Raw genomic sequence first — 56169 nt, 5'->3', positions numbered from 1 at the left:
ATCGGTTTCCGTTTAACGCCAAAAAAAATAGATCAGAGTGATCTATAAATTGTTTATTGGTCACTGCATTACGGTGCATAGGGTGCGACGGCGATGACTTCTGCTGGTTCTCGGGACGCAGCGAGTCGTCAAGGCATTACATGATGTCTCCTGGGTGGGATTGCGCCGCCTTGGCGCTCTCATTTGGCAACAGAACGGAACCTGAAGAGGGGCGGGTTGTGTTTCGGCACGCCATCGGCGCGAGCCCGGCCGGCCAAGGTCGCCGCCCTTGCCGAATACCTCGCCGAACACCTGTCCTCGCCTTGCCTGCCAATGACGCACTGGCTGACGGTGCGATCGCGCCAACTACGACGCGGTGTCGTCTGTCGGCCCCAACCAGGCAGCGTGCGCTAACCCCTGCCATGTTTCGACCTACCGTCCGGCGGCTCACCCGTCGGGCCTTTCTTTTTTGAAGATGCTATTAGATCACGGCCGATCTTGATCCTTTTGAGCATTTTATTGAGTAAATACAGTCTCGAAATTAGCACGTAGTAATCCTAAAGTGGAGGCTCTTCATCACCCCCACCGATAGGACCCAACGTGACCAACGCCGTCATTGAATGCATCCTGAGCCGCAGCGCAGCCAAGTACTACGATCCTGCCGCGGCTTTAAGCGATGACCACATCCGCGAGCTGGTGCGTATCGGCACAGCCGCGCCCACCTCCTTCCACATGCAGAACTGGCGCTTCATCGCCGTGCGCACGCCGGAAGCAAAGGCCCGCTTGCTCCCGATCGCCTGGAACCAGCCCCCGATCACCGATGCAGCCGTCACCTTCATCATCTGCGGCCAGTTGGCCGACTCCAGCGTCATCCCCGAGCGTCTGGCGCCACTGGTGGAAACGGGTGTCATGCCCGCAGCGATGGTGCCGGAATGGGAAAACCCCGCGCGCGGCCTGTATGCCGATGACCCACAACTTCAGCGCGACGAGGCGGTGCGCACTGGCACTTTCGGCGCGTCCGCAATGATCTATGCGGCCCGCTCGTTGGGTCTGGGCTCGACGCCGATGATCGGATTCGATGCCGAGGCGGTGGCCCGTGAGTTCGGGCTGGCCGACAACGAAGTACCGGTCATGCTGTTGTCCATTGGGGCGGAGCTTCCGGGCAACTGGGCGCAGAAGCCGCGTCGGCCCGTGGCCGAAGTACTGGACCTTATTTAACCCAAAGCAAACTCAGCAACCTACGGAGAATTGCGATGACCAGGACTACCGCTCTCAACCTCGAATTGGTGCCGGCCGAGTCGAAACCGACGCTCGATGCGTTCACGAAGAACATTGGGTTCACCCCCAACATGATGGTGGCCTTTGCGCAGAGCCCGATTGCGTTCAACGCGTGGGCCACCCTGCTTGGCTCCTTGAGCAAGGCGCTCGACGTGAAGACGCGAGACAGCATCGGCCTTGCCGTGTCCGAAGCGAATGGTTGCGATTACTGCCTGACGGTTCACAGCTTTACCGCCGAGCATTTGGCCAAGCTGCCCGCCGATGAAGTCATTCTTGCCCGGAAGGGCCATGCCAACGATCCGAAGCGGGATGCCGCCATCCAGTTTGCCCGCAAAGTGCTTGAGGCCCGCGGCAAGGTCAGCGACGCTGATCTGAACGCCGTTCGCGATGCCGGCTATACGGATGCGAACGTCATGGAGATTGTCGCGCTGGTAGCGATGTACTCCCTGACGAACTACTTCAATAACGTGTTCGATCCCGAGAAGGACTTCCCTGCCGTCGCGCTGGCGGGCTCGATCTGAGCGCTATCCGGCCGCGTCACGTCACGGCGCGGCCGCTCACCCAGGAGCAAGAACGTGTCGCTCGATCATCCGATCTTCTCGCGCTGGCCGGAGCGGCATTCCGACCGGCTCCAATTCTTTTCCCTTCCGACGCCCAATGGCGTGAAGGTCGGCATCATGCTGGAGGAAACAGGTCTTGCCTATGAGTCGCACCGAGTCGACATCACGGCGAACGAGAGCCAAGATCCCGCCTTCCTCGCGCTTAACCCCAACGGCAAGATTCCGGCCATCTACGATCCCCACGGGCCGGGCGGTCGTCCGCTGGCGTTGTTTGAGTCGGGAGCGATCCTGATCTATCTCGCTGACAAGACTGGGCAGTTCCTTTCCACCTGTCCCAACACGCGCTACGAAACGATACAGTGGCTGATGTGGCAGATGGGCGGTGTCGGGCCGATGTTTGGCCAAGTAGGCTTCTTCAACCGGTTCGCCGGTAAGGACTATGAGGACAAGCGGCCCCTGGAACGCTATGCGAAAGAATCGGCGCGCCTGCTAGGCGTGCTCGACGCTCGCCTGGCGACTCGAGACTGGGTGATGGACGATGGCTACAGCATCGCCGACATCTCGCTGCTCGGGTGGGTGCGCAATCTGATCGGCTTCTATGAGGCGCGTGAGATCGTGGGCTTCGACCGCTACGCGCATGTTCAGCGCTGGCTCGAGCAGGGTCTCGCACGTCCGGGCGTGCAGCGCGGGCTGACGGCGGCGGCCTAACGATCGCAGGCCGATGCGTAACTACGATACGATTGGGGAGCATTCACGCTCCCAAGTTCCAATGTCCCAAATCGACTGGCTGAGCCATCTCCTGAACATGATCACCGTCACGGGGAGACTGGAGGTCCGCTGTACTTACGGCGCGCCATGGCGTGTGGCGTGGCCCAAGTCAGCAGCACACGAGATTCCATACCACGTCGTGCTCAAGGGCCGGGCCATCATCGAAGATCCAGAGACGCAGACGTCTAGGGAGTTGGTCGACGGCGACATCGTGCTATTGCCTAGCGGGTCGGCCCACGTGCTACACGATGGCAGCGGACATCCCGCGGGGCTTGCCCGCAACCGCCATGGTGCTGCGGGTTGGATGCTCATGGAGAATGACGGGCAGGGCGAGCGCCTGGACATGTTGTGCGGGCGATTTTTTATCGACCCGCCCCATGATCGGCTGATTCGTGACTACCTACCCGGGAATCTCGTGGTGCGAGCGATGGATGGCCCTGCTGAAGACGGCATCGAAACCGCTTCGTCCCACCTGGCCAGTCTCGTGGGTTTGATGCGCATGGAGTCTGCCGGCGGCAAACTGGGTGGATACGCCATGCTCAATACACTGACCTCGGCGCTGTTCACGCTGGTGCTACGCGCGGCAAGCGAAGCCGAGCAAGCCCCGCCAGGCATATTGGCACTGGCCGGCCATTCACGCCTGGCTCCGGCCATTTCAGCCATGTTCGCCGATCCGGCGCGGCCTTGGAACCTGCCAGAGCTGGCCGACCTGTGCAGCATGTCGCGCGCCACCTTCATGCGACACTTCCAGGACAAGCTGGGGCGCTCTGCCATCGAGCTGTTAACTGATATCCGTATAAGCCTGGCCGCCAATGAGTTGAAGAAACCCGGGAGGGCTACCGAGGCTGTGGCCGAGTCGGTCGGGTATCAATCCGTGGCTGCCTTCCGGCGTGTATTTACCGACAAGATGGGGATGACGCCGGGGCAATGGCGCCGCTCGTCGGTCGAAGGGGCTTAACGGCATCGCAACAAGTGCGGTGCCACTTCGGTGGTATAAAGGTAATTCGGAGGTGACGCCCGGACGGGGGCTGCTAAGGGAGCCGATACGCAATATAAGAAATAAGGACTATCGACCCGACGAGATTGTCTGATTTCGGCAGCGGGGCGTCTGCGATGCCTCCGTCGCCGCGCCTGTCCCCGCGAACTTACAGCAATCAATCCATCCAAGGATTGGCCAAAATGATGCCAGTACCCTCAAAGTCCTTGATGTTACGTGTTGCCAGTGCAGCAGCGTGATGTCGGCATATCGCTGCAATCTGCGCGTCCGCCATGCTTATCGGACGGCCAGTGCGTTCGCGCTGGGACACCACCGAGGCGTATTGGACGGCTGCATCCTCATCGAACGGAAGCACTCTGCCCGCGAATTCCTCCTCGAGCATCCGTAAAGCTGCTCCCTGCAAGCCAGTCTTGCGGCGCCCTTCCGGCAAGCGAGTAATGCCATATAAGAGTTCGGCAACAGTCACGGCAGTTACAGCGAAAGAAATTTCGTCCTGCCGATCCAGCCAATCGACGACGGCCGGCGCCGCCTGGGCTCGCATCAGCTCCGACAGGACATTGATGTCAAGAATGATCATTCAGGCAGTTCCGGCGACCGTGGTGGCTCGGCGCGGACGGGTAGATCTAGTCCCGAATCGTTGAGCGAGGCAAATCGCTGGCGCAGGCGGCTTCCTAGCCCATCGGGGCCTTGCCGCTTGCTAAGCGTCCGCCGCAGGATGTCCCGTACCTCTTCCTCCATGGATCGACCGTGTTGCGCGGCTTCGACGCGCAACCGCGCCTTTAGATCGTCATCGATGTTCCGAATTGTGAGTGTCGCCATGATCTAGACCCTCCGCATGCATTGATGGCAATGCATGCATAATACTTGGGCAGAGGATGCAAGAATCGGCGCTTCCATCCCCGTTAGAAGCGTACGAGTCAAAAAGCGTCAGCGGGTTTGGCACATTGCACCTTCAAGCCAGCGGACGGGGTGGCCAGTTGATACATCGCAGAGCGTCGCACCTTGAATTCTCCCGACGCCAGCACGCGTGGCGAGCTCCTCGGAGGTCAGGATGCGCGCCATCCGCTTTAACCGAAGACGAGCGGCGAAGATAGAGGCGGACGTGGACGAACTGATTGCGGAGATCGGCGCAGCGGGTTTCCAGGAATTGCCAGTAACGAATGCACACGCGGCGGCTGCCCGCGACTTGCCAGACCATCATCGCGATCCGTTCGATCGCCTGCTCGTGGTCCAGGCCATCACGGAACCGTTGCGGCTATTGTCGGCGAACGAACACGTCTCGAAATACTCCAATCTGGTGATCCAGGCGTAGGGGTGTGGTGGGGGGAGTACACTCTTACCTGAGCAGAGTTCAAGGTGGAATATGTAGCGGCATCTGAGGCGACGTCCGACCCTGAACGGCCTGCCAGGCTTCTTCAAAGCGGTTGTTTACAGCGCCTTTCGAGGCGGCTTAGAGCCAGGGCAGGGAGCACGCCTGGCAGCCTTCGCTGTTTGTGCAGATCGCAGATTCATCTCGGCGTCGAATCATACTTTTCCTGCCAGAACGATATCTGATATCCCCAAAGATCATCGCAGTCTTCAGGCTGGTAGAACTCAACGACACAAGGGGTTTGGGGGAACTGGGTCTTCAGCTTTACTGTATATATTTCACGAAGAGTTGAACCTAGAATCTGGATCTTATCTCTCGAAATGTCTTCGCAGCCATAGTGCTGAATGTCGGCGATATGCAGGTGGTTCATTACCCTCTCGACAGCCGTCCTATCGTAACCATCTGCAGACTCAAACGATCTGAGAGTGTTTTCACAAAACCCATCTCGCAGAATGTATCCATCAAACTTCACAAGTTTTGGCCAAAAAATCGTTATGTAGCCAACTGCAAGAGAGAAGCTTCCGGAGCAATTGATCCAAGACTCAAGATCGATACCTTTTCCGTTGTTCCACTTTTGCAGTTCGGTGGACATGCTGGATGGAATATCCATAGATGCAGTGAGGTTAGTATGCGAACCTGTAGTGTCGGGCCGACGGAAGAAAACCTGACGATGAGTCGGGCCGGTAAGTCTTTAGCGCCTGGCCGCACAGCGAGCAGCTCTCTAGATAGCAGTAGGTGCGCCGCCTAACGCGATGACTTCGCCGGCTATCCTACCAAGAATTAATAGTACCCATTGCCAATGCTCAAGCGGCCGAGCAAAAACCTGCGCCGATCATATAAACGGTTTGGCCACGCATACAGGTGGCTGCTTTGAGGAAAGGTTGTCGACCGACGCCTTCTGGCCGGTCGCTGCCCTCAATGTGCCCAGCCTTGGTGGCTAGCGGCCAAAAGCGACTACCGACCCTCAATCGAGTTGGACGGGGCCGATGGAATTCGCGAACGCCAGTACCTCGTCCCTATTCCGCAAAAGTGTTTTCACGCCTGAGAAGGCGCCAAAGATCACCTTGTGTGCCGAGTACGAGCTTGAGCCTTCGCGTGTTCTACCAAAGGCAACATTGGCGTCAAGGCTTAATGTAGTGACGCAGAGCATTTACGCGGGCTGCGCGCTCGCGACTATTACCGCTCCAGCGACTTCTGGATCCTCTGCGCAGCCGACTGAACTGACGACTTGAACAGTTGCGCCAGGTCTTCCTCCCCCTTGGCAGTATGATTGCTGCGACCACGCGACGACGATTGCCATGGTACATCATGTGCTATCGCGGGGCGCTCGTCGACGGGAGACACACCGGGCAGGAATTCGACACCGGTGCGCTTGACCAGTTCGCGATAGCTGATGGGTTTGCTGGGGTGCGCCTCGTTGGTATTGGCGATCCAGTGCGCCCATGCCCGGTTTGTGGTCTGGTCGTAGACCAACTTGAAATAGTGCTCGGGTACCCAGACGCGGCCTTGACCGATGGTTTCGGGACGGTCGCCGAACACAGGACCGGAGATGACATAGACATTGCCCTTTGCCCGCATCACGAACTTGCGGGTGGCCGATTCGATCGCGCTCCATGCTTCGCGATTGTTCTTCGGCGCTTGCGGGGTCATGTTGGCCAGGCTGAATGACTGTGCCATGGCCTGCGCTGTAGGCTGGTCCCCCGCTGGAGCCAGGTGACCACGGTCGTATCCGCTGCCTTTATAGTCGTCCAATTCCGCACGCTCAGCACGAGGCAAACGTGCATCGGCAAAAAACTGATCGGTACGTTTCTCGTCTCGGGCATCAACCAATTGCGCCCGCGATAAGCGCTCGGCCACGTAGACGGGAGTCTTGCTGCGGCCAGAGTGCAGGACGGCAAACGCGTCGTAGCACAAAGGGCGCAGCTTCAGCGCTGGATTGGTTGCTACCTTCGGGGGCCCGCCGTTAACAAAGAGCTGGCGGCACTGGGAGAATTCCGCCATGCCGGTCGCGCCCGCGATCGTGGAAAAGAAGGCTGGTACGATCCCAAACATAAGGGAAACTAGAAACTTCTGCATTGCAATGGTGTGAGTGCAAGGAAACCGATGGACCAAGAGAACGCGAATACGTTCACTCGCTCACACCGTCATCTGTTTGGAGGATCGTCCTGGCCTTCCCGGCGAATCCGTCCAGTGCATCAATTCGCGCCAAATCCCGCCCGCCTGCTTCGCACCTCCGCGATCCGGGCACGATAGGCGCGCAGGAGGCAGTTCTTGTCGGGGCCCATATTGCATTGCTCGCGCAACCATACTCGCTGCGCGTTCCGTATGGTTGCCTTGTTCCCGGATCGCATGGCCACGCCAAGAGCCGCCGCCAGTTCGTCGTCGGCGCGCGATAGTTCCGTGTCGCCGCACACGAGTCGGGAGGCGGTCGAAACGAGCTTGCTGCAATCGAGGCTACGCGCTACCGCCCTCATGGCCTCGGGTTTCCGTTCGAGGTGACCTGGGTTGCAGAGTCCTTCCAAGAATCGGCATGCCGTGCTCCGTCCCACCCATGCCATGTCGCGTGCGCCAAAATCCGAGGTAAAGCGGTTGATTGCTGCATGGCTAATTCCGCGCTGCATGGCGTTCGCCGCGATGATCTCGTTGCAAAGCGAGTCATCGAGGTAAGCCGTTCCGTTGCGTCGATAGCAACTGTGGAAGCCAACGCGACCGGACCCGAGAATGCTGCGTCGGACCCCTGAGGCGAAGAGGATGGACGCGCAAGCCGAGGCACAGCGGGCATTGTCGGGGACGACGGTATAGACCCGTACGTCGTCCATGACGTCGACGAAGCGGAAGGCAGCTTCGACGTTCCCGCCCGGGCTGGCAAGAAGCAGTATGACAAGCCCCTCGCCATCGCGGTCGGCGAGTCAGGCGAGGGCGCGAAAGCGCTCGGCATCGCCGGGCTCGATTCGGCCTTCGGCGATCACCATTCGCACGTCGAGTTCGGGTTGATGGTGGATGCGCAGCTCCATAGCAGGCAAATCCAGCGCAAACGCCCAGGCACATACGGGTAACCAGAATATCAGTGATTTGAGCGTGCGTAAGCGGTTCTCCATAGCGGATTGCCTGGCCGGGCGCTATGGCGATGTGGGACCTGGCGCGCTTGCCGGGTAGTGATAGAGATGCGTGTTGCTTGCCTGCTCGCCTATTCGGGTACCCAAGGGACGGAATAGGGCGTGACGGCGGAAATTCTCACTGTCCGACTTTGCCGTTTCCTTCGCAACCGCGACTGCGCCCTGATATGTCATTGGCTCTTTGTCCTTTTCGATCTGGAGCCGCTTTGTGTGATCGTCGATGCGTACGCTATAACGGCCGAGGTTATAGAACAAATACATGGCGAAGAGGTTGTCGAAATCGCGGTACTCGCCTTGTTCTCTCCGAAAATCGAGCGACAGCACTGACGGGAAGCGATTGGGCAGATTTTTGAAGGCGACTTTCGGCTCTTCTCGGGGTTCAACGTACAAGGAGCCTTCGTATTTCTTGTAGAGCACCACGTCCATGCCATATTGCCGCTGGTTCCATTGTTCCATCAGTTTCAGGGCCATTTCGGTGGGAATATTTGCCGTCGCAGCGGCAACGACACGCCGTCCACGCAATAACTGCGGATTGTTGACGTCGAGATTCTCATAACCGGCGCCGAATTTGAAAGCGGAGCCGATAACCTTGGCACAGTTTAGCCGTAGATAATCGTATTTGACCTCACCGTGGTGATATTCGGCAGTGGTGGCTCGCCGACGATAGTCGTCGTTGATGCGAGAAAAATAGGAAACCAACGATTGCTTTTCGGCGGCCGGCACGCCGAAGACCCGTACGCCAATGACCGAACGCTTATAGATTTCCCCGTAGTCGAGGCCGAAGACGGCGAGGGTATCCAGCGATGAGGTCGTCTTGAACAGGTATTCCGTTTTAGGAAGGCCAACGACCAGTTGCTGGGTGTAGAAGGCCCGCGCATGCTCGGGTGACCTGTCGGCGTAGAAGTTCGCCGAGTACACCATATCGTGGTGCGCGCCATCATCGCGTACCGCCAGCGCGATATGTCCGGCCGATCCACCCTTGGACGTGCCGAAGCTGATCAGGAGTTCTAGATCATAAGGATCCCGGCGCAGGACTTCGACAATCTCCTCGATGTTGTCTGGCTCCGGGCCGTTCTTGCCGCCGAACTCCGCCGCCAGACCGTTTGCGAAAGGGAACGCGAGCAGGACGAGCGAGAACTCGAACACACGCTTTATCAGCTGCGCAAACGCTTGACGCATCAAGGACCCCTTGTGGTTTCCTGGCGATTCCACTTCTGTTACAGCATAGCCGGGGAGGTCAAGTGATTCAAAACCAGTGCCACGGGCTGGCAAAACGGGATGGGTCTAAAGGCCTGATTAAGTCATACACCGGAAAACAGACCACTATGCCTGCTCAACGCTTCCGCATAGCGGGCACCACATCATGGATCAGCCAAGCGTCGACCGCGCGGTTGCGAGCTTCGCCATCACTCTGGCGCCTGAGCTGAGGGACGTGGTACACATGGTCGAAAAAGTGGTCAATGCGCCGCGGATGGTGACGTCATCCGTGACGGGCTGCGTCTTATCGCTCCCGCCGCCACTCAACGCCATCCCAGGGAGGGTGAAAAACAGCTATCTGGGCAGTGCGGTCGTCTGTATGTCTGCACGAACCCGCTTACCAACGTCTGTTGATGGCCCGGATGCGGCTCGACGCCGAGCACAACGAGCGCTCGTCCTGGACCAGTTCCACGTAGGGCAGAACCCGACCGGACCCTTCTCGGTCATCGAAAGCCCTAGCGCTGAATGGCCGCTTCCTATCTGGGATCGGAAGTAAATGGTGTATGCGTCATTGCCAGAGATCAACCGAGGAGGAGCGGCACATTCTGCAATGGAGGCATGTGGTTATCGAGCGATGTACCAATTGAAAACTGCGCTGCACCAAAAATCCCTTCGTAATCAATGCCTAGCTGTCGACTAAGACAAGGCCTTTACAACACGTTGGTCGATCGCGCGAAGATTGAGTTGCCCGCACATTCCGACATCTCCGTCTGCAGCCGATCGGGCGCAGCGCGTCGCGCCACACGTTTCGATTGCGCTCACTTGTGTTCGCTGCGTGCGTAATTTCCCTATTGGACCGTGAGGACGCAGTCGGTTGCCTCCTTGATGATGCGCGCACTGTGCCGCAGGCCTTCGCGCTCGGCAGGGTTAAGCTCCGGATAAGCCAGTAGCTGGGCTCCGCTGCCATTGACTACCATCAGCAGCGACAGGCATACCTCTGGTATGCCTTCGACCTCGACATGCACGATGCCGACTGTCAGGATGAGGTCGGTGTTGTGGACGATCGCCTGGCAAACTCGCCCGATCGCACTGGCGATCCCATAGTGGGTGGCGCCCTTGCCTTCCTTGATAAGCTTGGCCGCCTCGTGCACGGAGCGCAGGATCAGGTCGCGGCTGGCAGGCCCCAGTTCCTTGCCGGTCCTGGAGAGGAAAGTTTCAAGGGGCATGCCGGAGACCGTTGCACCGGACCATGCGATGACTGCGGATTCGCCATGTTCGCCGATAACGTAGGCGTGAATCCCGGGTGCCACGACACCCAACCGCTCGGAGAGCAACGATCGCAGGCGTCCGGTGTCCAGCGACGTGCCGGTGCTGATGACACGCTCCCGCGCGCAGCGCAGGCGGTCAAAGACGACGCCGGCCAACACGTCGCAGGGATTGGTCGCGATGACGTAGACCGCCTCCGGGGCCAGTGGGGCAATGCGATCGACGATTTCTACCGCGATGTCGGCATTAGTCCTGGCCAGGTCCAGGCGGGTCTTGCCTGGCTTCACGCCGACGCCTGCGGTGATCACGACCACATCCGCGTCGTGCGCGTCCTTGTAGTCGCCTGCATAGAAACGATTGCTTCCCCAGAAGGCCGCGGAGTGAGCGAGGTCCAGCACCTGTCCTTCGGCCCGGATTCGCTCGAGATCTATGATGACGACTTCCGCGCTCGGAATGGCCACAGCCGCAAACAGGGCCGCGGAGCCGCCAACCAGCCCTGCGCCGACTACGACGATCTTGGGTTGACGCATGGGATGCCTCCCTTATGCCTGGATTTAGTCAAATACCTGAACCAGATGCCACCTAGCGAACGCCAGGAACATTTGGAGCGAGAGGCGCGAGGGAAGGCGACTAACTATCCATATGCTATGGTTTATAGACCTTTTCGGTAGAAGCGCTAGCGTCGTGACGGGACCGTTGAACGACGATAGGCGGCCAGGCCGGGCTTAAGGAGTTCGTCATGAATCCCAGCAAGCTGATCGTGGCGGCCGTGCTGGCCGCGGCAATCCTTCCCGTGATGGCACAGCCCGAGACCCGCGTGGACAAGGTGTCGGGCGTGGGCGCTTCCAAGACAACCAAGACGGTCAAGGCCTCCGCCACGGTGGTGGCCATCGATGCCGCCACGCGCACCATTTCAATCAAGAACAAGCAGGGCAAGGTTACGGACCTGCAGGTCGGCGAGGACGTGCGCAACTTCGAGCAGCTCCGCGTGGGCGACACGGTCACCGTCGAGTACACGCAGGCCTTGTCAGTGAACCTCGCCAGGCAGAGTGGCATGCGCTCCAGCACCGAACGCGAGATCTCGGACCGGGCAGCTCCTGGTGCCAGGCCTGGCGGCATGGTCGGGCGCGAGGTGACGGTCACTGCCGATGTCGTGGCTGTCAACGCCAAGACCGGCATGGTGACGCTCAAGGGGCCAAGAGGCAAGATGGTGGACCTGCATGTCGAGGATCCGCAGCAACTGAAGGCCGTTCGCCGCGGTGACCAGGTGCAGGCCGTCTACACGGAAGCCCTTGCTATTTCGGTCACGCCCAGGACCGCCCGCTGATTGGGGGACGCCTGGAGCTAGACCGAGCAGAAAGCCGGGCAGGCGGAGGCCGGCCGGAAGGCCTGCAGTAAAAGCGATCTTCGTGCCGCTCGCCCTGAGCAGGGACCTTCTCTGTGCTATGGTTTATATGACCTTTTGGAACAGTGCGCCAGTGCAGTGTGCTGCTCGCGCATCCGAGACGACAGGGTGTGAAAATGGTACGTTTGAGCATCGAAGGACGGCAGCTCGAAGCACCGGAAAACTGTTCCATTCTGCAGGCGTTTCTGCACGCAGGGCAAACGCTTGTTGAAGGTGTCGGCTGCATGGGCCAGGGCGTATGCGGGTCGTGCCGTGTCATGGTGCGACGCACCGGCGAACACGATGTGAAAACTGCGCTCGCCTGCGAAACGCTGGTGGAAGACGGTATGCAGGTCGCCTTCCTGGATTACTTGACGGCGTCGGAGCGACACATCTATCGCATCGAGGAGATCGGCGACAGTTGGGACGCGCTGCGGACGATCTCGGATGTTTTTCCGGAGGCTGCCCATTGCCGTCATTGCAGCGGATGCGATCGCGCGTGTCCAAAGGGGCTCGATGTTCAGGAGGGTGTGAAGCTCGCGGTGGAGGGCAATCTGACAGCTTCGAGCCATGTCTTTGACGAATGCGTCATGTGCAACCTCTGTACGCTGGCCTGCCCCGAACATATCCGGCCCAATCATCTCGGCCTGTTCGTGCGGCGCATGATCGCGGCGCAGTCCCTGCGTCCGGCCAATCTTATGCTGCGGCTGCAGCAGATCGAGAGTGGCGCGATGCGCATCGACTTCGACGCACCCGGCGCGCAGCCGCCGCGCTGACGGGGACCGACGATCATGCTGGCTGACATCCCTTATGACGTCGCGCGCAGGCGCTTCCGTCCCGGTATGGCGCCGGCGGTGCGCAGCGATGACGTCTCCACCGAGGCGCTTCTCAAGGGCTATCACCCGGACCACGGCCCCAACGCACGCGTTGCACTGGCTGTCGGCGTGAACCGTGGCGAGCCCTGTCAGCCGGATCTAGCCCGCTATCTGCAGGCTAACGCGCTGATCGACGACGTGGACATTGCCGGGGCACAGCTCGTCTCCACCGATGTGCTGATCATCGGCGGAGGCGGTGGTGGCTGCGCGGCGGCGCTCACCGCGGCCGCGCGTGGCGCGCAGGTGATTCTCGCCACCAAGCTGCGCCTTGGCGACAGCAACACGGTCATGGCCGAAGGCGGTATCCAGGCGGCCATAGGCGAGGATGACAGTCCCCAATTGCATTTTGAGGACACCTTGCGCGCCGGGCATTTCTGCGGTGAACCCGCGCTCGTCGCGCAGATGGTGATGGATGGACCCGACGTCATCCGGTGGCTGATCCGGCTGGGCATGATGTTCGACCAGGAGGAAGACCGGCCCTTCGGCGGCAATCTTCTCCGCAAGAAGCCAGGCGGGGCATCGGCCGCACGCATTCTCTCCTACCGGGACTACACCGGACTCGAAATGATGCGTGTGCTGCGCGAGGCGGTGGACCTGGAACCCGGCGTTGCAGTGTGGAACCGCTGTCCCGCGGTCGAGCTCCTGTCCGACGAACGCGGGCGCTGCGCGGGGGCCGTGATCTACAACCTCGAATGGCGGACTTTTGTGCTGGTGCGCGCGCGCGCCGTGATTCTCGCCACCGGCGGGGCGGGGCGCCTGCACCTGAATGCCTTTCCGACGTCCAACCACTACGGCGCCACCGCTGACGGCCTGGTGCTCGCCTATCGGATCGGGGCGCGCCTGCGCGAACTGGACTCGTTCCAGTACCATCCCACCGGCATCGCCTACCCGCCGCACCTGGCTGGCGGCCTGATCTCGGAAGCTGCCCGCTCGGCCGGGGCCAGGCTGATCAACGGCGAGGGCGAGCGTTTCGTCGATGAACTCAAACCGCGGGACATCGTGGCCTCGGCGATCCTGCGCGAATGCGCGCAGGGGCGCGGCATCGAGCGGGGCGGCCAGGTCGGAGTCTTCCTCGACACGCCGACGCTGGAATTGGAAAACCCCGGCATTCTGGAAAAGCGGCTCGTGACGCTACGCCATCTCGCTGAAAAGTGCGGCCAGGATGCATCCCGGGAGCCCTTCCTCGTCTACCCGACCCTGCACTACCAGAATGGTGGCGTGGCCATCGACAGGGAGGGCGCGACCGGCGTGCCAGGGCTGTACTGCGTTGGCGAGGTCACGGGTGGCATTCATGGACGCAACCGGCTGATGGGTAACGCGTTGCTCGATATCCTGAGCATGGGCCGGCGTGCTGGAGCCAGCGCGGCGGAAACGGGCCGCAGCGCGATGGCCACACGCGCTGGAATCGGCCATGTGCACGCCTGGCAGCGGGAATTGACCCTTGCCGGGCTACCCCTGCATGTCCAGGCACCGCAGCTCTTTCCTGACTACGCGCATTTCGATCTGCGCGTCGAAGCGGGATTGCACGCCGGCGCACGAGGCCGGGCGGTCGGTGGCACCCGGTGAGCGATCCAGGGAGCGCGCGATGGAACACCTGAATCAGGTTCTCCTTCATGAGGATGTCCGGGTTGGCGCGGATCTGGATGCCTGGCTGGCACACGGCGGCGGAGAAGGGCTGGCCAAGGCGCTGCGAGAGCCGGCCGCAGTCATCGCCGAGATCGAGCAGGCGGACCTGCGCGGGATGGGCGGCGCCGGCTTTGCAACGCATCGAAAATGGGCCCCAGTGGCCGAGGCGGATGGCGACAAGTACATCATCTGCAATGGCAACGAAGACGAGCCGGGAACGTTCAAGGACCGCTTTCTGCTGGAGCACACGCCGCACCAGGTCATCGAGGGCGCGCTGATCGCCGCGGCCGCCACCGGCGCCAACCATGTCGTGCTGTACGTCAATCCTCATCAGCCGCTGTCGCTGGCGAGTACGCGCGCGGCGGTGCAGCAGTGGCAGGCGCACGCGCAGTTCGCCGAGCTTTGCCGGCTGGTGGGCGGACCGGTATCGCTCAGCGTGGTACCGAGCTCGGGCTTGTATATCGGCGGCGAGGAAACCGCGGTCATCGCGAGCGTCGAGGGGGGCTTCCCGTTTCCACGCCGCAAGCCGCCTTTTCCGGCCGCGCACGGGGTGCATGGCGCGCCGACCGTTGTGAGCAACACCGAGACGCTGGCCCATGTGCCGGGCATCTTGCGCAACGGTGCACTGTGGTATCGCAGTCTCGGCATTGGCAATGCGGCGGGAACCAAGTTGTATTCACTCTCGGGCGATGTCTTGCGCCCTGGCCTCTATGAGCTGCCAATGGGCACGAGCCTGGAAACGTTGGTGTTCGTGCATGGCGGCGGGATGCTCCAGGACAAGGCGTTCAAGGCAGTCTTTACGGGGGGACCCTCCAATACCCTGCTGACCAAGCGCGATCTCGACGTGGCGCTGGACTTCGACTCCGTGCGGCAGAGGCGCTCCCGTCTGGGGACCGGCGCCATGATCGTGGTGTCCGAAGGAACCAGCATCGTCCGCAAGGTTGCCGAGTACGTCAGCTTCTTTGCCCAGGGCTCGTGCGGCCAATGCCCGCCATGTAAGGGTGGGACGTTCCAGTTGATGCGGCTACTCAATCGGATTGATACCGGCCGTGGCGTGCGCGCGGACCTGGACGCGTTGGAAAATCTGTGCCGCATCCTCCCCGGCAGCGGGCGCTGCGGCCTGATTGACGGCGCCGTGACGGTGGTGGACAGTTCCCTCCATCAGTTCCGGGAAGAATACGAGGCGCTTTTGCTGGTGTAGACCCAGGCGGGGAACGCCCGTCGTTGCGTGGGTGGCGTCAAACGGTTCATCGGGCGTCGTCCGGCAGCGGGGTCACCAGTAGCCAAGCACCTTCCACCAGACGCTCCCGACCACGGTGAAGAGCAGCAGCTCCACCACGCACATCACAGAACCGACGCGCCACCAGGTTCCCATCGTGACAAAGCCGCTGCCGAAGATGATCGGCGAGGTGCCTGTCGCATAGTGGGTCAGCGTCATCATGATCGCCGAGCCGGCAGCCATCAACAGCATGAATGGCACCACATAAGCTGGCGGTATCAGATGGACTCCGACCGTCAGGAAGGCAAGCATCATCGCACTGATGTGCGCCGTCGTACTGGCGAACAGGTAGTGCGAGAAAACGAAGGCCGCCACCAGGATCGCGGCCGTACCGCCCCAACCAATGCCGCTGGCCACGATTGCGTCGCTCATGCCCTTCGAAAACCACGCGATCACACCTTGCTTGTTCAGTTGCTCGGCCAGCATGATCAGCGCACCAAACCAAATCAGCGTGTCCCAGGCGCTCTTCTCGGACAGTACATCGTCCCAGTCGATGGTGCCGGTAATGATCAGCACGAACAGGCCGACGAAGGCGACCACCGTCGGGTCCAGCGTGAGCGACGGACCGAACACCATCGCCGGAACGTTGGCCCACAGCAGCAGCAACAGCACGAAGGTGAAAATCATGACCCTTTCCTTCGGCGATACCGGCCCCATCTTCGCTAACTCGGCATGCGCATATTCCACTGCATTGGGTGTGGCCTTGAGCTGCGGTGGCGACAATACATAGATCACCACCGGCATTACCAGCATGCACAGCAGGCCGGGCACCAACATGCAAAGCGCCCAGCTCACCCAGCTCAGATGCAGATTCTGATTGGTCGCCTTGGCGATATAGTCCACCACCAGCGGGTTCGGGGCGGTGGCGGTCACGAACATCGCCGAGGAGATCGGGTTGGCGTGGTAGTTGACCAACGCCAGGTAGGTGCCGACCTTGCCCTCAGTGCCCTTGGCCGGGTCCGAGTCGAAGGCGTTGGCGATCGATTTCATGATCGGATGCACGATGCCGCCACCGCGCGCGGTATTGCTCGGTGTAAACGGTGCCAGCACCAGTTCGCAGGTGGCCAGACCATAGCCGATGCCTATTGTTCGTTTCCCCATCAGGGAGATGAACATCAGGCCGACACGGGTGCCCAGGCCGGTCTTCTTCACGCCGCGGGAGATCAGGATGGCGACGACGATCAGCCAGATTAGCGGACTATCGAAGGCCGTCAGTGCATCGGCGATCGCTCCCTTGGACGAAGTCGAGGTCACCTGCGATAGCGACAGGACCACGATGGCCATCATCGCCATGACCCCGATTGGCATGACCTTAAGAATAATCGCAACGATCGTTGTCAGAAAAATTGCAACGAGGCCCCACGCCTTCGGCGCGAGCCCCTCTGGTACCGGCAACAACAACAGGGTGACCAGCACGACTGTCGTGATAAGGGCGGGGCCCAATTGGAATGGGACCACGCTATTGAAGTAGCGGAATGCCGCTTTCAGTTTTGTGAACATGCCGAGGATCCCTCAATTCGCAACACTCGCATGTTTAGGTCCGGGATTCTCATGGCTCTTATCGAACGGGACGAGCGAATCCATTAGATGCCGACGAGATGAGAGTTCGACATAACAATCAAAGCAACGGAAACACTGGTCAATGATGACGTGAACACTAGAATCAGAGTAGTTCTCGGCAACGTGCCGCTCAATTGGCCTAAAGGGCATGCATGGGGCATTCTCAGCACGACTGCAACACAACTGCTCAGAATTCCTATAGACATATCAGGTAACGGTGTGCGCAGACAACTGGCTATGCACTGCCGCCGCAGTACCTAAAAATGTATAAGATTAATTTTCATGATTTCATTGGTCCTCTGTAGGAATCGTTGTGTCGTGCATGGCGTGTGAAGCCGTGTGAGTGAACAAAGGCGATAGGATGAGAGCGACCAGACTGCATTTGCTCGCAATGACGGTTTTGGCATGGATGATCCTGACAGTGGGAACCAACCTTGCCCGTGCGGATGAGATTCCACTCGTAACTGACAAGCACTGGACTGACTCGTCAGACCAGATGAAAAAGGCCTACCTCGTAGGCATTGCTAATCTCGTCCAAGTTGAGGAGGCCTACCACGCTGGTCATGCGCCATCCGACTCATCAAGCATCGTGCCGAGGTTTTCGAAGGGTCTTAAGGGACACTCAATAGATTCGGTTCGCCAAGGGCTGGATCGCTGGTATGCCGCACACCCCGATCAGTTGCAGCGTCCAGTCATTGAAACCATCTGGTTCGAAATGATTCTCCCGGGACTTTCCGGGAATAAATAGGACGATGCTATGAGGCAACTCCGAAAGATTGGCACAACGCTTGCTGTAGTTGGTATGGTGGGCTGTACAAACATGACGGCGCAGCAGCAAGGCACGGCATCTGGTGCTGCGCTTGGCGCGGCGGCGGGTGCAGGGATTGCCGCAATTGCCGGAGGTAGCGGTTGGACCGGCGCCGCAATAGGTGCTGTCGCCGGTGGCGTCGCAGGTAATATCAAAGGCAAGCAGCAGCAGCCCTGGTAGTTGTTCCCATAAAGTTCCTTTCACGCTATGCGAATACGCCGTGCGCCGCGAGGCACCTGATTGTTATGCGAGTGATTGCCTGCCTGCCACGCGATGAAGTGGCGCTGCGCTACGTTGCGCCTCTACTGCCCTGGCTTTGTCTCCAGGTCCTGGCGATTCCGGTCGAAGCGTCGGGCATGGAATTTCGCTTTTATCAACAGCCCCAACTTGACCAGCGAATGATCATTGCGGACGGCCGGATCGATGAAGGCGACGCCGACAAACTTCGCACGGTCGCGCGCCTCGCGGATCGCGATGAGGAGGGACTCGTAACCCTGATCCTGAACAGTCCCGGTGGCAACGTTGAAGCTGCCTTCAGGATCGTGGATGTCATGGACAAGATTCGTGTCTATACCGTCGTTCCCGACAACGCTCGATGCGCGTCGGCGTGCGCGTCGATTATGTTTGCATCTGGTGAGCGCCGCAGTATTCTCGGATCGGGACAACTGGGATTCCATAGCTGCTACAAGCGGATTGCAAACTCGTACGTGAGTGATTCGCTGTGCAACGAGATCGTTGCGGCAAACGCGATGCAGCGGGGTGTCAGTCATGCCGCCATCAATCGCTTCATCGCCGATCACGGTGCGCGAGACATGGCGTGGGTCGGACGTGGCGTCGCTTGCCGATCGCTGCAGGGACTGTGCAGGCCGGGCAAGTTAGAGAATGTTCCGCAGACCCGCGACGCCCTGATGCGCAGCCTGGACTGTAGCAAGCTGACCACCATGCCTTTGCAGCTAGTCTGTGGTGATGCGGAACTGGCAAGCGTTGACCGAGAGCTCGTCAGTCTTTACGGGAAAATGCTGAAGGGAAGCGCCAACAAGGCGCGATTTCGGGACGGGCAGCGCGACTGGCTCAGACATTCACGTAATCAATGCGCAGACAAGGCATGCCTGATGCGCGCATACCGTCTTCGCATCGACGAGCTGCAACGGCTTCGGTAGCACATGGTGCGCCGAACTTGCTGTCGCTGTGCGATATCGAACTGCCACCTTCTCCGACCGGCGCTGCGCGGTTTCCTCCCTTGACAGGAATCATGCGAGACAGCGGGCTCCTCTCGTCGCGCCGGAAGCCCCTGCAGGAGGGCGAAAAGCCTGTCCGAATCCATTGCCATCGTGGCAAGGCGGCATAGGACGGGCACCTCGATCCGGACGGCTTCAATCTGTTCCTTAGCTCCGGCGCCTGCCGCGACCATGCCGATTGCTACATGCAGCCTGCGCAAATCGACGAAGTGGATATCTTGACCATCGGAGCACTTATTCCGAAAAAAAAAGAACGTAAGCGCCAAGGTGAAGTACACGACCAAAAGTTGCATGCCCTTGAACCAGTCGGCGTAGCCGTCGCTGGCCATCTGCGCGGTGACGACTACCGACAGGATCACGACTAGCACCAAAGCGGGCCGAAAAGCCAGGTCCATCGGAACGGGTCCGATGAACAGGCTGGCCAGAACCAGCACCGGGGCAACGAACAGCGCCACCTGTACGCTGGATCCCACGGCGATCGAAAAGGACAGGTCCATGCGGTTGTTCATGGCCGCGGTAATGGCCGTGGCATGCTCGGCGGCATTGCCTAGGATGGCCACCAAAAACGCGCCGACGAAGATATTGCTGAGTCCGTACTGCGTCATCATGGGTGTGATCGATCCCACAAGAATTTCGCTCATCCAGGCAGTTCCGGCGGTGGCTAGAACCAGGATCAGCATTGCGCGGGAAACAGGGACACGAGTCAGCGTCTCGGGCGCGGGGCTGGTGTCGGCCGCGTCTACACCGAGGAATAGTTTTGGGTGCGTGACCAGCGAGAAAACTAGGTAAAGTGCGTAAACCAGCAGCAGTGCGATGGAGAGGTACACGCTGAGCCAGTTCAGCGTGGCGGACGCACCGCTGACAGTCTCGAATGCCGCAGGCAAGATCAGGGCGATCGCCGACAGAATCAGCATGGTGGCCTGTGAGCGTGCGCCGCGCGGATTAAAGTGCTGCTCGTGGTAGCGTGAGCCGCCGGCGAGCATCGCCGCGCCGAATACCAATAGCAGGTTTCCAACGATGGAGCCGACTATCGACGCCTCGACCACTTCATGAAGCCCGGCGCGCAACGCCACCAATGCGATGATCAACTCGGCCGCGTTGCCGAACGTCGCGTTGAGCAGCCCACCCACGGATTCGCCAAGGCGCTCGGCCAGCGACTCCGTGGCGTGGCCCATCTGTTGCGCCAGAGGCAGGATAGCCACGGCTGATGCGACGAAGATGGGTAGATGCTGGTGCGGCGCGAACAGTTCGGCCGCGATGGCAATTGGGAAGAAGATCAGTAGGTATATCAGCCGCATGCTAGCGATTGCTTGCGCCTTGGATGTCCGCACCCCACGCCGTCAAGACAGAATCATGATCCGTGCTTACACACTTTTCACAATTGGACTGCCAAGAAGCTGAGCAATTCTGAAACACTAGCGGTCTGTGGTCGAGTGGATGAGACTGCTCGCGCGGACCTTCCCAGCTACGCCTGGAGCCTTCAAAGCCAGCACGGCCATCGTCGAGGGCCGCGCTGAGTTGCTTAGAGGAGGGGGCCTGCGTTTCCAGCGTGAACGCTACCTGACTGTCGGAACGGACCGTGGCCAGGATAGCGCTCGGATGAAAAGAGTGGCTTTGAGTCGCGTACTCGGCACTGGCATGTTTAAGCCGAGCGATGGTGCGCTTCGCAGCGAACAACGGAAGGTATGCGTGGACGCGGGCATCCTACTTAGTTCGGCAAGCGCGGCGAGGTAGGTTTCTCCGACAAACTCCGGAGAAAATCCCAAGTCTGCAGCGATTTGTTCGACCACGTAGCCTAGTTCGTCAGTTCTCATGCCGTTGCTCTCACAATCTCATTACAGTCCGGCTACGCTTGCGTAGCCAATCTTGCCGCTAGAACGTCAAGCTCACGGCAGCGATGACCACCTGGTCCTGGGATGCCGGATTGAACCAGTAGATACTGCCTGTGACCTTGCCGAACGTGAGTTGCAGCAAACCGCCACGCTGGAATTCACGATCGCCGCCATATATCCGCGTGCGCTGTGCAACTAAGCCCAAGCGCAGCCATGGCAACGGGCGATATCCAAGTTCGCTCCAGGCATAGGTGTACGGCGTGGTGGAGCCTGTGCCGGGCAGATACTCGGCTTCGATGTAGTAGTCGAACTTGCTGATCGCCAGGCTCGCTTCTGTGCCGACGATGGGGCCGTGCGCGCTGCCTGCGACAAAGCCGACGATGGGTGTGATTTTGTACTGTATGGTCTCGCCACCGGAAAACGACCATCCGACGAAAGCGGATTGGGCATGAATCGCTTCGTAGTTGACGCGTGCCTCGAGATGAAGCGAGTCGCGATCGGCTGCGAAGATGCCCGAGCCGTAGCTGCCCTCATGTCGCGGCATGTTCCAGAAACCGGTGGCTATGAAGCTCCAGGCTGGCGGTGGCGCGGGGGCATCTGGCCGGGGCGCGACAACCTGTTGAGCATGTGCACCGTGGAAAGCCAGGCAGAACGCAACGGCGACCGGAAAAGCGCGCACGTCATCCCCCCAAGGCGATGACCGCCGCAGTGAGGGCGACACCGAGTGCCATCATGCCGAAGCCGGCGCGCCACGGGCTGACGCCACCGTAGTGCCCCAATGCCGCGCCGCATGCGAACAGCATGATCAGAGTTAGAGCCCGGGATACGACGAGAGCAGTTCTGACGTCATGCCACAGGACGAAGGGTAGTGCGACGGGGAAGGTAGACAAAACGACGATGCAGAAAATCCGCAGCGCTGCCAGCAGGTCGCCACCGCGCAACTTAGGACGCGCGGGTACTGCAGCGCCACTAAGGAAGCGCCGCCGCAACGGCTCAAGATCCTCGTCGGAGACATGCGCGTTCATGGCCGGTGGCAATGCTTCTCGAATCGCAGCGATGCCGGATGCAGGGTCGTTGTGTCTGGTAATGACGACGATTTTCTGCAGCATGCCGCGTCCCGCCAGCGTTCGCACTAGGTACATAATGGCATCGACCAGTCCCCAGGCGAGGTTGCAGCCAATGGCCGTGCTTAACATGGTTCGACCGGCATCCGGGCCGGCGGTAGCGGAGGAAACCGCGCCGACGAATGTCAGCGCCATGAAGAGTCCGAAGCACGTTTCAGATACGCGGTCGACGACATCGAGAGCCGGGGCTCGCTCTTCAGCGGATTCCTGCGACGAATTGATAGACGACATGCAAGTTCTCCCTCCCTGCCTGGAGAATGGCCGTCACAAAGATGTGCTTTTCGAAAGTAGACCCTTCCACCCCGATCATCCATTGGACCAATGGCCTAACTCACTGGAGGCACAGGAGGCGTATTGCTAACTCCGTGGCTGAGCTTGGGTGGTAGCTTGCGCTCGCGGCCACTTGGGCAATGTCGGGACCTGGCCGGCGAGCGACCGCATGGCGGGTGAGTCATGGGTAGACAGCCTCAACAATGGCAGTACTTCGACTCGTTCGTCTGCATTCGCGTCAGGATCAGGGCGACGCAAAGGTAACGAACTCGGCTCGGCAGATGAGTGAACGGATTCAAGCGCGTCTTTCTGGGCAGTGTGGCGGAATCGCTGGCGCGAACCTGTCCTGTGCCTGTTCTTTTAGTCAGGGAGGTACCAAGCGGAAGGAGCGTTCGCGGAAGCTGCTCGATAAGCGGCGGCGCTGTCGCAACGTTATCGCAAACGACATAAACTGCGCCATCCACCTTCACGCTACTGGCGTGCAACTTCATGTTGCGGCGGCAAGGCGTCGTGCTGCTCGCCGGGCGCGTCCATATCTTTTCGCACCACAAGTACAGGAACGGAACAATGGCGGAGGAGTTCTTCGGCAACACTTCCAAGCACGACGCGCTTCGACTCGGTGTGCCCGTGCGCACCTGTGTTCACAAGCTCGGCGGCTGAATTCCGTTACTGCACAACGTGACCGGACACGTTTCCCCGTGTTGCCAAGTCATCGATCAATTGCAGGGCATGTTCAATTCCAGCATCGTGCACGTTCGGCGGCACGGTCGAGCAGGGAATTTTCCACCATGACGGGCTCGCGTCGGACTTTAGAAAGATCAAAATGGTTGTTCTTTGTTTCAGAAATCCGTAATCGATAACATGCAGAATTTGGAGCGTGGCATGTCGTAGGCCGGAGTCGCGTATGGCTCCAGGGCGCGCAGGGTACATTGGCTGGTGTCGATGGCAACGAGAATCTTGCGTGGCACGAATGACTCCTTGGCCGAATCCAAATAGGAGTGCAGTCTGGGCAACGATGGCGGCTCAGCCAGGTGTTCAAGATGCCGAGGCTCGGATATGACCAATGGCGGATATAAGACGTCATCGGCATGACAAAATACCCAACGCACGGTGCTATGGTTCCGGCTCAGACGGATGTCCGTCCTCATAGGGCGCACTCGAAACTCGACGAATCACGCAAGCGCGCTCTGCGACTGACAGTGGGTCTTGGTTCCTGAGTTGATCTTCCAATACCAGTGCGTTGGCCTCCGACGGGTCCGTTCCGGCTTCCGCACGTGTGGCGAGGCGGTTGCGCAACGTTTGTAGCGGTGCCTGGCAATGGACAATCCAGCAGTTCACACCCAGGCGGCGCGCCTGGGCGAAGAAACGGAGGCGCCAATGTCGCGACAGGAACGTAGCGTCTGCAATCATCGAATAACCGGCCATCGTGCCGATACGACAGGCGGCAAGCAGCCTGGAGTAGGTGCGGGCTGTTTCGGCGGCACTATACTCGTCGCAGTGCGCCTCGCGACGATGCAGTCGTTTTCGTTCCACATCCGATCTCACTCGGATCATGGATTCGCACTGAACCATCGTTTCGGCAACCGTCGATTTTCCGCTGCCAGACAGGCCGTGCATGAGATACATGTCGCCACGGTTACGGGATAACAGATGGGCGGCAAGCTCGATCAGGCGCTCGGCGGCGCCGAAATCCGTTACCCTGGAAAATCCCTGATTGACGGCCTGCCGGCGATGCTCGCACACGACTCGGGCGCGAATCAGCGCGCGAAGTGCTGCGTATGCAGGCAGGACGACTAGGCCGGGGTAGTCGCCGCTTGCCTCCAGGTAGCGGTCGAGAAACCGCCATGCCAAATCCGTTCGTTCGTGGTGCAAAAGGTCCATGAAGGTGAAGGCGGCATCATTCATGGTGTCGATCCAACGTAGCGCGGGATCGAATTCCAGACAATCGAAGGGCATTGTCTCGCCGTCGAGCCAGACGACGTTCCCCAAGTGCAGATCCCCATGACACTCGCGAACATGGCCATAAGATTGCCTAGCCCGAAATGTGGATGACAGTGACTCGCAGCGCGCCCGGAGTCGCTCCGTCACCCCGTGTAGTGTGCTGCCGTCTGCCAACAGTGCTTTGAGCGCGGCCACCGTACTGTCCAACGTCGCAAGGATGCGGGAGGTTGATCCGAACGCGGACGCGTCGTCCGCGCGCGGTGCCGTTTCATGCAGTGCGGCAACCCGCTTGGCGAGCAGATCGATATGCATCGGCAATAGACGATGCCCCACTAACATCTCTGCCAAAATCGCATTGGTCGGAAATCGTCGCATTCTGACGGCGTATTCGATCGGCGTACCCTGACCGCCTACACTGACTCCTCCGGTGTGGCTCAGTGCGATGGGAACGATATCGCGATACAACTGGGGCGAAAAGCACCGATTCAGTCGAAGTTCCTGTTTGCAATCTTGCAGACGCAAGGCAAGGGTAGAGAAATCAACGTAGTCGAACTTTACGGGTTTGCGTACCTTGTACGCGTAGTCGCCTGCGAGGAAAACGTGCGAGATGTGGGTCTCGACGATTTGAATCTCCAGTGCTGCGTGGGGATAGGCGTGCGGATCCGATAAAGCCGCTACCAATTCTGGGTCATCCATGGTTATGTTGGCTGTAAAGGGCATCATGGTGCGACCAATGCGAGGGTTTCGCGGCCCGAAGTAAGACGATCGATGCGACGAGCAAGCGGCGGACCGACGTCTACGTTCAGGTGGCTTCGATGTTTGTAAAACATAGCTCACCTGGTGGAATGTCAATTGACGGGCATCAATCCACATCATTGGGGCAGCATTGGCCGCGGATGCGAGCGGCCGGCGCGACCAGCGGGACGTTGGCGAAGATCGGGGCGGGTGGCATGGCCCTATTCGTAGTTCATCGATCTATTGCAAGCCAGGCTGAACAGACTTGTATACGCTTCTGGCATTGGTGGATAGTTGCTCCATCGGAGGCGCAGAGATATGGCCTGTGGCTAGGGGCAATGATGTGCGCCACGCGGTCACAGCACACCACGATGTTTCGGTGACGTTCAAGTACGAGGGGCCACGGGGCAGAAGGAGTTTGACAATGCATGCGTTAACTTCAAAGCAGATGACTGCGCTGATCGTCCAGCTTGACGAAGAAGATGGACGTATCCACGCGGTTGTGGGAAGCGGTGCTTCCTCGGTGATGCCGCTTGTAACGCCCGAGCCAGGCGACCAAACCGATGTCGCTGAACGAGAGATCGCTCAGCGCGAGGCCGATGCAATGCTGGAGCATTACCGCATGCAACTTGCCGATATCGGCGCGGCCCGCGCACGGATGGCCATTGGAGCCTATGGAAGATGCATCGATTGTCACGCGCCGATCAGTTTCGCGCGGCTATCGGCCTATCCGACAGCAAAGCGGTGCGCCGAGTGCCAGCGCACCCATGAGCGTCGCCGCGCCGTTCCTCTGTCTTGACCGGCGCGCTCGGCTTACTAATCGGAAAGCTCGGTCTTGCGCCGTGGGCGTGGCGACAGTTGTCATGCTGCCAAGCATTGGCTTTACCGCGAGCCACGTTCTGGACGCCGCCAATGCCAGCACAATTCTCGGTGCCGGACCCGACGATTCGGGCACGGCCACGAGTATCGCGGCGCCGCGCTTCCACGGCGGGGTCTTGCACTATCGACGCGAGGCGGCAATTTCCAGGCTTGATGCTGCGGGAGCCAACTATCAGCAGGTCCTATTGACCGCTTTCGCACAGGTTGTGGATGCGCAGCGAAGGGCTTGAACATGACGCGTTTGCCGTGGCTGCGCAGCACCGTTCGCGGCGCGGCGCACAAGCGTTGATAAACGAGCGTCTCTCCAACTATCGCGCTGGGACTTCTGTGTACCTTCGGGTGCTAACTGCGAATGCCGAATATCAGCAATCAACATTGAGCATTTGCGGGCCCGTAGCCAACGATTGCCGGACGCCGTTGCGTTGTTCTTGGCGCTAGGCGGGGTACGGAGCGAGACTGCCCGACTGCCATCGTCGTGCTAGCGCCGATGGGTCATGGTAAGGCAAGATGACGAGTGAGCTGGCGTCGTTACCGCCATGCGCGATGCCACGAAGGTGGACAAGCCACTGGCGATCGGCCGGAAGTTTATTCCTGCTCGCGGCGATGACACCTGCCCTCACGTTCCAGGCAGTATTTCCAGGTTCCTTCCATTTCATTGACACGAAATGAGATCGTCATGGTTCGGACCTTCTGGGCGATGACCAGCGTCGATTCGTGGACCTCATCTGCATACACGGCGGCCAGATAGTACCTGCCCGGACGCACCTTGAAATACAGCAATGGTCCTTCTGTGATCACACGAAGCAGCCGGACCTTGTTTTCATTGAGAATGATCACCTTGACGTCCGACAAGGATGCGCCTGTCGCCTTGTCTTGGAAGCGTAGTCGGACATTGAAGAGTGGTGCGAGTTCGCGCATGCGCGCAACATCATCGACGCCGACACCACCTGACACGTAGGGAATGGTCTCGGATTGTGCGGCGGGCGTCGTGTCGTCGCGCTTCACTGCCGGCTGGGCGTGGCTCGCCGCACTGATGGCGGCCAGCGAGAGCATCAGTAAGGCGTTCAGAAGGTTTTGATACGCCGCGGACATGGTGGCCTCTGCACGTTCTTCGCATTGGCACGGTTCCGGATCGCCACTGCGGTCACTTCCAGCTTATAAGAGCGAAACGGGTGTGGCTTGACGCAGCGCAAAGTTGGCCGCAATCGCGGACGCACGCGTCGCGCGGTCTCACAAGGGCTTGTGCATCTTGGCGAGTGGGCTCGTGCCGGGGTTGGTACGGGCTGATGACATGTCGGCCTTAAGCAGCGAGAGGTGCATCCGCCATGGTGACGATCGGCTGCCCCAAATCATGCCACGTCAGGCCGTTTCAGATCGAATGGCTCCGCGATGAAAGGAAGTGAAGTTACAAGCCGGGCCCGCGACGCCCACGTGATGATCATGCGGAAAACGTCGCAGGCCGATGGCGCACCCAGTCCGGACAAGCACCATTACATGGACTTGATTTCGATCTTCTTCTCCAACTTCTGAGCTTTGACAATCTTCGGAAAGGTGACCGTCAATATGCCGTTCTTGAACGCCGCATCAATTTTCTCGACGTCGACGCCATCTGGCATGCGGAATGCGCGCTCGAAGGAGCCGTAATGGCGCTCGTGGAGGAAGTAGTCCTTGTTTTTTTCTTCCTTCTCGACGCGTTTCTCGCCTTTGACAACGAGCCCGCCGTTTGACAGCTTCACTTCGATGCTCTTCTCATCCAGGCCTGGCAATTCCATCGTGATTTCATAGCCTTTGTCGGTTTCTGCGAAATCGACGGCAGGACCAGCCCCGAGCATCCATCCCATGTCGGGCATAGCGGACGAGAAGTCCTGCGTCATCCGTGGGAACGAGGAAATCTTGAAGTCGCGATCAAAGCTCTGGAACAGGCGATCAACTTCGCGACGCAGCCCTTCCAACGGGTGCCACGCGTGGGGCATCCAGGGCCGCATCATTTCCTGTTGTTCTTTCGTGACAGGCAATTTACTTTCGGTTTTGGCCATTTCATCGTCTCCTGAAAGAATGGGAAAGGCGATGTCATGCTAGGTGATTTGAACCGCCTTCCGTTGATGGAGATCAACGCCTAGCCCCTTGGAATTCGACGCAGGCACTCGTCGTGGGAGGCTGCGCGGTCACGGAGCGGATGCCCGCGGGTTGGGAGGTAATGGTACGAACGCCCCATGTTTTGACGTGCCGCAAGGGGCGAAGTTAGCAAGCATATACAGTGCGTTGTAGCAGGCTTGGTGCCTGGAGGGAGCGCTACGCTATGGACTACGCCACAATCCTCGTACATCTGGATGGCAGCCGACATCTGCATCAGCGCGTGCATCTGGCTACCCAATTGGCACTATCCCACGGAGCAAGGCTCATCGGTTTGTTTGCCACGGGCCGGCCCGATCCCAATGACATCCGGGGCTTTGTCGATGGCGATCGCTATCTCGCATCATTCAATACCTTGCGCGATCACGCGGGCAGGGCGGCCAGGGCGGCGTTTGAAGGTGCGACAGCCGGTGTAGGTATCCGGACGGAATGGCGCGAATCTGACTGGGGCAGCTTATCGTCCGTTCTTTTGGAGTCTAGGCTCGCCGATTTGACCGTACTGGGACAGACCGATCCCACCGAGCGGTTCGCGCCGAGCGACAACCAGTTGGTTGACGAGATTATCTTGCACTGCGGACGTCCTGTCCTAGTCGTGCCGCACACGGGTTCGTTCCCCGGAGTCGGGCAGCGGGTGGTAGTGGCATGGAACGGCAGCGGCGAGGCAGCACGTGCTATCCGGGACGCATTACCGATTCTGGCCCGCGCAACGTCTGTGGAGGTCGTGCAATGCGTGGCGCCTGACCGTTGGTCAAATCCGTGGAACTCGCCAGGCCGGTATGCCGTCGCGTGGCTGCAGGATCATGGCATTCACGCGACCCTTTCAGAGTCGATGCTGGACAACGATGTCGAGGCAGGCGAACTGCTGCTGGCACGGCTTGCGGATTCGGATGCGGATCTGCTCGTAATGGGGGCGTATGGTCACGCGAGAATGCGTGAGCTCGTGCTCGGGGGTGTTACTCGGACCCTGCTAAGCGAGATGACGACGCCGGTCCTATTGTCACACTAGCGCGCTACACGCGCGGTCGTCGCGGACGGCAGGCTGGCGGCGCATATATCGTGGATGTGCCGGCGCATTCAATCTCTTACCAGCAGTACGGGGCAGGGCGCGTGCGCCAATACGCGGGTTGCCACGGAGCCCAGGACATTGTCCAGAAATCCCCCGCGCCCGTGGGTACCCAAGAGGATGCATTCAGCCTGTATCGTCGTCGCGAGCGCCAAGACCTTCTCGGGCGCGAAGCCCACTAGCGTGTGCGGAACGGTTGGAACCTGCGCGGCGGCCAGAATATCCAGCACCGACTGCATCGCACGCCCGGACGAGTCCTGATGCCAGGCTTCGATGTCGGTGTGGCTGATGAATGCCTTTACTTCACCGGACAGATCGGGCATGCAGTGGGCTACATGTACTGTAAAGTCATCGCGCAGCAATTGGCGCCTGGCGATGACACGGGCGGCGGCATCCGAGAAACGCGAGCCATCTGTAGCGAGGAGAACATTGCGCATGGTAGGACCTCCGTTGCGAATTAAGGACATGGTCCATTCCAGACTACGTATGCCAAGACCAGCCCTGTTGATCTGCCTCAAGTCCATCGCATGCACGAGATGAAATACGAATGATTCGTAGCGCGAATCCCAAGATGCTGGTGGCAGACATAATCGTTGGCGCATCAGTGCTTGCCATCTATCTTGGAGAGGGAAAACCGTTCCGCGGTTGTTGCTAGCGCGAGATCTGGCATGGCGTGCGCGTCGGAAGGCGGAGGGGCTGTCATGCATCGGGGACACGATGAAGATGTCGGTTGCCAGGATGGTCAATAGCGTAGGAACCGTGTTTTCAGCCGTTACGCTTGCGGGCGGACTTGTCGCGCGGGCCTGGCTCGGGGATACCGTCGCCGACGGCATCTGGCTGCTGGGGACGTTACCCAACGTCGTCGTACTCGCCGTCACGAGCGTCAGGGCTATCCTCCGCAAGGAAACCGGCGTAGATCTGCTGGCTCTGACTTCGGTGGTCGTGGCGTTGGGTTTTAGCGAGTTCCTCGTGGCGGCCGTTATCTCGCTGATGCTAGGCAGTGGGCGCGCGCTGGAGGACTACGCGCAGTTCCGGGCGCAACGCGAGATGACAACGTTGCTGCGGCATGCTCCACGGCAGGCCTTGCGTCACGAAAATGGCGGCTGGACGTCCGTGGGCGTGAACGAGGTTCGGGCAGGCGACCGACTGCTGGTGCGGCATGGCGAGGTGCTTCCGGTCGACGGTGTACTGGCGTGCGCGGGCGATCTTGATGAGTCCGCGCTGACGGGAGAAGCCGCCATCCAGAGGCGGGCTGCAGGGGAAGCGGTTTCCAGTGGCGCCCTGAACGTCGGGTCCGTGCTCGAGATGGTTGCGGGTGCCATGGCGTCGGACAGTACGTTTGCCGGAATTCTGCGCATGGTCGCGACGGCACAGGCCGAGCGTAGCCCGCTGACGCGCCTCGCTGATCGCTATGCCCTGTGTTTCATCGTTGTGGCGCTGGCCATCGCGGGTGCCGGTTGGCTTTGGAGCGAGGATCCTTTGCGCGTGCTGGGCGTGTTGGTAGTGGCCACCCCGTGTCCGCTGATCCTGGGCGTACCAGTTGCCATGGTGTCCGGACTGTCGCGTTGCGCAAGGCACGGAGTACTTGTGAAGGGCGGTGGCGCAATGGAGCGCCTGGCACGCGCGAGTATCCTGTTCTTTGACAAGACCGGCACGCTTACCCGTGGTGCTGCGCGGCTCGCGGAGATGGCTTGCGCGCCGGGCGAGTCGCCCGAGACAGTGCTGGGGCTTGCCGCCTCGCTGGGGCAGGGCTCGTCGCATGTGATCTCCGATGCGTTGACAACGACCGCGCGCGAGCGAGGCATGACTCTCGCCACGCCGGCTGGCGTAAAAGAGCAAGCCGGTGCAGGCGTCGAGGGGGTTGTCGAAGGCCATGCGGTCAGGATTGGGGGCAGTGCCTATGTAGTTGGTGATGCCAGTCTGCCGGCGTGGGCCTGCGAGATCGACCAGCGTATCCGTATGGGTAGCATGTCGGCAGTGTTCGTGGCCGTCGACGGTCGATTAGTCGGCATCCTGGCGTTGGCCGATACCTTACGGACGGAGACCCCTCGGGCATTGCGGTTGTTGAGACGAGAGGGATTTGCGCGGCAGGCGATGCTGACCGGAGACCGGCAGGACCTAGCGGAAGCCGTAGGAGCAATGCTCGGCGTCGAGGAAGTCTATGCAGCGCAATCCCCCGCGCAGAAACTTGAGCGGATTCAGGCCGCCAGGCACGACGGCATGGTGATCATGGTGGGCGACGGGATCAACGATGCGCCTGCCCTGGCCGCAGCGGATGTTGGCGTCGCCATGGGCGCGCGCGGCGCGGCGTCGGCTTCGGAGGTCGCGGACGTGGTGCTGCTTGTGGACCGCCTGGATCGTCTGGCCGATGGGGTGCGGGTCGCACGTCGCACGTTGCGAATTGCAAAGCAGAGCGCGGGACTGGGCATGATGCTCTCCATGGGCGCAATGCTCGCGGCGGGCCTGGGTATGCTGCCGCCGCTGGAAGGCGCAATTCTCCAGGAAGGGATTGATATACTGGCCATCCTGATAGCGCTACGCGCCGCCGTACCTCCGCGACAGGAGCAAAACGCGACCTTGGCCCCCGATGTGGTGGACCACCTGAAGGCGGAGCACGCGTTGTTGGAGCCAATCATGGACAAAATTCGCGTCGTGGCCGATACCTTGCCGACCTTGAGCGGCGAAGTGGCGCATTCCGAGTTGCGGGCGCTGAACCGATCGTTGTGCGAAGTGCTGGTGCCGCACGAGCGCAAGGACGACCTTCACCTCTATCCGGACGTCGCACAGTTGCTCGGCGGCGAGGATCCGATGGCAGCCATGAGCAGCATGCACCGCGAGATATTTCGAATGACGTCGGGGCTGAACAAGGCCATCGCCGCGGTGCCGCCAGATGGCCCAAGCAGCGAGGCCGTGCGGCATTTGCAGCGTTCGTTGTATGCGCTTGAAGCTGTCGTCCGCCTGCATTGCGCGCAGGAGGACGAGCTCTATCACGCGCTCGAAAGAATGGAGGCAAAGCGGGCATGAACCCGCCGTGCGCCGATAGATGTTACGACGCAGCCCGCAAAAGTGAGGCTGCATGGCGCTTTACAGATGGCCTGGAAATTCACACAGGCGGCGCCGCCGGCGAGCAATTGCTCGGCCGTGGCGGCGCCTTGATTTTCCGAATCGCAACGTGGCGACGCGATCCACTTCCGGTCATGGCGCGATGAATGCGGATGCAGATAGTAGACCTGCGCTGTTGGCTACTGCTCCATGATTGCCTCGATCCGTCCTTCGCGAATAGCTGCGACAAATGCGCGATAGTCGTTTCGGTTCTGAGAGCAGTACTCCGTCGCGAACTCGCAGATTGCGTCGTCGAAGGTCTGCCCCGAACCCATGTAGCCGGCGATGGCGGCGGCGTCTCCTGACCGTGCATGCGCACGGGCCAGCGCGTGAGCGCACATGCGGGAGTACTGCCGCAGCATGCCGCAGTCCCAATCTTCGATGACTGCAGACAGCTTCATGTCGCGGAGTTGCCGTACATAGAAATGACGACCACCGCGACCATGGGTCCAGCCCAGGAACACGTCGCTCGCGGTCTGCATCAGGCGTTGGCCGGCGATCACGCGCTGACCATGGTTCGTGTAAAGGCTCTTTCCCGCGTACGGCTCCAAAACGGACGCGCGGGCTTCTTTCACCTGCAGGAACAGCGGGTCGTCATCGGCCGCCAGGAACAGCCCGACTCCGCACATTGTGCCTACGCTGCCCACCCCCACCACCTTGATCGCCATGTCGAAGAAGTGAAAGCGGTCGAACAGGACCCGTGTATGCTCGGCCAGACTTTCCCGGTAGCAAGCGATGGCGTCGGCGTAATCGGATGTAACGCCAGGCGCCACGTCCTTGTCAGGATGGAAGATCAATGGGGGCTCGTCCTTAATTCTGGGGCGTTCCCCTTCCACGGACACCAGCTTCGGATACAGATGATCGGGTACCGACCTACGTCTTTCGGACTCGATGCGCTGGGCCAGTCGCTTGCGTGCCTCCGCGACGATTTCGGGGTCGCCACTGCGGTCTTCATACTTTTGGAGATCAATCCGGTCGTACCAGACGTCCAGTGCGCGCATCCAGCCGTAGTTGAACATGCGCTCGCGATACTCCAGTACGGCATCCGTCACAACCCGGGCGGCGTCACTCTTAGGCAATGCAAGATGTTCGGCTGCAATCGCCACGCTTGCCGCCAGGCGCTTGAGGTCCCATTCGAACGGGGCTGGCAGCGTTTCATCCAGGTCGTTGATATCAAAGATGATATTGCGCTCAGGGGTGGCGAATCCGCCAAAATTCATCAAATGGGCGTCACCGCACGCCTGCACGCGAATGCCGCTGGCAGGCGTGGTGGCCAGATCCGCTGCCATGAGTGAGGCCGAGCCTCGGTAGAAGGAAAAGGGCGAAGCTGCCATCCGCCCAAAGCGGATGGGCACCAGATCCAGGATGCGCCCGGTATTCGACTCCTTCAGGAGATCGACTGGATCCTGACGAGATTCGGAAGGGCGCCAGCCCGACTGTTTGCTGCGAGGTACCGCGTCACGCATGGCCCGCCCGTTGGCCGCACGCTCGTCGGCGGTCAGGTAACTGCCGGCTCCGGACGATCGCGTCGTCATGTTGTGGGCGTTCTCAGGCTTGTTCATGATGACTTCCTTCTGTCAGAGGGCTGCCGTCGGGGCGGAGGGCCGTCGTTCGGTGGGCGTGACCGTATCCGTTGCAATGCGAAATTCTTCGACGGCGGCGGCGACGGATGTGCCCCGGCCGAAATCTCCCACCTGCTCGTCGATGCCTTCGGCGCGAAGCATGTCCCGCGCGCTGGCATGCGCAGCCACCAGCCGAAAATCGATGCCGGAAGCGCATAATTCCGTGTTTAGCGTGGCGAGCATACGGGCGGCGGCCAGGTCCAGGACGGGGCATACGGAAAGGTCGCAGATCACCAGCATCGGCGGCTCCGTGCTGGCGGCCACCCGTCGCCGGACAGTGGCACGTACGTGCTCGGCATTGAAGTAGAGCAGAGAGGACTCCGGTCGGAAGATGAGTACCTGGGGTACGCTTTCATTGTCTGGATGGCGCTCGATGTCCGAGAACATTTGTGTACCGGGAATCCTTCCCAGAAAGGCGACGTGCGGGTGTGCAGCCCTGCGGATGATCAACAGCATGGAAACCAGTACTGCGACGATCACACCTTTCAGGATGCCGAGCATCAGGACTGCGGCAAAGGCCGCCATCGATACGACGAACTCGAATCGGCTGACCTGCCACACATGGCGGAGTTCGCGGATGTTGATCAGCCCTTTGACCGCTACCAGGACGATGGCGGCCAGCACCACGCTTGGCAGATTCGCAAGCAAGCCGGTCAGGAACATCAAGCACAACGCGATCGTGGCCGAAGCGAAGATCAGCGCGAGAGGCGTACGTGCCCCCGCCTTGTCGTTGACAGACGATTGGGACAGTCCGCCGGCAACGGGGTAGCCCTGGAATAGCGCCGCGCCTAGATTCGCCGCACCTAGCGCTAACAATTCCTGACGCGCATCGATCTCGTCTCCGTGAGATTGCGCAATGGCGCGGGCCGCCGAAACACTTTCGACATAGGACAGCAACAGGCAGGCGAACGCCAACGGAATGACGCCATCGACATCGCGGGGGCGCATCGTAGGGAGTGTCAGGGCCGGCAGACCTTGCGGCAAGGCACCAACGACCTTGAAGCCAAAATCGCTCAGCGGCGTGACAGACAGCAGGACGATGGAGGTCACGACTACAACCAAGGCCACCGGCCGTCCCGGCAAGTACTTTTCTCCCAACACTAGCGCCGCAATGGTGACGAGCCCGAAAACCAGGACAGCCGGATTGGTTTGCGGCACTTGTTGTGCGAGGACCACGATACGATCAAAGAAGAACTCCCCGCCTCCCTTGACGCCGAACAGCTTGGGAAGTTGTGTCAGGGCAATAGTGAGCGCCGCGCCGGCCTTGAAACCGAGCAGGATGGTCTCACTGATGAAGTTCACCAGGGAACTCAGGCGAAACGCCCAAGCTACCACACACATGGCGGCGACCAACAGCGCTGTCAGCGCTGCAATAGACGCCCATCGGCCCGGATCGCCATTGGCCATGGCTGCGATACTGACACCGACTAGCATTGAGATGGCTGACGTAGGCCCAATCGCGAGCTGCCGCGACGATCCGAACAATGCATAGAACAAGCCTCCGGCGAGGTAACAGTAGATGCCATATTGAGGCGGCAGCCCGGCGAGCGACGCATAGGCGAGGGACACGGGAATGCCATACGCCGCCAGTGTCAGGCCTGCTACGGCGTCGCGCGCTAGCCACTGTGGCTGGTAGACCCTTAGCCAATTCGCGGGCGGAAACCACCGGTGCCGCGGCGTTGTGGCGGCGGCCGTGCATGTGATTTCGTCCGGGACGGAGGTGTTATGCATGATTTGCGCCTTGATGTTCGAGGAAGTGCCCATCGCCGCAGCCGCATCCCAGTTTTGTACAAAAGCGAGCGGCTCTTGAAAATTAGTCAACCTTGGGTCGCTGCCGTTGATCCAAGTCAGTAAACGTAGATATCCGCCTGCATAGGCCTTCGTTGGCAGCAGGCGAGGATCGGGGAGGCGGAGAGGCAAGCGCCTGCTTGTGCCGACGCTTGCTGGCATTTCCAAATGCAAACGTCGTGATCTAGCGCAAATCCGCCGGGGCCGCGAGATACACGGTAGGAGAGCGCAATGGTCTGCCGTCTGGTTTGGGGACCTTTAGCATGCCAGCCCGTTTGGATGGCACCCCATGCATCTTCCTCGTGACGCAGTTATATGTGCTGCGCGGTGTTCTGGGGTCAACCATGTTGAAACTCGGCACCCTTAATCGGTTTCGCAGCGTTATTGATCGTTGCCAGCGACATTTTCCAATGTGGAGGTCGAAACAATGACGCCGTTCGCACACGGTAAGGGGCTCGCCTGCTGCCAGGCCCTAAACGCCATCGTTGCAGGCAGATGCTGGGGCACTGCTAGTGCGATCCCGGCTTGCTCCGCAGAAATTGGGCTGACCAGGGAAATGAATTGCCCCGTACAACGGGAGAAGCGGGAGAACCGATGATGAGTCGACAAAAATTACACTGGGAAGCCACTGGCGAAACAGCCGCAGAAGGCTTGGCGGGGCTGCTTGCGCAATTGCTAGACCTGACTTCCGAAGGGTTGCTGCGGCCAGAGTTTGGACGAGACATAGGCAAGTTGCTGCTGGCCGAGATCGCATTGATGAAACGCGCGCCCTGCGCGCGAAGCGGTGGCGACCTAGCCAAGCTAGAAGAGACCATGGCACGATTTGATCAGGTAGTGCTTGCCCCGCGAAGCATGCTGCTGTTGCGGGTTCTGACCACTGTTGACGAGTCGCAGTGCACACCGGCGACGTACTCGGTCATATCACCAAGCTCGGCCACGGGGCAAGAGAGCATCAATCTATCCAACGATATTGGACCGTCAGGCCCACTGCCTTATGATCTCCGCCAGCACGTGTGATCCATCCTCGAGACGCGCTAACCCTGGCCGACCAGTCCCATGCAAATGGGACGGACAGGGCCATCCCGTACTGGGTGTTGCACCGTCGATCTGCGTTGGCGACCCCACCCACCGCGGTGTTGCCTCCGTTGTAGAACCCCATGTCGCCGGCAATCCAAAAGCCTGGTCGACACTGATAGCCGCAGTGGAGTTGGCCTACGGCTGGAAGAGGTTGGCTGCGCTCACGGCCGCGGAGAAAGTCGTCATTGGGCGTAAAGAACCAGACGCCGAGCGAGCTTTTCGCAAACCAGTTGTCCACGGGCCACGAGATGCCGATTTCTGGTTTGAGCGCCCACCGGTAAGTGCCAATGCTGATGAGCCTGTCTGGGTGGTATTGTCCGCTCGGCGTCACGATGCTGAGGCTCGTCCCGAGCGTCGTGCCTGTCGGGCTCTTCGCAAACTCCTCCGGCGACCGCGCGGCCCCGCCCAGGATGTTGACGGCAAGGCGAAGGGGGGGCATCGCCGAGCCCGGACCGATATACGCAATTTGGTGCGTCAACTACATTTCCGGCAACATTGGCGCGACTATAGGGCAGTACAACACCAATGGATGCGGTGCAGCCAAGCGCGTCAACAACTTGCACGTAATCCAACGCGAGTATATCGATCCTCGCCTTGACATCGGTGATGGGAAGGGAGGGATCTGTCAGCACGTCGCCGCCCAGTCGCGCGTACACGACTGCCCGGAACGCGAGCATTAGCCTACTCAACGACGCCGCGTCATAGCTAGAAAATCAGTCCGAAGACATACTTCAGCAACTGATCCAGGGGCATCATAGTCAGTGCCAAGGGCGCAATCGGTAAGAGGACCGCCGCTGCAATCTGTACGACGGCGTCCCTTGTGATGGGGGCCAGCCGCATTCCGCGAACGACTTCGAAGCTGTTGCTCAGATCGGCCAGCGACTGGATATCGGCACTCCCGAGCAACGATTCGTCCGGAGGCGCTCCCCCGCACAGCCATTTTCGGTCGAACTCCCGCACATAATGCTCGGCCAACGTGCCGTAGTCGTTTAAACCTTTGCGTTTGGCCTGTGCGAGCTGCGGCGCAAACACAAGGAGCGGCCCAAAAACTACTGTCAGCAAAAACAACACCATCCCCACGATCTGCGCCTTGAAGTCCGGCAGGGCAGCGCCGAGGAAGAAGATTCGGTTGGCAAGGTTTGCGGCCACCATAACGCCGTGAGCTGCCAGGAGCAGTGCAAACGCATAAACCGTATTCGCCAGGAAGCCAAGCCCGCCCACACGGTCCGGATGCGTGGGTATCAGGCTCAACCTGATGCGGGAGACCTGCCATAGGAACCGCATCCAGATAAAGATGCGGAAGTACCAGCGAATCAGAAGGAACTGGAATAGCGGGAGGCTGACATAGCCATACCAGATGCCGGCGAGAGACAGGTTGGAACCGTTTCCGGTCGCGCTGGCATACCAGGTAGACGCCTGGAGTGCGGTGTAATGACGCCAGACAATCAGCACACCCACACCGTAGACAATTGCGACCAATGCCAATTCGGCGGGAACGGAGTTGCGCAAGCGCAGCGCCGCATCGATTGCTGCTTCGAACTCGCCTGTTGCCGTTTCTGGAACCAAGTTTCGTTCCCCGAACGACTGCGTGATGCCCCGAAGACGTTTGTGTACCACGAGCTCCGCGGCTACGAGTAGTGGGACGGCAACGAGGAAGCGGAGATGGACTTCCATATCCATGAAGAATGGGACGGTGACGGTGCCAGCCTTGCCGAACAGGTTGCCCTCCGTTGCGGATAGGAGTAGGAGCGGCAGCCATGCGAACAGGGAGAGGACCGCAATCCGCTGACGTACCAGTTGCAGTGCGTCGTCGGATAGATGAACCCGGCGGAATAGCTGGTAGACCGGGCCACCCAGGACAAGCGAAAACGCTTGTCTGTCGCCAGCGGCGTCGTGGCTCGAAGTGCGCCGGATTGACCGCAAGCGGGGGATTCGATGGCTCATGCTGGGCCTCCGCAGGTTGGCTGGACCGTTTGTCGCATTCCGGTGGAAGGCAGCCGCCTGCGATCGCAGAACGGACTGGCGGCCTCTGGTCTCCGATTCAGACTATGTCGCCGTCATGGTATTGGGTTGCGCTAGATCAAGGGGAGAGGGTAAATCGGTCCTATACGACCATGCGTGCATGGGCGATATCGATGCGTTCGCTTGGAAGCGAAGCCGAGCACATTGCTTTGCGCTTGATCAAGGGGCTGGCCGCCTGGCGTCATATGTTTAACGCAGCGGCACCCGGCCGTTGCTACGACATCCGGATGGCGCCAGCGGCAAACGATCCCTATTTGACGGAGGCCTGAGTATGTACGACACCATTCTCGTGACAATTGACGGCAGCGCTTGCGGTGACTGCGCGTTGAAGGAAGCCATCGACCTTGCGTCAGCGGTCCATGCGCGGCTTGATGTACTTCACGTGGTCGAAAGTGGCTACGAGACCGGCGTACATGAGGAGCTTGTCCGCCGTGGTCACAAGCTCCTTGCCGAGGCCCGGGCCATGGCGGAAGCGCGTGGCCTGCCGTGCACCATGACACTGGATGAGGTGGAGCACCCAACCGGCGACGTGGCGAGCGTCATCAGCCAGACGTTGGAAAAGGACGGCGCGCAGTTGCTTGTACTCGGCACGCACGGTCGTCGCGGAATCAACCGGCTTCTCATGGGAAGCGTGGCCGAGAAGCTCGTGCGAAGTGCGCCTACCCCGGTGCTGCTCGTGCGGATGGACAAGCGTGCCAACGGTGCCTGAGACGCGCTCATGCGTCGATCCGCGTGTTAAAGGCGTTCGGCGCGGTACGTTGTGAAAGGGACGATGCCGTGGTGGTTCTAGACTCGGGCCAACGCGTCCGCGTCGAAGATTTCGATCGCCTTCCCATCGACGCGTATCAATCCTTCTCGCTGGAAGCGGGAGAACGTCCGACTGACCGTCTCCAACTTGAGGCCAAGGTGACTGCCGATTTCCTGGCGTGTCATGCGCAGTGTGAATTCCCGCGCGGCGTAGCCTCGCTGGCGCAGGCGAGCGGATACGTTCAGCAGGACTGTCGCCACCCGACGCTCCGAACTCATGCCGGAACGCAGCACCATCTGATGGGATTCGCGCACGATCTCGCGGCTCAGCCGCCTGTACAAGCGATGCCGGAGAGCCCCACCTTCGCGACCGAGTGCCTCGAGCGCTGCAAATGGCATGACACAAACCGTGCTGTCTTCGAGCGCGATGGCGTCGCAGTCGTAGCGGTCGTCGTCAATGGCACCGAGCCCCAGCATGTCGCCGGGCAAGACGTACCCGGCAACATGCTCCAGGCCGTCTTCGTGGCCGGTGACCGTCTTGAACGACCCGCTGCGCACTGTATAAAGGCTTCGAAGCGGATCGCCGACGCGGAACAGGTAATCCCCGCGGTGTACTGTGCGCCACTGTCCCAGCACACTCTGCAGGTGTGCCAACTCGTCGTCTCCGAGTCCGGAGGCCACGCAGAGCGGCCGGAGACTGCAGACCGAGCACTTTGCCTGGTACGTCCGCGCGCCGGGCATTGGCTCCTCTGGGCGTAACGGGATGACTTTGCCCAAGGCGGGCTGTGGCCCTTGGGCCCACATCTGCACGGCTTGCTGCATCTTGCCCCCTTATTTATGCGGCGCTGGATCCGCCGGTGCGCCTCGCATCGGATCGGAGTGTAGATACCGCTATCGGAAGTATTGGAAAACAGCGCGGCGGCGGAAATCAGGGATAGCTGAGACACAGGTCAGAAATCGGCCTATCGGTGTCAGAAAACCCTGACACTCCTATCTGCCAGACCGGGTGTCAAGGAGTGCCCGGTCTTTGCGCCAACGCAAGCCGGACCTTCTGCCCCGCGCCTACGCTGGAATGCAGGTGCGCCATGGCGGCGACAGACGGGGGCCGGAATGAAGAGTGATAGTCAATTGAAGCAAGACGTGCTGGATGAGCTTGCATGGGACCAGGAAATTGATGAACGCGAGTTCGGTGTTCAGGTCAAGGACGGGATTGTGACGCTGACCGGCCATCCGCGGTCTTTCCATGCCAAGCATTGCGCCGAGCAAGCGGTGCGTCGAGTCTCGGGTGTGCGTGCGCTGGCCGTGGAAATGGATGTAGTACTCCCCGGCGATGCGGTACGGCTGGATTCAGACGTTGCCTGGGCGGTGGAAAACGCGCTCTCGTGGAATTCGATCGTGCCCGTCAACGCGCTTGCCGTTGCGGTCGAGCACGGCGTGGTGACGCTCAATGGCGAAGTTGATTGGGATTACCAACGCCGCGCGGCCGAGGACGCCATCCGCCACCTGAATGGGGTCCGGGACATCATCAATCGTGTGGTGTTGAGCCCGCGTACGACAAGGGCCGACGTGCAGCAGCGTATCGAGGAGGCCCTGAGACGGCAGGCCATTCACGATGCCAGGCATGTCAAGGTGGCTGTCGACGACGGGGTGGTAACGCTTTCGGGCCATGTGCGCTCACTTGCCGAGCGCCAGGCAGCATTCAACGCCGCATGGGTTGCGCCGGGTGTGATGAAGGTGATCGACGACATTCAGGTGGTGCGATGACCACAGGCAGCCAGTAGGGTAGTGAAGCCCGAATCGGCCTGCGGCTCAAATGCGAAGAACGGCTGCGCCGGCCAGGCGTCCGGCGCGCAGGTCGTCCAGTGCGGCATTGGCGCGGGCAAGCGGGTAGGGCGTTACGTGGACATGCAGCGGGAACTTCGCTGCGGCTTCCATCAGGCCGCGGCCGTCTGCTCGCGTCAGGTTTGCCACGGATACTAGTCGCCGTTCTTCCCAAAGCTGGCGATATGGGAAGGATGGAATGTCGCTCATGTGAATCCCTCCGCAAACGACAGTTCCGCCCTTGTCGACGGTCGCCAGCGCCTTCGGTACAAGGGCGCCATCGGAGGCGAAGATTAAGGCGGCGTCCAGTGGCGCGGGTGGATCCTCATGGCTGCTGCCTACCCATGCCGCGCCGACGGCGGTTGCCAACGCCTGGGCGGCGCGATCGTTGGGGCGGGTGAATGCATAGACGGTCCGACCTTGCGCCACGGCGATCTGCGTCACGATATGGGCGGCGGCACCAAATCCGTAGATGCCAATGCGTTGCGCCTCTCCAGCCATGCGAAGCGTCCGGAATCCGATGAGGCCAGCGCAAAGCAGCGGCGCAGCGTGCTCGTCATCGTAAAGGGCGGGTATAGGAAAGCAATAGCTGGCATCTGCCACCACGTATTCAGCGTATCCGCCGTCGCGTGTATAGCCGTGAAACTGCGGCGTATCACACAGATTCTCCCGCCCGTTCAGGCAAAACCGGCAATGGCCGCAGGTGTGGCCAAGCCACGGGACACCGACCCGGTCTCCGGGGGCCAGTCCAGCGACCTCGGGTCCCACGAACTCAACGCGACCGACAATTTCATGGCCGGGAATCAGGGCCGGCTTGGGCCCGAGAAGCTCTCCATCCACTACATGCAGGTCAGTGCGGCACACGCCACAGGTGGCGACACGGATCCGGACTTCTCCCGGCCCCGGCACTGGTATGGGTACCGTGCGGTGGGTCAGGATTGGGCCCCCGCCGTCGAAAACCATTGCGCGCATCCCGGCGTCCATGGTCACTCCTTGCTGGATCGCGCCCGCTTGGGCGTTCTGGAAATCCTTGCAGGCATTTTGCGCTGCCCTTTGATATGACACAAATCGGCTATTGCCAGATTGACTAGATTTCGGCTGGGAGATTTGCATTCGCTTACGCGGGAAAGGGCACATCATGGAGTTCAAGACTGTGCTGGTGGACCTGACAGACGATGATGCGCGCGACGCCCGGCTCGACGCGGCGCTGACCCTGGCTGCGTGGTTCGAGGGTCGAGTCGTGGGGCTGACCGCAACAGGCCCGCAACTCGATCCGTTTCGTAGTGCCGGCGAAGAAATGCTGCGTTACCAAGCGATGCGAGCCGACATGCTACGCGGGCTCGACGTCGCCGGTACGCAAGCTTTGTCGCGCGCTGTGGCCCGGCAAGACGCCAGTGTTGAAACGTCCCACACGGTGGTCGATCAGGAAGCCGGATGGGCCTTGGCGACACATGGCATGACCAGCGACGTCATTCTTCCCGCCTTGCCAGGCGGCGTGCAAGATGTGCCGCTGTTACTGGCGTCTGCTGCGGAATACGCGCTCCTCAACTCGGGACGGCCCGTGCTGATCGTCCCACCGCGTCATCGACTGCTGCCGCTGGACACCGCCGTCGTGGCGTGGAACGGGCGGCGCGAGGCGGCGCGGGCCGTTGCCGATGCGCTGCCGCTGCTTAGGCGCGCGGCACTTGTCGTGGTCGAGCATATCTCCACTCGGGGGGGAGCCGAGCCGGGCGCCAGCGCCGTAGTTCGCTGGCTGGCCGGCCACGGCATCGACGCCGTACTCGAACTTAGGCAGGCCTCGTCCGCAGCGGAATGTTTGTTGGAGACCGTTGTCGCGAGATCGGCCGGCCTCCTGGTGGCCGGCGGCTATGGCCACTCGCGGATCGGAGAAATGGTCGCAGGCGGAACGACCCGAACGTTGTTGCGCAATGCTCCGGTGGCATTGCTGATGTCGCACTAGCCGCGCGAACGTCTGCCGCCATCCACCACTGCCGTAGAGGAGATTGTCATGTCCGGATATCCGAATGTATTTGTCCACGTGGATGCAAGCGCCCGTGCCTTGCCGCGGGTGAGCCTGGCGGCGCGAATCGCCGCGACGCAGCAATGCCGATTGGTGGGTGTATGTGCCACTTTTACGCCCGAGCCGATGTGGTTCTATCGTGTCGAGCATGCTGCAAGGTACTTGCAGGAAGACCGCGCGCGCCGCCAGCGCGAGCATGAAGCCATGCACGACCAGTTTGAGTCGGCGGTTTGGGACAAGCTCGTGTTGGCCGAATGGCGCAGCACCGAGGGCGATCCGGTGGCACAGATGCTCAAGGAGTCGAAGGAAGCCGGGCTCATCATCCTGGGGCAGCTTGACGAGGCCGACACCGCCAGCTTTGTGGCGGCCCAGTTCGTGGAATCGATAATCCTGGAGTCCGGGCGTCCGGTGATGGTGGTGCCGTATGCGGGCACGTTCAGCGATGTCGGTGCGAGCGTGCTGGTGGCATGGGATGGAGGCAGAGAATGCGCGCGTGCGCTTCACGATGCCCTGCCACTGCTTGCCGGCAGCCGCGTACATTTGCTGCATGCCAACTCCGCAATGCATAGTCTGCGGGTCGACGCCATGTCGGTGGCGGCGGCGTCCCGATTGTTGCGCGATGCCGGCGCCGAAGTGGAGACCGAATACGAACCGGCGGCCAACGATGTGTTAATTGGCGAGCTGATTCTGTCGCGTGCGGCTGACGTCGGCGCCGACCTCATCGTGATGGGGGCCTATGGCCATGGGCGCTTCCGTGAGCTGATGTTGGGCGGTGTGACGCGGACCATCATTTCGTCCATGACCACACCCGTGTTGCTGTCCCACTGAGCATCGTGAGCAGGCCGGGGCCATGCGCGCGGAGCACGCTTCGCGCGTTCCCATCAGCACGCAAACAACACCGGGATGGGCGAATGTGTGAGTACCGTGTCAGTTACGCTCCCGGTCGCACGAGTGCCCTGACGGCAATGACCGTGGGCGCCACAGACGAGCAGGTCCGCGCGACGGCGCGTGGCAGCTTCGAGAACCGCCTCGCCGGCATTCACGTATGGTTTGCGCAGCAGTTGGGTCAGGGCGGCCCGAATCCCGCGTCGGGCCAGCCATGCCAGAGCATAACTGGGGGGCGAGACGCCCTGTTCGCGGTCAGCTTCAAGTGGCGCACAGCAGATAATTTCAACTTGGCTGGCGCGCTTGAGCACCGGCAGGGCATCGCGCAGCGCGCGCGCCGATTCCCGGCTTCCGCTCCACGCCACCACAGCCAAAGCATAGGGCCACCGGTTCGAATTGAGAGTAGGGCCCGGGGGAATGATCAGGACCGGGGGGCCTGTGTCGACGATGGCTGCCTCGACGAACCGCATCGCCGCGTCGGCGCGGCCAACCACTTGGTCAGGCTGGCTCAGGACGATGAGGTCCGCAAGCCGGCCTTCGCAATGTAGCGCGTCGACAGCACTGCCTTCCCCGATGCGCCAGTCCACGGCAAAGGACGCCCGCTCCATCGCGGATTCGAACACGCGGCGAGTGGCGTCATGATCTGGGGACGGGGCCGTGTATCCGGGCTCAGCTGACAGCAAGCCTATAAGCGTCGCACGGAAGGCGTCGGCCAGCGCTGCGGCATGTGATAGCCGCACCAGGGCGTGCCGGGACGTGTCCACGTGCACCATGATGGCCGAGATGTCCATCTGTCTCCTTACCAGCATCGGGCGGAACATAGACCTACTTTAGGCGGGGGACGGCGCCGAAGTTTGCGGAAGATCAATGCAGTGAGGATCGCCACTATTGCAGTGCGATAAATCTGCGCCGGGCACGCCGCAGCGCCAGCAATTGTCGGGACGCAGTGCGTTATGGCAGGGAGTCGTCGGAGAACAACTTGGCCTGGATGGCGTAACGAACCAGCGCTGCGTCGCTGCGCAGCTGCAACTTCTCCAGCAATCGCATCTTGTACGTGCTGACCGTCTTGGCGCTGACGCAAAGTGCTTCGGCGATTTCCGTCAATGACTCGCCTTCGACAATACGCCGGAACACCTCGAGTTCGCGGTCCGACAGGCCACTGTGCGGCGTGTCGGCGCCTTCCTGGAGACCCTGTGCAAGTTTTTCGGCCATTTCGGGACTGACATAGGTGCCGCCACCAGCCACTTTTCGCAGTGCTTCCACCAGATCGATCGCCGCGCTGTCCTTGGTTAGGTAACCCGCCGCGCCGGCGCGGAACGCGCGAACCACGTACTGTTCCTCCGCATGCATCGTCAGCACCAGTACACGGGTGCCCGTGTGGTCGGACTTGATGAGCCGCACCAGTTCCAGGCCACTGCGCCCGGGCATGGAAAGGTCCAGCAGGATCACGTCCGGCGTGGTCTCGCGGACAAGTTGCGGGACTTCGGCCGCCTTTGAGGCCTCGCCGACCACCTCGACATCCGCCTCGCGCTCGAGAATGTGACGCAGGCCGTTGCGAACTACGGCGTGATCGTCTGCGATGGCAACACGTATCACGGTGCTACCTCCTCTCGGCCAGTCGGGCCGGAAAGCGGAGGCACAATTCAAAACCCTGACCGGGGGCGTGGTGCAGGGCCAACGTGCCGCCCAACAGGCGGACACGCTCCCTGATTCCCAACAGTCCGAACGAGCGCCGCGATGGATCTTTGACGTTGCCGTCCCATCCATCGCCGTCATCCCGAACGCGCAGGACATGCTCGATCCCCTCGTCGTGCATCTCGACCCACACGCGGCTGGCATTGGCATGATGCACCACGTTGTTGAGTGCTTCCTGGACGATGCGGAACACTGCGGTGGTTTCCTGTTCCGTAGCGTCGATGAGACCGGGCGTGTCCACCTTGATGACTATTGGGTAACGGCGGCTGAAGTCCTTGGCGAGCCAGTCCAGCGCGTCGGCCAACCCAAGTTCGTCGAGCAATGCGGGACGCAGGTCGGCGGAGATTTGTCGCACGGCCGCGATTGCCGCGTCGATACCACCATGCATGGCCGATGTCCGTGCGAGGCTGGCCGTCGAAACGCCTTCACGGCGAAGATCGTCTTCCAGCATCACGAGATCCATCTTCATTGCACTCAGGCGCTGGCCGATGTCGTCGTGTAGTTCGCGGGCGACCCGGCGCTTTTCCTCCTCCCGGCTGGACAGGACACTGTCCGAGAGTGCCTGCAGTTCCTCGCGCGAGTGGCGTAATGCCGACTCCGCACGCATGCGCTCCGTGATGTCGCGCAGCATGACGGTAAAGAGCTTGCCGCGAAGGCTGTCGCTGGTCTGGGAAATCGATGCTTCGATGGGGAACTCGCTGCCGTCTTGCCGAAGACCGTAGAGCGTCCGTTGGTGACCCATTTGGCGATCCGACACACCCGTCACACCAAAGCGGCGCACATGGGCCGTGTGGGCATTACGGAAGCGTTCGGGCAACAGGATGTCCAACGGTTTGCCAAGGGCTTCCTCTGCCGCGATGCCGAACAGCGACTCCGCCATCGGGTTGAAAAGAACGATATGTTGCGCTTCGTCGATGGAAATAATCGCCTCCATTGACGTGCGCACGATTCCGGCAAGACTTGCCTCATTGGCCGATATAGTGGGACGGCCCATGCATCCGTCATCGTCATCTGGAGTATGGGGGATCATAGGCCAGTCTTAAGCTCGGCTTAATGTGGAGGCATGTGGGCTTGTGCCCGTACGTGGCAGGTCACCACATCACAATATACGAATTCCGACGATACCGACGAATTTGATGTTTGCCAGGACCGACGCAGACATCACGATTCTGAAGTCGGCGATTATGAGACGATTCGCATACTGTCTCTGACCCACGCTGTCATCCGGGAAGTTCGCTGCGTACGAGCAGCACGGGCGATCTGGCCTGCCTTACCACCCCCTCGGAGACGCTGCCGAGCACCAGCCGCCGGATGCCACGCAAGCCATGCGTGCCGCAGACGAGCAGATCCGCACCGATCGATTCGGCATGCGCACAGACGACGGCTGGCACCTGCCCCGGGGTGACGAATTCATCGAGCAGTGTTGTCTTGCCGGAGACCTTGGCGCGTTGCAACCGCTGCTCGGCTGCACCCAGGATCTTGTGCCCATACTCGGCGGTCCGCTTCCGCATCTCCCGGGGTGACATCACGCTGGTGTCGAACAGGAAGTCCGGATCGAGAGTGACATGAAGCACCTCGATGCGGGCATGCATGGCACGTGCGATGTCTATGGCCTTGTCGAGCGCCAGGTCCGCGCTACGGCTGCCGTCGATGGCGACGAGAATGCTCTGGAACATGGTTGCCCCCCTGCAACGAAGCCGGTTGCGAACAACCGGACTCACTGACTGAGCCTAGGACAACACGCGCGCGGCTGCTTGCGCTAGCGCAAGCCCGGGCGCGTTGCCAATGGCTTGACCCAGAACAAATTCAAGCGTGAATTCATTGCCATGATGAAGATGGCCGGATGATCCGGCGTAGCCAATGCAAGGAGCCCACAATGACCAGTCTGAAAAACTACGACCCATTTGCCATCGAGCCGATCAGCGACATGATGCAGGGCATGCTGCGCGCCTTTCGGGGTGTGGGCGATCCCGGCATCGTGTTCAAGGTGGACGTGACAGAATCGGAAGGTAGTTACACGCTGACTGCGGAACTGCCTGGCGTGAAGAAGGACGACATCGAGATCAGCGTCGATCGCGGGACGGTCATGATTTCCGCGAAGGTTGAAAGGACGGCAGAACAGCGCGATGGCGAGCGTGTCATCCGGCACGAACGTTACAGCGGTGCGATGCGTCGGGCTTTCACCCTCGATGCGGATATCGACGAAGGCAAGGTGGACGCGAGCTATACAAACGGGGTGCTGCACCTGGTGCTACCCAAGAAGGAAGCCACGCCTCAGAAGCGTATTGCGATTCGTTCCGAGGATGCCGGTCAGGAAATGCGTTCCTGACCATTGCCAGGACGGGTATGTCAATGACGAGCGGATGGTCGGACGCCATTGGCACGGAACAGGGGCTGAAGATGTAAAAGCATGTTCTGGTTGCGGTAGACGGCAGCACATCGGTGCATCGCGCGCTCGGCGAGGCGATTGTCCCGGTGTCGGCTTGCCACGAGCATCTGGAGATTTTCCATGTCATCGACTACACGTTTCTGCAGTACGAAATCGGATACGGTAATCGGGCGGACGTGGAGCCAGAGTTGCTGAACCTGGGATACTGTCCTGCGCGACGCCGCGGCGGCGGCCGCTGAGAAGTGCCGGTCTTCAGCATTCCGTAACGCTTCTCGACAGCGTGATCAACATGGGTGACGTGACGATACCGAACGGATACTGGCGCATGCGAGCAGGTGTGGGGTAGACACCGTTGTGACCGGCACCCATGGCCGTCGCGGGCTAAAGCGCGCCTTCCTTGGTCGTCGCGGAATCGCCGGCCAGGGAAGGCCCGGGTGGCCGTCATGCCAGTTCGGGATTCGGAGTGCTCGTAGCCAGTGCCGGTCGCGTCGGCAATCGGGTGCGCATCTCGATGGAATAGAGGAGCGGCTATACAGGAACGCGCTCCGGGGTATGCCCCGGGTCAGGCCTCGTTGGGGGAAAGCCAGGCCGACCGGGGCGATCCCGATGCGTCCGGCGCTGGCCGAACGAGCGTCGAGGCGAAATCGTCTATATCTTGCTGTACCTCGCCACTGACAATGTCCCGTTGCAGCAGCACCAGCACCGGATGCGGCGGTCTGCCGATTTCACCGGCGATCTCTTCCGCAGCGCGGAAACCGCCGCGCGCCGCCATCACCGCTACTGCGGCAAGACCGTCTCCCGCAGGGCGATGATCCCGCAGGAAGCTTCGCATCGGTGCAGCCAAATGGCCGACCCAGACGGGCGCCATGACGATCACGGTCGTGAATTTGTCCAAAGCGGGGCCCGTATACCGATAGGGCGCCCGCCGCCGGAACATGTTGTCGATTATGCACCGAATGTCCCCCCACACGCCGGCCCGGCTGACCTGATCTGCGACCTCGAACATCGGGCAGTCAAGGCGATCGCCCAACAAGGTGGCGGCTTGTCGAGTGGTGCCGGTTCGTGAGTAGTAGACGATAGCGGTGTCGTTCATGGCGGAACTCCCTTCGGAAGGTGTCACGGCCGTACCGGCAGCAACTATTGGGAAGGCTAGTCTTTCCGGCACGCCAAGGCTTGACGTATATCAATGGCTGATCGTCTCGTGTTTCTAAGCTGGACTTAGGCACTGTTGTGCATCCGAAGGAAACGAAAATGAACCGGAAGATTGTCAAAAGGCGGCCCGTACATTTGGCGGAGACGGCAGTTTTTTGTCACTAACGGCTCATCGACAGCCAGCAAAATCGTCCATCAGGCTCGGCGATAACGACGTCACGATTGACGCAGGTCATAAATGGTTGGCCCAGGTTGGCAGGTTCAAAAAGGACTCACTATGCTCGACTTGAATGCTCGACTCCCGGCGCTTCTGATCATCGTGGCCATAGGCAGTTTCCTCTCCATGCCGGTCGGTGCAACAGAACAGGCGCAGCAACGGCGAGAGGGACGTGATGTCAGGCAGGACACGCGGCAGGGTTCCAGGGAAACGAAACAGGACTGCCGTGCGGCCGACCAGAAGAGTAATCCACAGTGCCGCCAGGACAAGCGGCAAGCCAAACAGCAGGGACGGCAGACCGCACGGGACATCAAGTACTGACCAGATACTGATGCGTCGCGCGGAGTCCTGCCGCGGTTCATGATTGCATTGCAAGAGGGGTGAAATGGCTACGCTAATGAAAGCCGCGGTCGTGCGGGAGTTCGGGGCGCCGCTCTCGCTTGAAGAGGTGCCGGTGCCAACGCCGGGCTTCGGACAAATCCAGGTAAAGATCGAGGCGTCAGGGGTCTGTCACACGGATCTTCATGCCGCGAACGGTGACTGGCCGGTGAAGCCGGCATTGCCGTTCATTCCGGGGCACGAAGGCGTCGGCTATGTCTCGGCGGTGGGCGGTGGCGTAACACGGGTAAAGGAAGGGGACCGTGTTGGCGTCCCATGGCTGTACAGCGCATGTGGATACTGCGAACACTGCCTGAAGGGATGGGAAACGCTTTGCGAGAGGCAGAAGAATACCGGCTACTCCGTCAATGGCGGGTATGCGGAGTACGTTGTGGCCGACCCGAACTACGTCGGGCTGCTGCCGGCTGGCGTCGATTTCATCGAGATTGCCCCGATACTGTGTGCCGGAGTGACTGTTTACAAGGGGCTTAAGGTGACGGACACCAGGCCAGGCCAATGGGTCGCCATCTCCGGCATCGGCGGACTCGGTCACGTGGCGGTGCAGTACGCGAGAGCAATGGGCCTTCGCGTGGCCGCCGTCGATATTGACGAGGAAAAGTTGTTGCTTGCCCGCAGGCTCGGGGCGGAACTGACGGTCAATGCCACGACAAACGATCCCGCCGCGTTTCTACAGAAGGAGCTTGGCGGTGTACATGGTGCACTCGTCACGGCTGTATCCCCGATTGCTTTCTCCCAGGCGATTGGCATGGTCCGCCGCGGCGGCACCATATCGCTCAATGGGTTACCGCCGGGTGACTTTCCTACGCCAATCTTCGATGTCGTACTGAAGGCCATCACGATCAGGGGTTCCATCGTGGGGACCAGAAGCGATCTTCAGGAAGCCCTTGAATTCGCGGCTGCGGGTGCGGTGACTGCCAGTACTTCCACTGCGAGCCTCGGCAACATCAATGAAGTGTTCGAAAGGCTGAAGGCCGGCCAGATCAACGGCCGGGTCGTCTTGAACCGATTCGGCGACTAGGTCCCAATGGGCGAGTGTTTCGGGGTGCGTGCTGACCGCCGCCAGTTTGGCAAGCAAACTACGCGGAGGCGAATCTACCATCCATTGCATCTTCACTGGGGATGCATCATGCTCGCGGCTACTGCCGGCTTTACTGCGATCCGGATGAAGCCGTGGACATCTATACACGCCAATGCGCGCTACCAAGTGGTGAGCGCCGCGACCTGCTCGCGGGTGCTGGCGGTGATGGCGACAGCAGGCTTGTACGAGCGATCCGGCAGCTGGCTCTATGACGTGGGCCCGCCTGGTAAGAGTGGTGTGAGCGGCGGCATGCTCACGATCGCTCCCGGCAAGGGCGCAGTCACGACCTTTTCGCCGCCGCTTGACAGCGCAGGCAACAGCGTGCGTGGGCAACTGGTCATGCGCTTTCTTTCGGAGCACCTAGGCCTAAATTTGTTCAGCTCGGAGCCGACCGGCGGATCCGCTTGAGGGGGGAACTTCGACCCACCACGATCGTTTGGCGTGGCCGCGTTGCCACTTGAAACTGCGGCAACGGTCAAACATGTGCTCAATGCAGGCTCTTCTCGTACTGTTGATGTTGGGGTTTTCACTGAATGTCCCGATGCATCAAGGAATCGTCCCGAAACGTCAAGCGGTCAGCGGCGTTTTCACCAATACTGCCGCGGGTACCTAAAGGGATGACGTTGCTCGCGGCATGTCAAGTAAGAAAGATTCGACCTTGCCGCCAGACCGTCACAAATGGAATCGAGAAGAGTACATGTTCAAACTAAATTTCCTGGCCACAGCCTTGGCCGTGTCAATAAGCGTCGCCAACGGTTCCGTCGGCGCCCAGCCTTCACAACAGAGGCCACCAGCGAGTTCGCCGGTTGCGACCGATGTCAACGAAGTCCCGCAGCCGCCAAGCGGCATGACGCCGGCCGAGAGAATGAAATGGTTCACCGAACGCTTCGAGGCTGCCGATGTTGATCATGATGGAAAACTGACCCGAGAAGAGGCACGGACCGGCATGCCTGAAGTCTACAAGCGCTTCGATCAGCTCGATACCAGGAAACGCGGTTATGTGACCGAGCGACAAGTGGGTGCAGCTTGGTCGAGAATGATTCAGGATGATATGCAGAAGAAGAATCCAATCATCAATTAGGGCGAGAGGGTAGCGCGATACCGCGCCAACGGCCAATGGTGCGCGTTGCACCACTGCTGCGCTATCCAGGCATCCTCCTGAACGGCCGAATGTTCAGCCGCCAGTTTGTCTTGCATTGACGTGGAGGTTTGAACATGTACGACACAATCCTTGTGGCAAATGTCGGCAGTCCATGCGGCCAGCGCGACTTAGATGAAGCCTTGGGGCTCGCATCGGCCTTACATGCGAGCATTGGAGGTGCTTCATGTCATCGAAAGTGGCTACGAGGCCGGAGTACGCGAGACACTCATTTGCCAGGGTCGAAAGCTTCTTGTAGAGGCTCGGGCCACAGCGGAAAAGCGTGATGTGCAGTGCGCGGTCACATTGGAGGATGCCGAGCAACACGTCGGCGATGTGTCTAGCGCGATCAGTCGGGCGTTGGAGAGGGCCCGGCACCTCGTCTTGGGAACCCACGGGCGTACGAACGTCGATACGCTTGCGTATGGGAAGCGTGGCGGAGAAGCTCGCACGAAGCGCCTTAACGCCAGTGTTGCTTGTGAGAATAGGCGCCGATGCCTGATGGGACAAACGGTCGAGCGGGTGAGGCACACATCCGCACCAAGCGGCAAGGCGGCTTGGAAACGTCAGCGTTACCTGCGGGTACTCGACGAAGCTGGTCCCCGGCGTTCCATTCATTTTTATCGTTGTCGGCGCTAACACTCCACATCAATGGCTTCGGATGGCCAGATCTGGCGATTGGAGCAAGCGCTCTGAGACGGCCTCGCGGCTAACAAGAATGGTTGCAAAGGTGTAAAGCCGCAGCTAGCCAAACTGGGCGATTGCCATCCGGTTCTACGCCGTTCAGATATTCGGCCTAGGTCAATTGGCGCGGAGCGCACGCCGGCCGTTTGGAAGCGCAGGTTGTTTGTTCCCGATGTTTGATGCAGATCAGTTTCTGACGCCCACGGAAATCTATAGTGAACTCGTGGCATCGGAGGCCGCGCGGTCCGGGGAAGCTCATTCTGACGCCCTCAATTGACGGTACTTTATTGCTATTGCATTGCAAGCGAGACGAAATGGCAACGCTCAGTAAGCACACTAATGAGCGTCAATATGACACTGCATTGTCATCTGGCGCACGACGTGGGGCCGCGAAGTGCGACGAGAATGATCTGCTAAAGACTCAGCCGTCGCCAAAAGATCGCACAGAGAGGCATGTCGAGCCAATGCGACCGAGGAGTGAGCCTGAATCTTCCTCGTTGGGATGGGATGCAGCGGGTACCTCCCGGCCCATGAGTTCGTCCTTGCGCGCCCGTGCGCAAGGACAAGCACCGCAGCGTAAGGGTGACGAATCGACTGTCTATGCGACGGATGATCTGTTTAGACGAGTTGGCTATTACGATCTTCGAGCGTACACACAGCTTGTCGACAATGGGTTGAGTCAGGGATTTATCCTTGTTCGCCACCACACGCTCGTCAATACAATTCAGAGTGTGTTCCGTGCGGGCTCGCCCCAGCCTAGGAGCGCAACAGCGCTTTCCATGGCAGTGGAGCAGCTAGATCGTCTGGCGCTCATGGCGTCCACGCAGGGAATTCCGATGGACCAAGGCGAACTATTGAAATGAGACTAGCGCGCCGGCACGACGCTCAGCATCTGATCGTCAGCCACCTGCGGCCGTGCGTTCCGTGCGCGCAACTCATTTAGAAATTGAGAATCATTATTACAACCTCTTCATGGTCGCAAGGGCGAAACCAGTCCCGCGAAACATGACCGTCCAAGGTTGGCGTTACTTTCGTTGCTGGTGCTCCCAGATTGACTTCGAAACAGCATCCATAGGCGCAGGCACGCGACGTCCTATCGAGAGATGCTGGGTTGCAGGTCATGGCCGCTTACTAGCGAATGCGAAGGTTGTTGATTACCTCGCTTACGCCCGGTGCTGACCAGGCTGCGCCCGCTACGGCACGGCGCTCGGCCAGCGAGTCGACGGTACCCTCGAGCGTGACAACGCCGGCGTCAGCTTTGATAGTGATGTGGCGAGCCTCGCGCTCGACGTGGCGGCGCAGTGCGGCCTCGATCTTGCCTTCAATCGCTTCCGGTACGAGTTTGGGTACCACACGAATCAGGTTGATAACACCCACAACACCGCGAACGTGACTCACGGCATTCTCCGCGGCTTTGCGCTCAAACCCCCATTGCACATTTCCGCGCAGTGTGACCCAGCCTTTCTCGATTTCCACCTGTAAATCGTCGGCGGGCACCTGCACGTACCACTGCAGCGCATTACGCACGGCGAGCACAATGTCCTCATCACCGTGGTGGACGCCCTGCCGGACCTCAAGATTGACTACCAGCCCCTTGACGCCGCCCACGCGCCCCGCAGCTTTCTCGGCGGCGATCTTCTCCGTATAGGTTCTGACGTGCCCCGATAAGGTCACGACGCCCTGGTTGACTTCCACCCCGATCCCGGGGGCCACTAGCCGCGGGTCCCATTCGAGCTCTTCACTGATCTGGGACTTCAATTCGCTATCGGTCTTCATCGCCCGCTCCGTTGTCGTGCCCGCGCGCTCACGGCTGTGGCAGGCGGCACTGCCTTCAATGTAGAAGGCTCCGGCTTATGGACTTTGATATGGCACAAACTCGCACCGATATCCACTGGCTCTCGCGAAGCATGCGCACAGGGAATGGGTGCTCGCGATCTCAGCCGCCAAACGCCCTCCGGAAATGGCGACCCGTGCACCACGACGCTGACCATGCCGGTGGGCTAGGCAAAGTCCTGCTGGCGTAAGTTGTCCGACAATGGAATCCGGCATGGCGGATAGCGCTAATCATCACGCACGCAGGCTCGGCCACCTGCAACGCTTCACGAGCTCGCAGACGACTGGGTAACCGACGTGGTCGCCCAGTGTCTCGGTGACCTGGCGGGTGGTGCCAGTGCGCGAATACTAGATGATGGCGGGGTCGTTGATAGCAGGTTCCCATTGCGAGCATTGCTGATGGTGGGCGGATCGCCCGTGCAAGAAAGCTAGTGCTTCTGCCTTGCGTAGCTTTGATGTGTATCAACGCGCTACCGAAGCGCTCTTCTACTCTGAAGGAAGACAAACGTTGTCTGCTGAAGGAGATGAAGATGAACCGGAACCTTGCGCTGGGAATCGCCACGTCGGCCATTACTGCTGTGCTGCTGTCCGCGCCCGTCTGCGCGCAAAAGAACTACACGGACGGTGGCGACTTGTATGGTGGGTCCCATGCGCCAGCCGGGCAGGAAACGCCCGCCAAACAGGCGCAGAAGCCCGAGGTGCGGCGCACCGACAAATATGATCCCTATACGGATGGGGCGCGCACGAAAAGTAACCTTGCCCCGGCAAAGAGGCTGCCTGATGAGCATCCACAGCCGGGCGACGTGGCAAAGAGCGGAAAATTCGATCCCTATACCGACGGCATGTCAAAGCCGTGATTACATGCACCAATAGGTTCGCAGGCGGCATTCCGGCATTCGACGGCGGCCGCCTGTCACGCTTGAACGTGGGACTTTCTCCAGCAGCAATTCCAGCGCCGGCATTGGCGGTTAAGACCCGAGGGGGATGTCCGATGGTTTCAGTGTCAAACCACGGGAACCCAGGTTCCTGCCCTGAACAAGACGAAAGTAAAGGCGATCGTGCCCTGACACGCGGTGCTGGGATTCCTGCGGCAACCCGTTTGGTCGGCTTGTGGGAACGGAAAGTCCAGGTGCCTATACTGATGTGAGCGGTTAGATCTTGCTTGCCTCTTGCCTCTTGCCTCTTGCCTCTTGCCTCTTGCCTCTTGCCTCTTGCCTCTTGCC

The 56169-nt window shown here is 60.4% G+C and carries 59 protein-coding genes and 1 pseudogene (1 of these 60 running past the window's edge); 28 read left to right on the top strand and 32 right to left on the bottom strand.

What is annotated here, in order from left to right; genetic code table 11:
* Positions 1-64, bottom strand: the 5' portion of a protein-coding gene (locus tag ACO550_RS24255; protein WP_315594627.1) for a hypothetical protein. It extends 611 nt beyond the left edge of the window; the window shows 64 of its 675 coding nt (coding positions 1-64); the start codon lies at positions 62-64; its stop codon lies off the left edge, out of view.
* Between the two features lie 137 nt (positions 65-201).
* Between ACO550_RS24255 and ACO550_RS24250 the strand changes: the two are divergent.
* From ACO550_RS24250 to ACO550_RS24230, 5 genes and pseudogenes are all read left to right on the top strand, one after another.
* Positions 202-393 (top strand): annotated as a pseudogene (locus ACO550_RS24250) (hypothetical protein); the annotation flags it as partial.
* Between the two features lie 186 nt (positions 394-579).
* Positions 580-1197, top strand: coding sequence for a nitroreductase family protein (locus tag ACO550_RS24245; protein ID WP_315594628.1), 618 nt, complete (start codon positions 580-582; stop codon positions 1195-1197).
* A 35-nt stretch (positions 1198-1232) separates the two neighbouring features.
* On the top strand, positions 1233-1778 hold the full coding sequence (locus ACO550_RS24240; RefSeq protein ID WP_315594629.1) for a carboxymuconolactone decarboxylase family protein: 546 nt from the start codon (positions 1233-1235) through the stop codon (positions 1776-1778).
* A gap of 54 nt (positions 1779-1832) precedes the next feature.
* Positions 1833-2525 (top strand): glutathione S-transferase N-terminal domain-containing protein, encoded by a 693-nt coding sequence (locus ACO550_RS24235; RefSeq protein WP_315594630.1) that lies wholly within the window; start codon positions 1833-1835, stop codon positions 2523-2525.
* 61 nt (positions 2526-2586) lie between these two features.
* On the top strand, positions 2587-3543 hold the full coding sequence (locus ACO550_RS24230; protein WP_315594631.1) for a cupin domain-containing protein: 957 nt from the start codon (positions 2587-2589) through the stop codon (positions 3541-3543).
* 196 nt (positions 3544-3739) lie between these two features.
* Here the strand turns inward: ACO550_RS24230 and ACO550_RS24225 are convergent, their stop codons facing one another.
* Positions 3740-4159, bottom strand: coding sequence for a PIN domain-containing protein (locus ACO550_RS24225; protein WP_315594632.1), 420 nt, complete (start codon positions 4157-4159; stop codon positions 3740-3742).
* Complete coding sequence (locus ACO550_RS24220) at positions 4156-4401, bottom strand: FitA-like ribbon-helix-helix domain-containing protein (protein WP_315594633.1); 246 nt, start codon at positions 4399-4401, stop codon at positions 4156-4158. The genes ACO550_RS24225 and ACO550_RS24220 overlap by 4 nt, the downstream gene beginning before the upstream one ends.
* Positions 4402-4609: 208 nt before the next feature.
* Here ACO550_RS24220 and ACO550_RS24215 point away from each other — a divergent pair, with 208 nt between their 5' ends.
* Positions 4610-4894 carry a type II toxin-antitoxin system VapC family toxin gene (locus ACO550_RS24215; RefSeq protein WP_315594634.1) on the top strand — a complete coding sequence of 95 codons (285 nt, stop codon included), beginning with the start codon at positions 4610-4612 and terminating at the stop codon, positions 4892-4894.
* Between the two features lie 196 nt (positions 4895-5090).
* Here the strand turns inward: ACO550_RS24215 and ACO550_RS24210 are convergent, their stop codons facing one another.
* The 6 genes from ACO550_RS24210 to ACO550_RS24185 form a co-directional block, all read right to left on the bottom strand.
* Complete coding sequence (locus ACO550_RS24210; protein WP_315594635.1) at positions 5091-5543, bottom strand: hypothetical protein; 453 nt, start codon at positions 5541-5543, stop codon at positions 5091-5093.
* Positions 5544-6127: 584 nt separating this feature from the next.
* On the bottom strand, positions 6128-7027 hold the full coding sequence (locus ACO550_RS24205) for a DNA/RNA non-specific endonuclease (RefSeq protein WP_485994984.1): 900 nt from the start codon (positions 7025-7027) through the stop codon (positions 6128-6130).
* Positions 7028-7146: 119 nt separating this feature from the next.
* Positions 7147-7770, bottom strand: a complete 624-nt coding sequence (locus tag ACO550_RS24200; protein WP_485994983.1) for a hypothetical protein — start codon at positions 7768-7770, stop codon at positions 7147-7149.
* 90 nt (positions 7771-7860) lie between these two features.
* Positions 7861-8049, bottom strand: coding sequence for a hypothetical protein (locus tag ACO550_RS24195; RefSeq protein WP_315594637.1), 189 nt, complete (start codon positions 8047-8049; stop codon positions 7861-7863).
* Positions 8050-8070: 21 nt separating this feature from the next.
* Positions 8071-9246: a hypothetical protein gene (locus ACO550_RS24190; RefSeq protein ID WP_315594638.1), complete on the bottom strand. Its 1176-nt coding sequence runs from the start codon at positions 9244-9246 to the stop codon at positions 8071-8073.
* Positions 9247-10112: 866 nt separating this feature from the next.
* A complete protein-coding gene (locus ACO550_RS24185; protein WP_315594639.1) occupies positions 10113-11060 on the bottom strand; it encodes a lactate/malate family dehydrogenase in 948 nt (315 codons plus the stop codon).
* 209 nt (positions 11061-11269) lie between these two features.
* Here ACO550_RS24185 and ACO550_RS24180 point away from each other — a divergent pair, with 209 nt between their 5' ends.
* The 4 genes from ACO550_RS24180 to ACO550_RS24165 all read left to right on the top strand — a co-directional run bounded on the left by ACO550_RS24180 (position 11270) and on the right by ACO550_RS24165 (position 15616).
* Positions 11270-11857: a hypothetical protein gene (locus ACO550_RS24180; protein WP_315594640.1), complete on the top strand. Its 588-nt coding sequence runs from the start codon at positions 11270-11272 to the stop codon at positions 11855-11857.
* A 194-nt stretch (positions 11858-12051) separates the two neighbouring features.
* The gene (locus ACO550_RS24175; RefSeq protein WP_315594681.1) at positions 12052-12690 is read left to right on the top strand and encodes a 2Fe-2S iron-sulfur cluster-binding protein; all 639 of its coding nucleotides are present in this window, start codon (positions 12052-12054) and stop codon (positions 12688-12690) included.
* Between the two features lie 15 nt (positions 12691-12705).
* Entirely contained in the window at positions 12706-14355 is a 1650-nt protein-coding gene (locus ACO550_RS24170) for an FAD-binding protein (protein ID WP_315594641.1), read from the top strand.
* A gap of 19 nt (positions 14356-14374) precedes the next feature.
* Positions 14375-15616 carry a complex I 51 kDa subunit family protein gene (locus ACO550_RS24165; RefSeq protein ID WP_315594642.1) on the top strand — a complete coding sequence of 414 codons (1242 nt, stop codon included), beginning with the start codon at positions 14375-14377 and terminating at the stop codon, positions 15614-15616.
* A gap of 72 nt (positions 15617-15688) precedes the next feature.
* Here the strand turns inward: ACO550_RS24165 and ACO550_RS24160 are convergent, their stop codons facing one another.
* Both ACO550_RS24160 and ACO550_RS24155 read right to left on the bottom strand, forming a co-directional pair.
* On the bottom strand, positions 15689-17194 hold the full coding sequence (locus ACO550_RS24160) for a DASS family sodium-coupled anion symporter (protein ID WP_315594643.1): 1506 nt from the start codon (positions 17192-17194) through the stop codon (positions 15689-15691).
* Positions 17195-17876: 682 nt separating this feature from the next.
* Complete coding sequence (locus ACO550_RS24155) at positions 17877-18266, bottom strand: hypothetical protein (protein ID WP_485994982.1); 390 nt, start codon at positions 18264-18266, stop codon at positions 17877-17879.
* Positions 18267-18307: 41 nt separating this feature from the next.
* On the opposite strand from ACO550_RS24155, the gene ACO550_RS24150 reads away from it, so the two are divergent.
* The gene (locus tag ACO550_RS24150; RefSeq protein ID WP_315594645.1) at positions 18308-19222 is read left to right on the top strand and encodes an ATP-dependent Clp protease proteolytic subunit; all 915 of its coding nucleotides are present in this window, start codon (positions 18308-18310) and stop codon (positions 19220-19222) included.
* Here the strand turns inward: ACO550_RS24150 and cax are convergent.
* The 3 genes from cax to ACO550_RS24135 all read right to left on the bottom strand — a co-directional run bounded on the left by cax (position 19150) and on the right by ACO550_RS24135 (position 22487).
* Positions 19150-20598 (bottom strand): calcium/proton exchanger, encoded by a 1449-nt coding sequence (gene cax / locus ACO550_RS24145; RefSeq protein ID WP_315594646.1) that lies wholly within the window; start codon positions 20596-20598, stop codon positions 19150-19152. The two genes, ACO550_RS24150 and cax, sit on opposite strands and share 73 nt — an antisense overlap.
* A gap of 574 nt (positions 20599-21172) precedes the next feature.
* On the bottom strand, positions 21173-21676 hold the full coding sequence (locus ACO550_RS24140) for a hypothetical protein (protein ID WP_315594647.1): 504 nt from the start codon (positions 21674-21676) through the stop codon (positions 21173-21175).
* Positions 21677-21812: 136 nt separating this feature from the next.
* Positions 21813-22487: a VIT1/CCC1 transporter family protein gene (locus ACO550_RS24135; RefSeq protein ID WP_315594648.1), complete on the bottom strand. Its 675-nt coding sequence runs from the start codon at positions 22485-22487 to the stop codon at positions 21813-21815.
* A 324-nt stretch (positions 22488-22811) separates the two neighbouring features.
* Between ACO550_RS24135 and ACO550_RS24130 the strand changes: the two genes are divergently transcribed.
* Positions 22812-22976 (top strand): universal stress protein, encoded by a 165-nt coding sequence (locus tag ACO550_RS24130; RefSeq protein WP_315594649.1) that lies wholly within the window; start codon positions 22812-22814, stop codon positions 22974-22976.
* 21 nt (positions 22977-22997) lie between these two features.
* Here ACO550_RS24130 and ACO550_RS24125 read toward each other — a convergent pair whose 3' ends face one another.
* The 3 genes from ACO550_RS24125 to ACO550_RS24115 all read right to left on the bottom strand — a co-directional run bounded on the left by ACO550_RS24125 (position 22998) and on the right by ACO550_RS24115 (position 25163).
* Positions 22998-23129, bottom strand: a complete 132-nt coding sequence (locus ACO550_RS24125) for a universal stress protein (RefSeq protein ID WP_485994981.1) — start codon at positions 23127-23129, stop codon at positions 22998-23000.
* 236 nt (positions 23130-23365) lie between these two features.
* On the bottom strand, positions 23366-23494 hold the full coding sequence (locus tag ACO550_RS24120; protein ID WP_315594651.1) for a hypothetical protein: 129 nt from the start codon (positions 23492-23494) through the stop codon (positions 23366-23368).
* 145 nt (positions 23495-23639) lie between these two features.
* Positions 23640-25163, bottom strand: a complete 1524-nt coding sequence (locus ACO550_RS24115) for a bifunctional aminoglycoside phosphotransferase/ATP-binding protein (protein ID WP_315594652.1) — start codon at positions 25161-25163, stop codon at positions 23640-23642.
* 463 nt (positions 25164-25626) lie between these two features.
* Here ACO550_RS24115 and ACO550_RS24110 point away from each other — a divergent pair, with 463 nt between their 5' ends.
* Positions 25627-26001: a TraR/DksA C4-type zinc finger protein gene (locus ACO550_RS24110; protein ID WP_315594653.1), complete on the top strand. Its 375-nt coding sequence runs from the start codon at positions 25627-25629 to the stop codon at positions 25999-26001.
* Between the two features lie 64 nt (positions 26002-26065).
* Positions 26066-26311: a hypothetical protein gene (locus ACO550_RS24105; RefSeq protein ID WP_315594654.1), complete on the top strand. Its 246-nt coding sequence runs from the start codon at positions 26066-26068 to the stop codon at positions 26309-26311.
* Between the two features lie 355 nt (positions 26312-26666).
* Here ACO550_RS24105 and ACO550_RS24100 read toward each other — a convergent pair whose 3' ends face one another.
* Together ACO550_RS24100 and ACO550_RS24095 are read right to left on the bottom strand one after the other, a co-directional pair.
* The gene (locus tag ACO550_RS24100) at positions 26667-27173 is read right to left on the bottom strand and encodes a hypothetical protein (protein ID WP_315594655.1); all 507 of its coding nucleotides are present in this window, start codon (positions 27171-27173) and stop codon (positions 26667-26669) included.
* Positions 27174-27571: 398 nt separating this feature from the next.
* Positions 27572-28117, bottom strand: a complete 546-nt coding sequence (locus ACO550_RS24095; protein ID WP_315594656.1) for an Hsp20 family protein — start codon at positions 28115-28117, stop codon at positions 27572-27574.
* A gap of 263 nt (positions 28118-28380) precedes the next feature.
* On the opposite strand from ACO550_RS24095, the gene ACO550_RS24090 reads away from it, so the two are divergent.
* Positions 28381-29220 carry a universal stress protein gene (locus ACO550_RS24090; RefSeq protein ID WP_315594657.1) on the top strand — a complete coding sequence of 280 codons (840 nt, stop codon included), beginning with the start codon at positions 28381-28383 and terminating at the stop codon, positions 29218-29220.
* 68 nt (positions 29221-29288) lie between these two features.
* Here ACO550_RS24090 and ACO550_RS24085 read toward each other — a convergent pair whose 3' ends face one another.
* Entirely contained in the window at positions 29289-29714 is a 426-nt protein-coding gene (locus ACO550_RS24085) for a universal stress protein (protein WP_315594658.1), read from the bottom strand.
* 280 nt (positions 29715-29994) lie between these two features.
* Between ACO550_RS24085 and ACO550_RS24080 the strand changes: the two genes are divergently transcribed.
* Entirely contained in the window at positions 29995-32301 is a 2307-nt protein-coding gene (locus tag ACO550_RS24080) for a heavy metal translocating P-type ATPase (protein WP_485994980.1), read from the top strand.
* 218 nt (positions 32302-32519) lie between these two features.
* On the opposite strand, the gene ACO550_RS24075 is transcribed toward ACO550_RS24080, so the two are convergent.
* Positions 32520-33941, bottom strand: a complete 1422-nt coding sequence (locus tag ACO550_RS24075) for a DUF2252 domain-containing protein (RefSeq protein ID WP_315594659.1) — start codon at positions 33939-33941, stop codon at positions 32520-32522.
* Between the two features lie 15 nt (positions 33942-33956).
* Entirely contained in the window at positions 33957-35732 is a 1776-nt protein-coding gene (locus ACO550_RS24070) for a SulP family inorganic anion transporter (RefSeq protein WP_485994988.1), read from the bottom strand.
* Positions 35733-36383: 651 nt separating this feature from the next.
* Between ACO550_RS24070 and ACO550_RS24065 the strand changes: the two genes are divergently transcribed.
* Positions 36384-36806, top strand: a complete 423-nt coding sequence (locus ACO550_RS24065; protein WP_315594661.1) for a hypothetical protein — start codon at positions 36384-36386, stop codon at positions 36804-36806.
* Here the strand turns inward: ACO550_RS24065 and ACO550_RS24060 are convergent.
* Together ACO550_RS24060 and ACO550_RS24055 are read right to left on the bottom strand one after the other, a co-directional pair.
* Positions 36742-37305: a transporter gene (locus ACO550_RS24060; protein ID WP_485994987.1), complete on the bottom strand. Its 564-nt coding sequence runs from the start codon at positions 37303-37305 to the stop codon at positions 36742-36744. The genes ACO550_RS24065 and ACO550_RS24060 overlap by 65 nt on opposite strands.
* Before the next feature lie 266 nt (positions 37306-37571).
* Positions 37572-38810, bottom strand: a complete 1239-nt coding sequence (locus tag ACO550_RS24055; RefSeq protein ID WP_315594662.1) for a hypothetical protein — start codon at positions 38808-38810, stop codon at positions 37572-37574.
* Between the two features lie 349 nt (positions 38811-39159).
* Between ACO550_RS24055 and ACO550_RS24050 the strand changes: the two genes are divergently transcribed.
* Complete coding sequence (locus ACO550_RS24050) at positions 39160-39597, top strand: universal stress protein (protein WP_315594663.1); 438 nt, start codon at positions 39160-39162, stop codon at positions 39595-39597.
* Positions 39598-39674: 77 nt separating this feature from the next.
* Here ACO550_RS24050 and ACO550_RS24045 read toward each other — a convergent pair whose 3' ends face one another.
* Positions 39675-40289, bottom strand: a complete 615-nt coding sequence (locus ACO550_RS24045) for a helix-turn-helix domain-containing protein (RefSeq protein WP_485994979.1) — start codon at positions 40287-40289, stop codon at positions 39675-39677.
* A 456-nt stretch (positions 40290-40745) separates the two neighbouring features.
* Between ACO550_RS24045 and ACO550_RS24040 the strand changes: the two genes are divergently transcribed.
* The gene (locus ACO550_RS24040; RefSeq protein ID WP_315594665.1) at positions 40746-41399 is read left to right on the top strand and encodes a BON domain-containing protein; all 654 of its coding nucleotides are present in this window, start codon (positions 40746-40748) and stop codon (positions 41397-41399) included.
* A 45-nt stretch (positions 41400-41444) separates the two neighbouring features.
* Here ACO550_RS24040 and ACO550_RS24035 read toward each other — a convergent pair whose 3' ends face one another.
* Positions 41445-42440: a zinc-dependent alcohol dehydrogenase family protein gene (locus tag ACO550_RS24035; protein WP_315594666.1), complete on the bottom strand. Its 996-nt coding sequence runs from the start codon at positions 42438-42440 to the stop codon at positions 41445-41447.
* A 154-nt stretch (positions 42441-42594) separates the two neighbouring features.
* Here ACO550_RS24035 and ACO550_RS24030 point away from each other — a divergent pair, with 154 nt between their 5' ends.
* Positions 42595-43416: a universal stress protein gene (locus ACO550_RS24030; RefSeq protein WP_315594667.1), complete on the top strand. Its 822-nt coding sequence runs from the start codon at positions 42595-42597 to the stop codon at positions 43414-43416.
* Between the two features lie 48 nt (positions 43417-43464).
* Positions 43465-44304 carry a universal stress protein gene (locus ACO550_RS24025; RefSeq protein WP_315594668.1) on the top strand — a complete coding sequence of 280 codons (840 nt, stop codon included), beginning with the start codon at positions 43465-43467 and terminating at the stop codon, positions 44302-44304.
* A gap of 53 nt (positions 44305-44357) precedes the next feature.
* On the opposite strand, the gene ACO550_RS24020 is transcribed toward ACO550_RS24025, so the two are convergent.
* The 4 genes from ACO550_RS24020 to ACO550_RS24005 form a co-directional block, all read right to left on the bottom strand.
* Entirely contained in the window at positions 44358-45152 is a 795-nt protein-coding gene (locus tag ACO550_RS24020; RefSeq protein WP_315594669.1) for a universal stress protein, read from the bottom strand.
* Between the two features lie 160 nt (positions 45153-45312).
* A complete protein-coding gene (locus ACO550_RS24015; RefSeq protein WP_315594670.1) occupies positions 45313-45957 on the bottom strand; it encodes a response regulator transcription factor in 645 nt (214 codons plus the stop codon).
* Between the two features lie 4 nt (positions 45958-45961).
* Positions 45962-47086, bottom strand: a complete 1125-nt coding sequence (locus tag ACO550_RS24010) for a PAS domain S-box protein (protein ID WP_315594671.1) — start codon at positions 47084-47086, stop codon at positions 45962-45964.
* Positions 47087-47276: 190 nt separating this feature from the next.
* A complete protein-coding gene (locus ACO550_RS24005; protein WP_315594672.1) occupies positions 47277-47732 on the bottom strand; it encodes a universal stress protein in 456 nt (151 codons plus the stop codon).
* Positions 47733-47932: 200 nt separating this feature from the next.
* Between ACO550_RS24005 and ACO550_RS24000 the strand changes: the two genes are divergently transcribed.
* The gene (locus ACO550_RS24000; RefSeq protein ID WP_315594673.1) at positions 47933-48385 is read left to right on the top strand and encodes an Hsp20 family protein; all 453 of its coding nucleotides are present in this window, start codon (positions 47933-47935) and stop codon (positions 48383-48385) included.
* 113 nt (positions 48386-48498) lie between these two features.
* On the top strand, positions 48499-48684 hold the full coding sequence (locus ACO550_RS23995) for a hypothetical protein (RefSeq protein ID WP_315594674.1): 186 nt from the start codon (positions 48499-48501) through the stop codon (positions 48682-48684).
* Between the two features lie 323 nt (positions 48685-49007).
* Here the strand turns inward: ACO550_RS23995 and ACO550_RS23990 are convergent, their stop codons facing one another.
* The gene (locus ACO550_RS23990) at positions 49008-49538 is read right to left on the bottom strand and encodes a hypothetical protein (RefSeq protein WP_315594675.1); all 531 of its coding nucleotides are present in this window, start codon (positions 49536-49538) and stop codon (positions 49008-49010) included.
* Between the two features lie 336 nt (positions 49539-49874).
* On the opposite strand from ACO550_RS23990, the gene ACO550_RS23985 reads away from it, so the two are divergent.
* The 4 genes from ACO550_RS23985 to ACO550_RS23970 all read left to right on the top strand — a co-directional run bounded on the left by ACO550_RS23985 (position 49875) and on the right by ACO550_RS23970 (position 52372).
* On the top strand, positions 49875-50135 hold the full coding sequence (locus tag ACO550_RS23985) for a hypothetical protein (RefSeq protein ID WP_485994978.1): 261 nt from the start codon (positions 49875-49877) through the stop codon (positions 50133-50135).
* Positions 50136-50199: 64 nt separating this feature from the next.
* Positions 50200-51231, top strand: a complete 1032-nt coding sequence (gene adhP, locus ACO550_RS23980) for an alcohol dehydrogenase AdhP (RefSeq protein ID WP_315593859.1) — start codon at positions 50200-50202, stop codon at positions 51229-51231.
* Between the two features lie 108 nt (positions 51232-51339).
* Complete coding sequence (locus ACO550_RS23975) at positions 51340-51699, top strand: glutaminase (RefSeq protein ID WP_315598887.1); 360 nt, start codon at positions 51340-51342, stop codon at positions 51697-51699.
* Positions 51700-51988: 289 nt separating this feature from the next.
* Complete coding sequence (locus ACO550_RS23970; RefSeq protein ID WP_315598886.1) at positions 51989-52372, top strand: EF-hand domain-containing protein; 384 nt, start codon at positions 51989-51991, stop codon at positions 52370-52372.
* Between the two features lie 1872 nt (positions 52373-54244).
* Here ACO550_RS23970 and ACO550_RS23965 read toward each other — a convergent pair.
* Positions 54245-54889 (bottom strand): BON domain-containing protein, encoded by a 645-nt coding sequence (locus ACO550_RS23965; RefSeq protein WP_315598885.1) that lies wholly within the window; start codon positions 54887-54889, stop codon positions 54245-54247.
* Positions 54890-55476: 587 nt separating this feature from the next.
* Between ACO550_RS23965 and ACO550_RS23960 the strand changes: the two genes are divergently transcribed.
* Positions 55477-55803 carry a hypothetical protein gene (locus tag ACO550_RS23960; protein WP_485994977.1) on the top strand — a complete coding sequence of 109 codons (327 nt, stop codon included), beginning with the start codon at positions 55477-55479 and terminating at the stop codon, positions 55801-55803.
* Positions 55804-56169: the final 366 nt, after the last annotated feature.

The organism is Cupriavidus sp., from assembly GCF_057315035.1.
Note: the sequence above shows the minus strand (reverse complement) of the source record. Positions and strands in the feature narration are given on the sequence as shown.

What these genes read in the sequence shown, in the direction of transcription:
- ACO550_RS24240 (WP_315594629.1), top strand. Translation starts at nt 1,233, where the DNA reads ATGACCAGGACTACCGCTCTCAACCTCGAATTGGTGCCGGCCGAGTCG.
- ACO550_RS24230 (WP_315594631.1), top strand. Translation starts at nt 2,587, where the DNA reads ATGTCCCAAATCGACTGGCTGAGCCATCTCCTGAACATGATCACCGTC.
- ACO550_RS24225 (WP_315594632.1), bottom strand. Translation starts at nt 4,159, where the DNA reads ATGATCATTCTTGACATCAATGTCCTGTCGGAGCTGATGCGAGCCCAG.
- ACO550_RS24220 (WP_315594633.1), bottom strand. Translation starts at nt 4,401, where the DNA reads ATGGCGACACTCACAATTCGGAACATCGATGACGATCTAAAGGCGCGG.
- ACO550_RS24210 (WP_315594635.1), bottom strand. Translation starts at nt 5,543, where the DNA reads ATGTCCACCGAACTGCAAAAGTGGAACAACGGAAAAGGTATCGATCTT.
- ACO550_RS24205 (WP_485994984.1), bottom strand. Translation starts at nt 7,027, where the DNA reads ATGCAGAAGTTTCTAGTTTCCCTTATGTTTGGGATCGTACCAGCCTTC.
- ACO550_RS24200 (WP_485994983.1), bottom strand. Translation starts at nt 7,770, where the DNA reads ATGGACGACGTACGGGTCTATACCGTCGTCCCCGACAATGCCCGCTGT.
- ACO550_RS24195 (WP_315594637.1), bottom strand. Translation starts at nt 8,049, where the DNA reads ATGGAGAACCGCTTACGCACGCTCAAATCACTGATATTCTGGTTACCC.
- ACO550_RS24190 (WP_315594638.1), bottom strand. Translation starts at nt 9,246, where the DNA reads ATGCGTCAAGCGTTTGCGCAGCTGATAAAGCGTGTGTTCGAGTTCTCG.
- ACO550_RS24185 (WP_315594639.1), bottom strand. Translation starts at nt 11,060, where the DNA reads ATGCGTCAACCCAAGATCGTCGTAGTCGGCGCAGGGCTGGTTGGCGGC.
- ACO550_RS24180 (WP_315594640.1), top strand. Translation starts at nt 11,270, where the DNA reads ATGAATCCCAGCAAGCTGATCGTGGCGGCCGTGCTGGCCGCGGCAATC.
- ACO550_RS24175 (WP_315594681.1), top strand. Translation starts at nt 12,052, where the DNA reads ATGGTACGTTTGAGCATCGAAGGACGGCAGCTCGAAGCACCGGAAAAC.
- ACO550_RS24170 (WP_315594641.1), top strand. Translation starts at nt 12,706, where the DNA reads ATGCTGGCTGACATCCCTTATGACGTCGCGCGCAGGCGCTTCCGTCCC.
- ACO550_RS24165 (WP_315594642.1), top strand. Translation starts at nt 14,375, where the DNA reads ATGGAACACCTGAATCAGGTTCTCCTTCATGAGGATGTCCGGGTTGGC.
- ACO550_RS24160 (WP_315594643.1), bottom strand. Translation starts at nt 17,194, where the DNA reads ATGTTCACAAAACTGAAAGCGGCATTCCGCTACTTCAATAGCGTGGTC.
- ACO550_RS24150 (WP_315594645.1), top strand. Translation starts at nt 18,308, where the DNA reads ATGCGAGTGATTGCCTGCCTGCCACGCGATGAAGTGGCGCTGCGCTAC.
- cax (WP_315594646.1), bottom strand. Translation starts at nt 20,598, where the DNA reads ATGCGGCTGATATACCTACTGATCTTCTTCCCAATTGCCATCGCGGCC.
- ACO550_RS24140 (WP_315594647.1), bottom strand. Translation starts at nt 21,676, where the DNA reads ATGCCGCGACATGAGGGCAGCTACGGCTCGGGCATCTTCGCAGCCGAT.
- ACO550_RS24135 (WP_315594648.1), bottom strand. Translation starts at nt 22,487, where the DNA reads ATGTCGTCTATCAATTCGTCGCAGGAATCCGCTGAAGAGCGAGCCCCG.
- ACO550_RS24115 (WP_315594652.1), bottom strand. Translation starts at nt 25,163, where the DNA reads ATGGATGACCCAGAATTGGTAGCGGCTTTATCGGATCCGCACGCCTAT.
- ACO550_RS24110 (WP_315594653.1), top strand. Translation starts at nt 25,627, where the DNA reads ATGCATGCGTTAACTTCAAAGCAGATGACTGCGCTGATCGTCCAGCTT.
- ACO550_RS24105 (WP_315594654.1), top strand. Translation starts at nt 26,066, where the DNA reads ATGCTGCCAAGCATTGGCTTTACCGCGAGCCACGTTCTGGACGCCGCC.
- ACO550_RS24100 (WP_315594655.1), bottom strand. Translation starts at nt 27,173, where the DNA reads ATGTCCGCGGCGTATCAAAACCTTCTGAACGCCTTACTGATGCTCTCG.
- ACO550_RS24095 (WP_315594656.1), bottom strand. Translation starts at nt 28,117, where the DNA reads ATGGCCAAAACCGAAAGTAAATTGCCTGTCACGAAAGAACAACAGGAA.
- ACO550_RS24090 (WP_315594657.1), top strand. Translation starts at nt 28,381, where the DNA reads ATGGACTACGCCACAATCCTCGTACATCTGGATGGCAGCCGACATCTG.
- ACO550_RS24085 (WP_315594658.1), bottom strand. Translation starts at nt 29,714, where the DNA reads ATGCGCAATGTTCTCCTCGCTACAGATGGCTCGCGTTTCTCGGATGCC.
- ACO550_RS24080 (WP_485994980.1), top strand. Translation starts at nt 29,995, where the DNA reads ATGAAGATGTCGGTTGCCAGGATGGTCAATAGCGTAGGAACCGTGTTT.
- ACO550_RS24075 (WP_315594659.1), bottom strand. Translation starts at nt 33,941, where the DNA reads ATGAACAAGCCTGAGAACGCCCACAACATGACGACGCGATCGTCCGGA.
- ACO550_RS24070 (WP_485994988.1), bottom strand. Translation starts at nt 35,732, where the DNA reads ATGCATAACACCTCCGTCCCGGACGAAATCACATGCACGGCCGCCGCC.
- ACO550_RS24065 (WP_315594661.1), top strand. Translation starts at nt 36,384, where the DNA reads ATGATGAGTCGACAAAAATTACACTGGGAAGCCACTGGCGAAACAGCC.
- ACO550_RS24060 (WP_485994987.1), bottom strand. Translation starts at nt 37,305, where the DNA reads ATGCCCCCCCTTCGCCTTGCCGTCAACATCCTGGGCGGGGCCGCGCGG.
- ACO550_RS24055 (WP_315594662.1), bottom strand. Translation starts at nt 38,810, where the DNA reads ATGAGCCATCGAATCCCCCGCTTGCGGTCAATCCGGCGCACTTCGAGC.
- ACO550_RS24050 (WP_315594663.1), top strand. Translation starts at nt 39,160, where the DNA reads ATGTACGACACCATTCTCGTGACAATTGACGGCAGCGCTTGCGGTGAC.
- ACO550_RS24040 (WP_315594665.1), top strand. Translation starts at nt 40,746, where the DNA reads ATGAAGAGTGATAGTCAATTGAAGCAAGACGTGCTGGATGAGCTTGCA.
- ACO550_RS24035 (WP_315594666.1), bottom strand. Translation starts at nt 42,440, where the DNA reads ATGGACGCCGGGATGCGCGCAATGGTTTTCGACGGCGGGGGCCCAATC.
- ACO550_RS24030 (WP_315594667.1), top strand. Translation starts at nt 42,595, where the DNA reads ATGGAGTTCAAGACTGTGCTGGTGGACCTGACAGACGATGATGCGCGC.
- ACO550_RS24025 (WP_315594668.1), top strand. Translation starts at nt 43,465, where the DNA reads ATGTCCGGATATCCGAATGTATTTGTCCACGTGGATGCAAGCGCCCGT.
- ACO550_RS24020 (WP_315594669.1), bottom strand. Translation starts at nt 45,152, where the DNA reads ATGGACATCTCGGCCATCATGGTGCACGTGGACACGTCCCGGCACGCC.
- ACO550_RS24010 (WP_315594671.1), bottom strand. Translation starts at nt 47,086, where the DNA reads ATGATCCCCCATACTCCAGATGACGATGACGGATGCATGGGCCGTCCC.
- ACO550_RS24005 (WP_315594672.1), bottom strand. Translation starts at nt 47,732, where the DNA reads ATGTTCCAGAGCATTCTCGTCGCCATCGACGGCAGCCGTAGCGCGGAC.
- ACO550_RS24000 (WP_315594673.1), top strand. Translation starts at nt 47,933, where the DNA reads ATGACCAGTCTGAAAAACTACGACCCATTTGCCATCGAGCCGATCAGC.
- ACO550_RS23990 (WP_315594675.1), bottom strand. Translation starts at nt 49,538, where the DNA reads ATGAACGACACCGCTATCGTCTACTACTCACGAACCGGCACCACTCGA.
- ACO550_RS23985 (WP_485994978.1), top strand. Translation starts at nt 49,875, where the DNA reads ATGCTCGACTTGAATGCTCGACTCCCGGCGCTTCTGATCATCGTGGCC.
- adhP (WP_315593859.1), top strand. Translation starts at nt 50,200, where the DNA reads ATGGCTACGCTAATGAAAGCCGCGGTCGTGCGGGAGTTCGGGGCGCCG.
- ACO550_RS23975 (WP_315598887.1), top strand. Translation starts at nt 51,340, where the DNA reads ATGCTCGCGGCTACTGCCGGCTTTACTGCGATCCGGATGAAGCCGTGG.
- ACO550_RS23970 (WP_315598886.1), top strand. Translation starts at nt 51,989, where the DNA reads ATGTTCAAACTAAATTTCCTGGCCACAGCCTTGGCCGTGTCAATAAGC.
- ACO550_RS23965 (WP_315598885.1), bottom strand. Translation starts at nt 54,889, where the DNA reads ATGAAGACCGATAGCGAATTGAAGTCCCAGATCAGTGAAGAGCTCGAA.
- ACO550_RS23960 (WP_485994977.1), top strand. Translation starts at nt 55,477, where the DNA reads ATGAACCGGAACCTTGCGCTGGGAATCGCCACGTCGGCCATTACTGCT.